This window comes from uncultured Gardnerella sp. (genome assembly GCF_947280595.1).
GTDB lineage: Bacteria > Actinomycetota > Actinomycetes > Actinomycetales > Bifidobacteriaceae > Bifidobacterium > Bifidobacterium vaginale_A.
On record NZ_CAMYOS010000004.1, the window covers coordinates 1 to 57,671 of the forward strand.

The 57,671-nt window shown below is 38.3% G+C and carries 38 protein-coding genes, 1 tRNA gene and 2 pseudogenes; 3 read left to right on the forward strand and 38 right to left on the reverse strand.

Features of this window, described 5'->3' with window-relative positions; translation table 11 throughout:
- Nucleotides 1-414 precede the first annotated feature (414 nt).
- From malQ to Q0X59_RS02030, 7 genes are all read right to left on the reverse strand, one after another.
- On the reverse strand, nucleotides 415-2,580 hold the full coding sequence (gene malQ, locus Q0X59_RS02000) for a 4-alpha-glucanotransferase (protein ID WP_297642823.1): 2,166 nt from the start codon (nucleotides 2,578-2,580) through the stop codon (nucleotides 415-417).
- 227 nt (nucleotides 2,581-2,807) lie between these two features.
- Nucleotides 2,808-3,425 (reverse strand): AbrB family transcriptional regulator, encoded by a 618-nt coding sequence (locus Q0X59_RS02005; protein ID WP_082266285.1) that lies wholly within the window; start codon nucleotides 3,423-3,425, stop codon nucleotides 2,808-2,810.
- A 310-nt stretch (nucleotides 3,426-3,735) separates the two neighbouring features.
- Complete coding sequence (locus tag Q0X59_RS02010) at nucleotides 3,736-4,377, reverse strand: YigZ family protein (protein WP_297642824.1); 642 nt, start codon at nucleotides 4,375-4,377, stop codon at nucleotides 3,736-3,738.
- Nucleotides 4,378-4,452: 75 nt separating this feature from the next.
- A complete protein-coding gene (locus tag Q0X59_RS02015; protein ID WP_075523726.1) occupies nucleotides 4,453-4,746 on the reverse strand; it encodes a metal-sensitive transcriptional regulator in 294 nt (97 codons plus the stop codon).
- 632 nt (nucleotides 4,747-5,378) lie between these two features.
- Nucleotides 5,379-9,389, reverse strand: coding sequence for a hypothetical protein (locus Q0X59_RS02020; RefSeq protein ID WP_297642825.1), 4,011 nt, complete (start codon nucleotides 9,387-9,389; stop codon nucleotides 5,379-5,381).
- A gap of 340 nt (nucleotides 9,390-9,729) precedes the next feature.
- Nucleotides 9,730-9,816, reverse strand: a tRNA-Ser gene (locus Q0X59_RS02025).
- Nucleotides 9,817-9,913: 97 nt separating this feature from the next.
- A complete protein-coding gene (locus Q0X59_RS02030; protein ID WP_297642827.1) occupies nucleotides 9,914-10,846 on the reverse strand; it encodes an EamA family transporter in 933 nt (310 codons plus the stop codon).
- 256 nt (nucleotides 10,847-11,102) lie between these two features.
- On the opposite strand from Q0X59_RS02030, the pseudogene dinB reads away from it, so the two are divergent.
- Nucleotides 11,103-12,425 (forward strand): annotated as a pseudogene (gene dinB / locus Q0X59_RS02035) (DNA polymerase IV); the annotation flags it as partial.
- A gap of 374 nt (nucleotides 12,426-12,799) precedes the next feature.
- On the opposite strand, the gene fdxA reads toward dinB, so the two are convergent.
- The 6 genes from fdxA to Q0X59_RS02065 all read right to left on the reverse strand — a co-directional run bounded on the left by fdxA (nucleotide 12,800) and on the right by Q0X59_RS02065 (nucleotide 20,335).
- A complete protein-coding gene (gene fdxA, locus Q0X59_RS02040; protein WP_103043466.1) occupies nucleotides 12,800-13,117 on the reverse strand; it encodes a ferredoxin in 318 nt (105 codons plus the stop codon).
- A gap of 193 nt (nucleotides 13,118-13,310) precedes the next feature.
- The gene (locus Q0X59_RS02045) at nucleotides 13,311-14,978 is read right to left on the reverse strand and encodes an amino acid permease (RefSeq protein ID WP_103043465.1); all 1,668 of its coding nucleotides are present in this window, start codon (nucleotides 14,976-14,978) and stop codon (nucleotides 13,311-13,313) included.
- Nucleotides 14,979-15,581: 603 nt separating this feature from the next.
- Nucleotides 15,582-16,442: a hypothetical protein gene (locus Q0X59_RS02050; protein WP_297642833.1), complete on the reverse strand. Its 861-nt coding sequence runs from the start codon at nucleotides 16,440-16,442 to the stop codon at nucleotides 15,582-15,584.
- 407 nt (nucleotides 16,443-16,849) lie between these two features.
- The gene (locus tag Q0X59_RS02055) at nucleotides 16,850-18,157 is read right to left on the reverse strand and encodes an FAD-binding protein (RefSeq protein WP_297642835.1); all 1,308 of its coding nucleotides are present in this window, start codon (nucleotides 18,155-18,157) and stop codon (nucleotides 16,850-16,852) included.
- A 259-nt stretch (nucleotides 18,158-18,416) separates the two neighbouring features.
- Entirely contained in the window at nucleotides 18,417-18,710 is a 294-nt protein-coding gene (gene groES, locus Q0X59_RS02060; protein ID WP_075523734.1) for a co-chaperone GroES, read from the reverse strand.
- A 158-nt stretch (nucleotides 18,711-18,868) separates the two neighbouring features.
- Entirely contained in the window at nucleotides 18,869-20,335 is a 1,467-nt protein-coding gene (locus Q0X59_RS02065; protein ID WP_297642838.1) for a hypothetical protein, read from the reverse strand.
- Nucleotides 20,336-20,837: 502 nt separating this feature from the next.
- Between Q0X59_RS02065 and Q0X59_RS02070 the strand changes: the two genes are divergently transcribed.
- A complete protein-coding gene (locus Q0X59_RS02070) occupies nucleotides 20,838-21,014 on the forward strand; it encodes an FmdB family zinc ribbon protein (RefSeq protein WP_082266286.1) in 177 nt (58 codons plus the stop codon).
- A gap of 93 nt (nucleotides 21,015-21,107) precedes the next feature.
- Here the strand turns inward: Q0X59_RS02070 and Q0X59_RS02075 are convergent, their stop codons facing one another.
- The gene (locus tag Q0X59_RS02075) at nucleotides 21,108-21,296 is read right to left on the reverse strand and encodes a hypothetical protein (RefSeq protein WP_297642840.1); all 189 of its coding nucleotides are present in this window, start codon (nucleotides 21,294-21,296) and stop codon (nucleotides 21,108-21,110) included.
- 240 nt (nucleotides 21,297-21,536) lie between these two features.
- Here Q0X59_RS02075 and Q0X59_RS02080 point away from each other — a divergent pair, with 240 nt between their 5' ends.
- Nucleotides 21,537-22,079 (forward strand): SAF domain-containing protein, encoded by a 543-nt coding sequence (locus Q0X59_RS02080; RefSeq protein ID WP_296157441.1) that lies wholly within the window; start codon nucleotides 21,537-21,539, stop codon nucleotides 22,077-22,079.
- 88 nt (nucleotides 22,080-22,167) lie between these two features.
- On the opposite strand, the gene Q0X59_RS02085 is transcribed toward Q0X59_RS02080, so the two are convergent.
- The 24 genes and pseudogenes from Q0X59_RS02085 to rpsO form a co-directional block, all read right to left on the reverse strand.
- Nucleotides 22,168-22,368 carry a hypothetical protein gene (locus tag Q0X59_RS02085; protein ID WP_075523737.1) on the reverse strand — a complete coding sequence of 67 codons (201 nt, stop codon included), beginning with the start codon at nucleotides 22,366-22,368 and terminating at the stop codon, nucleotides 22,168-22,170.
- Nucleotides 22,368-26,303, reverse strand: a complete 3,936-nt coding sequence (locus Q0X59_RS02090) for a helicase (RefSeq protein WP_297642919.1) — start codon at nucleotides 26,301-26,303, stop codon at nucleotides 22,368-22,370. The genes Q0X59_RS02085 and Q0X59_RS02090 overlap by 1 nt, the downstream gene beginning before the upstream one ends.
- Before the next feature lies 1 nt (nucleotide 26,304).
- A complete protein-coding gene (locus Q0X59_RS02095; protein ID WP_297642842.1) occupies nucleotides 26,305-27,774 on the reverse strand; it encodes an FHA domain-containing protein in 1,470 nt (489 codons plus the stop codon).
- Between the two features lie 201 nt (nucleotides 27,775-27,975).
- Nucleotides 27,976-28,170: a 50S ribosomal protein L28 gene (rpmB, locus tag Q0X59_RS02100; RefSeq protein ID WP_075523740.1), complete on the reverse strand. Its 195-nt coding sequence runs from the start codon at nucleotides 28,168-28,170 to the stop codon at nucleotides 27,976-27,978.
- A 101-nt stretch (nucleotides 28,171-28,271) separates the two neighbouring features.
- Nucleotides 28,272-31,019, reverse strand: coding sequence for a type 2 isopentenyl-diphosphate Delta-isomerase (gene fni, locus Q0X59_RS02105; protein WP_297642845.1), 2,748 nt, complete (start codon nucleotides 31,017-31,019; stop codon nucleotides 28,272-28,274).
- Between the two features lie 135 nt (nucleotides 31,020-31,154).
- Entirely contained in the window at nucleotides 31,155-32,234 is a 1,080-nt protein-coding gene (mvaD, locus tag Q0X59_RS02110) for a diphosphomevalonate decarboxylase (RefSeq protein WP_103043459.1), read from the reverse strand.
- Between the two features lie 142 nt (nucleotides 32,235-32,376).
- A complete protein-coding gene (mvk, locus tag Q0X59_RS02115) occupies nucleotides 32,377-33,510 on the reverse strand; it encodes a mevalonate kinase (RefSeq protein ID WP_297642921.1) in 1,134 nt (377 codons plus the stop codon).
- A gap of 492 nt (nucleotides 33,511-34,002) precedes the next feature.
- A complete protein-coding gene (gene rplL, locus Q0X59_RS02120; RefSeq protein ID WP_075523744.1) occupies nucleotides 34,003-34,383 on the reverse strand; it encodes a 50S ribosomal protein L7/L12 in 381 nt (126 codons plus the stop codon).
- A gap of 98 nt (nucleotides 34,384-34,481) precedes the next feature.
- The gene (gene rplJ / locus Q0X59_RS02125; RefSeq protein WP_075523745.1) at nucleotides 34,482-35,003 is read right to left on the reverse strand and encodes a 50S ribosomal protein L10; all 522 of its coding nucleotides are present in this window, start codon (nucleotides 35,001-35,003) and stop codon (nucleotides 34,482-34,484) included.
- A gap of 502 nt (nucleotides 35,004-35,505) precedes the next feature.
- On the reverse strand, nucleotides 35,506-36,909 hold the full coding sequence (locus Q0X59_RS02130) for an NCS2 family permease (protein ID WP_075523746.1): 1,404 nt from the start codon (nucleotides 36,907-36,909) through the stop codon (nucleotides 35,506-35,508).
- A gap of 322 nt (nucleotides 36,910-37,231) precedes the next feature.
- Nucleotides 37,232-40,762, reverse strand: coding sequence for a right-handed parallel beta-helix repeat-containing protein (locus Q0X59_RS02135; RefSeq protein WP_297642848.1), 3,531 nt, complete (start codon nucleotides 40,760-40,762; stop codon nucleotides 37,232-37,234).
- 868 nt (nucleotides 40,763-41,630) lie between these two features.
- The gene (gene pstB, locus Q0X59_RS02140; protein ID WP_075523311.1) at nucleotides 41,631-42,410 is read right to left on the reverse strand and encodes a phosphate ABC transporter ATP-binding protein PstB; all 780 of its coding nucleotides are present in this window, start codon (nucleotides 42,408-42,410) and stop codon (nucleotides 41,631-41,633) included.
- A 122-nt stretch (nucleotides 42,411-42,532) separates the two neighbouring features.
- The gene (gene pstA, locus Q0X59_RS02145; RefSeq protein ID WP_297642923.1) at nucleotides 42,533-43,555 is read right to left on the reverse strand and encodes a phosphate ABC transporter permease PstA; all 1,023 of its coding nucleotides are present in this window, start codon (nucleotides 43,553-43,555) and stop codon (nucleotides 42,533-42,535) included.
- A 63-nt stretch (nucleotides 43,556-43,618) separates the two neighbouring features.
- A pseudogene (gene pstC, locus Q0X59_RS02150) lies at nucleotides 43,619-44,512 on the reverse strand (phosphate ABC transporter permease subunit PstC); the annotation flags it as partial.
- Nucleotides 44,513-44,664: 152 nt separating this feature from the next.
- On the reverse strand, nucleotides 44,665-45,921 hold the full coding sequence (locus Q0X59_RS02155) for a phosphate ABC transporter substrate-binding protein PstS (protein ID WP_297642851.1): 1,257 nt from the start codon (nucleotides 45,919-45,921) through the stop codon (nucleotides 44,665-44,667).
- 262 nt (nucleotides 45,922-46,183) lie between these two features.
- Nucleotides 46,184-46,885: a 5'-methylthioadenosine/S-adenosylhomocysteine nucleosidase gene (mtnN, locus tag Q0X59_RS02160; RefSeq protein ID WP_296157135.1), complete on the reverse strand. Its 702-nt coding sequence runs from the start codon at nucleotides 46,883-46,885 to the stop codon at nucleotides 46,184-46,186.
- Nucleotides 46,886-46,936: 51 nt separating this feature from the next.
- Complete coding sequence (locus Q0X59_RS02165; protein ID WP_296157137.1) at nucleotides 46,937-48,118, reverse strand: 3-deoxy-7-phosphoheptulonate synthase; 1,182 nt, start codon at nucleotides 48,116-48,118, stop codon at nucleotides 46,937-46,939.
- 185 nt (nucleotides 48,119-48,303) lie between these two features.
- Nucleotides 48,304-49,638 carry a C1 family peptidase gene (locus tag Q0X59_RS02170; protein WP_296157139.1) on the reverse strand — a complete coding sequence of 445 codons (1,335 nt, stop codon included), beginning with the start codon at nucleotides 49,636-49,638 and terminating at the stop codon, nucleotides 48,304-48,306.
- A 177-nt stretch (nucleotides 49,639-49,815) separates the two neighbouring features.
- Entirely contained in the window at nucleotides 49,816-51,315 is a 1,500-nt protein-coding gene (locus Q0X59_RS02175) for a cell division protein (RefSeq protein WP_297642854.1), read from the reverse strand.
- Between the two features lie 161 nt (nucleotides 51,316-51,476).
- Nucleotides 51,477-52,148, reverse strand: a complete 672-nt coding sequence (locus Q0X59_RS02180) for a pyroglutamyl-peptidase I (RefSeq protein ID WP_296157143.1) — start codon at nucleotides 52,146-52,148, stop codon at nucleotides 51,477-51,479.
- Between the two features lie 12 nt (nucleotides 52,149-52,160).
- Complete coding sequence (locus tag Q0X59_RS02185; protein ID WP_296157145.1) at nucleotides 52,161-53,126, reverse strand: polyphenol oxidase family protein; 966 nt, start codon at nucleotides 53,124-53,126, stop codon at nucleotides 52,161-52,163.
- Nucleotides 53,127-53,140: 14 nt separating this feature from the next.
- Nucleotides 53,141-54,004 carry an aldo/keto reductase gene (locus tag Q0X59_RS02190; protein ID WP_297642856.1) on the reverse strand — a complete coding sequence of 288 codons (864 nt, stop codon included), beginning with the start codon at nucleotides 54,002-54,004 and terminating at the stop codon, nucleotides 53,141-53,143.
- A 177-nt stretch (nucleotides 54,005-54,181) separates the two neighbouring features.
- Nucleotides 54,182-57,010, reverse strand: coding sequence for a polyribonucleotide nucleotidyltransferase (locus Q0X59_RS02195; RefSeq protein WP_103043449.1), 2,829 nt, complete (start codon nucleotides 57,008-57,010; stop codon nucleotides 54,182-54,184).
- Nucleotides 57,011-57,389: 379 nt separating this feature from the next.
- Entirely contained in the window at nucleotides 57,390-57,659 is a 270-nt protein-coding gene (rpsO, locus tag Q0X59_RS02200; RefSeq protein ID WP_004109774.1) for a 30S ribosomal protein S15, read from the reverse strand.
- Between the last annotated feature and the right edge of the window lie 12 nt (nucleotides 57,660-57,671).

The window sequence follows — 57,671 nt, forward strand, 5'->3', positions numbered from 1 at the left end:
TGGTTTCGGTGTGAAAGTCTTCACAATCGTACCTTTTCTCTATTGTGTTTCGAGCTTCACTTTCATTAGATGAACGTAATTTATAACAATCACCTTGTGAAAGTTTATTGCTCATAATCCGTGGGCTCCCTGAAAGTCCTCGATGGCGAGTGGGAAAAGCGCTTTGAAGGACCCCTTAGGGAAACACAACAATCTGCAAGTATATCGCCAGCTAAAGACTATAACAAATCTTCTTGTTTAGAAGATATTTATAGACTATATCCAGCGCACATTTTGCACAAACTACAAATGTCATACTAAAAATTCATATATTCACATCCAAGTATTTAAGCACCCAAACACTTAAGCTCCAAAGCACCCAAGCGCCCAAGCACTTAAACACTTAATTTAATTTTATGATTCGTATACAAATTTTTAAGCATTCATGATTTTTGCAAGCGATTGCACTCTAGGCAAATCAAAAAGATTGTCTAGTGACACTGGATTTCCGTCACCATCTGCTAACGGAATGCGCCAATTCGGATACTCATCACTTGTTCCAGGCTGATTTTGAGAACGACGCTCACCAGTAGCGTCCACAATTGAAGCAGCCAACAATCTAGATGGAGCAGCTTTCAAAGCACGATACAGCGCTTCAACAATATCTTGCTCATGTTCAGACTCATTCTCAGCAATCTTCTTATCTAAGAATCCACCTTCAATAAGCATCTTCAACATAGCATTATGCTCTGCAACAGCACCTGCACGGAAATCTTCTACAGATCCTGTAAGCAAATGCAAACGCTCACGAATATCAACATGCTCATAGCGCAAATATCCAGCTGCTGGCGGCAAATCATGAGTATTTACAGACGCTAGTGTCATCTCACGCCACTTACTTGGATTGCGGAACACGCCATCTCGAGCTTCAAACCATTCAACTGTGCAACCAAGCACAGCCTTTTTAGCTAAAACTTCAATTGCGTTAGAAGGAAGTACGCCAAGATCTTCACCGACTACTACTCCGCCAGCACGAGTCGCTTCTATAGCTAAAATACCAAGCATAATATCCGCGTCATAGTACACATAAGCACCATTCTTAGGCGTAGAATTTTCAGGAATCCACCACAAACGGAACAATCCTAAAATGTGATCTATTCGCACAGCACCTGCAGAAGCAAACATGCCGTGAACCATATCCCTGTAAACCTTGAATCCAGTACGCTCAAGCTCTAACGGATGCAAAGGTGGCTGAGACCAATTCTGACCATTCTGATTAAAGTAATCTGGTGGTGCACCTACGCAAGCGCCATGCGCAAAACGCTCTGGATTCCACCAAACTTCAGAACCTGCTGGATGCACTCCAACTGCCATATCAGACATAATTCCAATACGCATACCAGCTTTTCTAGCAGCAACTTGAGCATCATGCAATTGTGTGAAGGCAACCCACTCAAGCCAACGATAGAATTCTAAAGTATCTGGGAAACGCTCTGCTAAATCACGAATTTCTTTAGAATCTTTATTTAAGCAAGATTCCCAATCATCTTTACCTTTAGGAGCTCCCCACTTGTCGTAGCACAAGCACCAAGTCGCATAGCTCTCAAGTCGTTCGCCATAAGCACGCTTAAAATCTTCAAAATCTTTCGCGCGCGTTTCACTAAGCCCAGATTTGAAAATAATCCACAGTGCATGCATTTTTACACGCCACATTGAATCTCTGTCAATAATTTGCGAATCGTTATTTAACTGCTCTACTTGAGAATGCAATTGGCTAATAGTATTCTTATCTGACTCATCTAAAGAATCATACTCAGGAATACTTTCTGGATGTATATAAGTCACATTCAGCATCGATCTTGCAATAGGCAAATAAGGCGATGGAGTTAATGGAGCAACCGGCTCGCTCGCATGCAAAGGATTTACCAATACGAAATCAGCACCAGTCTTTTCCTTAGCTTCAACTAGTAATTTAGCTAAATCTGCATAATCGCCAACACCCCAAGACTTAGAGGAGCGAATCGAATAAAGCTGAGCCATCCATCCCCAGATTTGCTTTCCATCAGATTCAATAGAATCTAACGTTTCAATGCGTTCTGGAGCGCTAATTAACGTAGACTCTTCCGTGCGATCAGCTACAGAGATTCTAAGAGTGTGATATCCCATAGGCAAATCAGCTGGAATCTTTAATAACGATGTAGCAACAAACGTACCATTCACAGGGAAAGCAACATCATTGTTATTAGGTTCGATTGATAATTCACTTTTATACTGTTCGCCATTTTCTAAGATAATTTGAGCAGTTGGATACTCTAAAATACCCGTATTTATTTTTACAGTGTCTTCCTTACCAACAATATGCAACACAGTTGGCGCAACAAGACGAGTATGACGTTCAGATAAAATATTCTTAATAGAAGTATCAATAGCTTCATCATCATGTGCGTCAACGCCTAAAGCATCTAGAACTGATTTCAATACGTCATCATCGGTATTATGCTCTACGCCGTCAGCGCCCACGAAATGAATACCAATACCCATCAACTCAGCAAGTTGAGTAAGAGGCAACACTGACACTTCTTCTTCTACTTTATTGTTCATATTTTCCATCGTTATCTGTGAGGAGAGTATTTACATCGCACTATTTTACAAAGCAACTTTTACAAATAGGTTACATTTTAAAATAGTTTGATTTTAAATTTTCAAATAAGTAACTTTTACAAATCGCAAAATAAGTAACTTCTACAAAACTACTTTTGTAATTTGCTTACATTTTTACAATCTGACTATATTTTTAGATTTATTACATTGTTGCATTTTTAGATTTATTAAATTTTAGACTTGCAACGACTTTTTGCAGCTAAAGCAACGTCAATAGCTTTGTCATTACACAAATCTAAAAGCGTTTTTTGCGAAACACCAGGATTAAGAGCAACTGCCCTCCTAACCATTGCAGCTAGAACCACTGGCGCATCCTCAATAGACGAAACTCCAAGAGATGCAAGATAATCTAAAGTCGAAGCACTAACTCCTTCAGTTTGCGCACCTTCAAGCCTCATTTTCCACGATGCTTTAGGATTGCATAGAGCAGCATCACGGACTTTTGCACAAGTATCTTTAGTAAGACGACCAACTAACCAATTCTTCACATTATGATTTTGTGCAACAGCGAAACGCACTTCGTCTGACTTATCTTCAGAAAGTTTTACCAAAATGTTTGGAAATGGCATTGTACTAGCTAATTTTATACGATCTTCTTCAGGCGTATTAGCATTCCCTGCAACAGCTTCAAGAAGTGCTGTTGCACGAGAAAAATCTGCTTGATTGCTTCGATCAGGCAATTGCCTAGTAGCAAACTCATGAAGCTCTTGCGAATTTTTAGAATGTCGAAGATGCTCATAAACTGCCGTCAATGGCTCGTAATCACTGCTATTAGTATTAGACATTGCATCTTTAGCAACAGCATCATCACTCTCATCTTCACCATGAGAATCCTCATTATCTAGCTTAGAATCCATTGTTATTCACCGCCTTTTATAAAACTAGAGCACAGATTATAAATTCATTAACTCAAGAATTCATTGTAACTTCATTAGCAAATCAGCCGATACTTCAACACGCGTAGCAATAGATATGTATAAATGAAACGCAAAAGAATGCTGTAACAAAACTCATGATGTAACAAAGTGCATTTCAAGCGCAAAACATACTGAAACACGAAACATAAACTAGAAAACTAACTCTAGAAAACTAAAACTATGAAATGCTATTAGCATCTCCTAGTTGTTCAAGCAAAATAGCATCAGAAAAAGCATTTCTTACACTTATCGCAAATTCTTCAATATTTTTCGTTGGAATCAGCATATTTATACGTATAAATTCGCCATATTCTTCCCTCTCAACTATCCCATCATACTTGCTTAGAATATTCTTAAACATGCGCAATTGTTGATAAGAAATATTGCACATAACTCTTTTACATTCAACGATATCTCTAATATTCGCACAAGAAATCGCACTTGCAGCAGACCTAGAATAAGCTCTTATAAGTCCTCCAGATCCAAGTAAAATTCCGCCAAAATATCTTGTTACTGTTACAACAGTGTCAGTCAAATTAGAGGAACGAATAACATCAAGAATAGGTTTTCCTGCAGTTCCAGAAGGCTCACCATCGTCACTCATTCTTTCAGATAAGCATCCATTTTTATCTCCACATATAGCAGCATAAGCTACATGACGAGCTTTAGGATGTTGCATCCTCACGGATTGCACAAATAACATTGCTTCATCTAAATCAGATACATGACAAGCATTTGCTATAAATTCAGATTTCTTGTCTATCAAAGAATCATGAGATGGAGATTGTGGCGTATCAATCACTGTGCGCATAATATTCATAAAATTTAAAAATCAGATTAAAAGTCGTGTTAAATTCTTAAAAAATATTTGTTTACACATTATAAAATAAAGTTTTCAAGATTTATCGTATTTCATTAGACGATCCACAACTTTAATAACTTCACTAGTTTTCTTATCTAATAGCTCTGCATTATCGCTATAAGACACATCTTCTAAACATTCGCTTATTTGAGCGCGAGCAACTAATACAGCTACAGATCTCAACGCTGCTGTTGTAGCTGAAAGTTGCATCAAAACATCAGTACAATATGCGTCATTTTCAATCATATTTTCTATAGCTTGAACCTGACCACAAATGCGATGCAAGCGAATCATCATTTTACTTTTGTCAATATTGTACTCGCTCATATAAGACTCCAACATTTAGTAAATGTGAAACAAATAAATGACATCTTCATAAGAAATCAACACAACATTTTCACCGTACCACTTTTTACTAGCTAAACCAAGACTTTTTATATAAGATACTTATAAACGAATTTATAAATATTCTTACACAACACCACAAAATAACAACAAATTTCCAACAAATACAAACAATTTTACATTAAAATACAACAAAATACTTATATAACACAACAAATTTTTCTATTATTTTAATGTAACAAATTATAAAATTATTTATTCATATCAATTCCTCTCTTATTTTCAAAAAGTATTTGAAAAACAATACTCTCTAGTAAATTAGTAAAATTTATGGAGTTTGCTCCTTCATATTGAAAACGCGCTATTTTTATAAATTTCGTACAAATCAAGCGATACACGCAATCAATACTATCCATACACTTCATACGCGCAACATACGCTCAACTTCATAATCCTGTATTATGAATTACTTATAAAATCCGCACACGAATATACATGCGATTCATATTGAAATAGCAAAACAATTACTGCTAACGGATTTAATCCGACACAATATGATTCATATATGAAGAAGCAAACTCACACTCTATATAATTTTTATCTACAGATAAATATCAGCACATTTTATAATGACGCAATCTTAAGATTCTTCTCATATTTCTGCGCTTCTCATCTGCATTAAATTTGCTTAACAATAAAACTAAAGATAACATCAATACAGTTGACATCATAATCACAACAACGCTTAAAGACGAACCTGTATGAGCTAAAGAAGAATTACTTTTATCTAGTTCATTTTCATATGACGAATCGTCAGAATAAGCATTTTTATCATTAGATTTAAACGAAATCTGCTTAGTTTTATCTAAATTCTTCACTAATTTTGATTTTTCACTCACTTCACCAAAAGAACTATTTTGCAATATAGAATTCAAAAGATGAATGTTACGACTAAACACATCTAATGAAGAATCAGTATCACTAATCTTATTTTCTTTCTTGTCTACATTGTTATTATGATCAACAATATTTGCAATATCTTTTACTGTTACAGTCTTACCTTTATCTTTATCTGAACCAATCACATTAACTGTTGTTGTAGAACCACCGTTATTTTCTGACGTAGATCCAGTATCCGTATTTTCAGATGACCCTTCACCCTTATTTCCTTCACCAGACTTTTTATCACCTTTAGAATCATGCACATCAGTTGAACCTATAGCTTTATTAGGATCAGTTGTGTTAGCTTGCGGATTCTTCTTATCTTGACCCTTAGATCCACCATTCTCAGATCCATTATTCTTATTGTCACCTGTGCTCACAGATCCACCAGATGGATTAGTGCTTCCAGAAGAAGGATTATTTGTAGTTACTCCAGAAGAACCAGGCTTAACACCAGCATTTCCACCATTTACAGTGCTACCACTAGATGTATCTCCAGTACTTCCAGTTGCTCCACCAGTTGCACCTCCAGTTGCTCCACCAGTTGCACCTCCAGTTGCTCCACCAGTTGCACCTCCAGTTGTTCCACCAGTTGAATTACCAGTTCCAGTTGTAGAACCAGAAACAACACCAGTTCCACCAGTAGTCACACCACTAGAAGAACCTCCAGTATTCGTAGAACCAGAAACGCTTCCACTTCCACTTGTAGAACCACTTCCACTTCCACTTGTAGAACCAGGCTTCGAAGGATTATTCTCTTTACCAGAAGGATTATTCACAACTGTTACGCTTCCAGAATCAGGATTATTCACAACTGTTACACTTCCTGATTCATGCTCTTTTTCTTTACTAGGATCATTATTTTCAGGCTTTTTAACATGAGGCTCTCCATTATTCCTACCTCGAACTATTGGTTTCCCACTTGAATCAAAAAGCTCTGCTTTCCAATAAACTAATCCTTCACGAGATGCGCGAGCTTGAGGACTTACAACAGTAATACTTCCACCTTTTTTAATATGTTCAACAGCTTCTTTAGGTATATTTACTCTACGATGATCGAGAATCACTGTATCAGAATCACTATGAGCACCATCAACTGCATCCCAAGCTGTAAATTCAACATAAGATCCTTCAGGCAAAGGTTCTGAAATGAACACTGTATCGCGAATTGGTTCTCCAACAGAGTGAGTTTTATTGTCTAACTTACTACCAATTTGATCAGAAACAACATGTACAGTTTCATTTTCTACGCCGAGAGCATGAGAAGCCAAAGGCTTACCTCTTGAATCATATAATTCTGCTTTCCAATAAACAGTAGCACCGTGCGAAACCGATACGCTTACAGAATCAACATCAATTTGAGTTTTTGAACTATTATCAGCTTGCTCATCAGTTATATTCACACGATTTTGCTTAACAATTCGCTCACCTTTATCTATCATCAATTGCTTAACTGTATCTGATTTGCTTTCTGAATTAGAATCAAGTGAAACAGTATTTACAACTTTATTATCTTTACTAGAACCATTAGGATTAGATCCAGATGAATTCGTACTCTCACTACCTTTTTGCACAGTAGGATCTACAACATTGGTATGAGAATACGCATTAAATAGCACATAACTTCCTCTTGGAACATTGCCAACGATGTGAGCAGTATCATGGAATTTCTCTCCTGCAACAATCATACTAGAACTCACATCAGTAGTAATAGAAGCAGGATTGAGTTCTTCTTGACTAACAGGTTCCACAAGCGTTCTATTCCAAACATCATCGTAATCAGATCTAAACGCTCTAGCTCTAGAAGATCCAGGGAAACTATATACAAATACATACCATCCAGAATTACTTATTTTATTTGCTTGAATGTTTATAATATCTTTAATAACTTCACCTGGTTTATTTTTATCCAACTCTTCAGCAGACCTAAATCTGATCTTTCCACCACCAATTGTGTAAACACCATTTTTAGCAGGAACTTCCCAATCAGCAATCAAATGATGATGGCTATCTTCTTTAGGTTCAGCTTTTTTAGATTCTCCTTCAGCTCCAGGGCGATACTTATCATTTGCGCCACGCACAAGATTATCGCCACCGTCACCAGCCCACCACACTCGTATGTGAGCTTTAGCGTCACTATTGAAACCATATTCTTCGTTGCCAGAAAAATCACCATAATCCTTAGGTAAACCGCCAACGCTAACAGTTCCAACAATATCTTCACCTAATCCAACAACATTCTGTTTTACAACAGAATCATGGAATATTTTTGCTTTACCTTGATGTACAGCAGAATATACAGATCCGCCAAGTCCATCAATATAATCACCTGTAAACCAATCTAATTTATTTTTATTTTCTTCATCGCTTTTCGCTGGATCTTTTTGATCGCTTAAAGATATCACCCAAACCCAAGATCCAAACATTCCAGCATCGTTCTCATCTACTTTATAGCGTGGTGCTTCATCCAACTCTTTAGATGTAAGATCACCATTAGCTTTCTTTGCAACAACCGCTATTTTTTGACGAGCATTAGTAAAGTTAGCTTCTGCTGCAGCAACCTGACGTAAAGATCCCGTCCCTCTTAATCTATTGACATAGTTAGATGCAGTTTCATCTTTTTCAGGCTTAAACTGTTTCAGAATGTTCTTGCTATCACCTACAAAGTAGTAGCCTTTTGCAAGCACATTCATACCTTCAATCCAATCATCAAAGCCTAAAGTAGACAAAGAAACATTATTTACAACTAAATCGCCAACATGCAATTCTTTTGTCAACATTTCAGAAGAAAGTTTTACAATAAGATGCTTTTGAACATCGAATTCAACAGATTTTTTTTCGACCCAGTTGTATCCACCATAACGAATTACATCTTGTCCTGAAGATTCCCATCTCTCTAAATAAGGCTCTTCAATATACACTTTGAAATTAGCTTTTCCATCGCCATCTGCTGTCCAAGGAAGCGATATCTCATCATCTTTAGAAGTACCTTCAAATGTTTGTGTATTACCGTAATCAAAATGAACAAGTTTATTCGTAGATTCAATCTTAAAATGAGCACCATCAACATAACGTGTTCCATAACGATTATTAAGAACAGCAACTTTCAAAACACCAGCTCTTTTACCGTTTGTGTAATGATTTTCTATTCTAATGTCTTCTGCTACTTTTTGCTCAGCATATTCCCACAAATTGTTTGCTTGCTTCATTAAATCTGAATTACTGATTTCAACAAAACCTAAACCTTTATATTTGTCCCATAAATCAGGGTTCACATCAAAACGATTATGTATTTCATAAGCTATACTTCCTTGAGTTTCAACACTCATGTCATCTTCATTATATTGAATTAACTTTGCAATAGTAGTTGCATATCTTGTGTAGCTTGGAACAGTTACCCATTTGCCGTCATACACTTTATAAGGACTACCAATTTCAATGCAATAAACAGGTTTATAATCGACTTTATCTATAATGCCAATAATACTTGCATTTTCGGAAACAGTTAAGCCATTATAAGATCCTGATTTAATTGTATAACTCGGATATTTATCATTAGCAAAAGCAGTTCTAAATCCCATAACACTAACTAAAATAAATGCAAATGCTACTAAGAGAGAACATAAATGAACCCACCTAGTATACACATTTATTGCATTCTTTCTTATACTATGCTTCCCCATAAGAAACTCCTTAACCCAACCCTTAAGCGATAGCACTCTACTATCACCTTGAGCAAAATTGCTCATGAAATAACTATGAACGCAAGATTTAAATATGTAAATAAAAAATCATCAATGTGGTCAGAAGTTCAAAACATATGAAAACTATAAAATCATTCACGTAAGTTATACACATTTGCATGAAATTAGAGAATAATTAGAAAATAAGGGTTATTTCCCAAAATAATTAAATAAAATTTGTAAAAAATTGGACTATAGGTCTTTTAACCTATAACCGGACATTGCAAGGGTTTTCGGCATGAAAAAAGGGCTTCTAGCGATTGGCTAGAAACCCTAAACGCGGAGTCAGAGAGATTCGAACTCTCGAGCCGCTTGCGCAACTAACACCTTAGCAGGGTGCCCCTATCGGCCACTCAGGCATGACTCCAGTTGCTTTACCATTCGATAACGCAACGAGTTGCTACTATATCACCCCTTGCGGACTGTGAAAAGTCAACAACGACACACCAACATAATTTTTACAGTTATGCAGGTTGGTGATCTCCAGAAAAAGTTATGAAGACTGCAAACATAACCAATCCCATACCAATTACATCAATCCACGTTGGTATTTCACCAAAACCAATACCAACAATAGCTGCAATTGCAGGATACAATGCTTGCATAACTGAATATTTTGCTGATGTTACACGCTTTAATAAAACTTGATCCAATAAAGTAGGGAAAAACGATGCGCAAGTAGCGATTACAATCATCAATGCTATAAGTTTCAATGCTCCAGACGATCCAACTGCCCAAGTTGCGCCAGGTTTAGGCCATATAACATGACAAACTGCAGGAATAGCTAAAACTGTTGATTGCAATAACCAACCTATTAAAGTAGCAACACTAACTCTATCAATTGCATTCTTGCCTTTAGCCATAGCTCGACCTGAAACAATATATAATCCCCACATTGAGCCACCTATGAGAATTGCAATCAAACCAGTAAGAAAATGAGGGCTAGAACCATCTTTCATAGACGTTACAGCGAGCAAAGTTATACCACAAGCAGCAATAACAATTCCAATTCTTTCGCGCCAAGTTCTTCCTGTTATAACAGCAACAAGCAGCGGACCAACGAATTCAATGGTGACAGCAACTCCAACAGCCATACAGCTTATTGCAACATAAAACATAGTGTTCATTAAAACTAGTGAGACACCTAACGCAACAACAATTCCCCACTGTTTTAAAGTTTTTGGCATAAATTGCCGCTTTTTGCGAGAAAAAGGACGTCTCCAAGCAAGAAGAAACAGCGTCATAAAACCAACGCGATACCACACTGCATACAACGGATCCAATTGACTAAAAGCCACTTTTGCAACCGATGTTGCAATATAAACCATTGTTGCTTCAAAAATTATAATCAATATAACTGGCATGCGGTTAAGAAGGTTCACCAAGAATTGTTTCATACTGATAACAGTACACGAAGTTAATACTTATTTATTACACAAAACTTTGTTAAATGATTTTATTACATTCATATAGCAATGAATATGACAATGAATATAGATTGAAACTTTCGAACAAATTGTAAGAACTTCGTAACAAAAAATTCTTTTTATAATATTAAAAAATTGAAAATCGTTAAATTCCCAACGAAATGACTTCAACACGCTGATAAAATAAAAAGATGCAATAATCGAACACTTGTTCTATCATTGCATTATGAGTACCACACCAAGAGTATCTGCAGCAAAGCGTGATTGGGGGCACGACACCTCTAACTGCAACATACTTCATATTGATATGGATGCTTTTTATGCATCTATTGAGATTGCGCGGCACCCAGAACTGAAAGGAAAACCTGTAATAGTTGGGGATGGTCCACGTTCTGTAGTTTCAGCGGCAAGCTATGAAGCACGAGCGTACGGCGTTAATTCAGCAATTCCAACAGCTAAAGCACGTAGGCTATGTCCAGATGGCATTTTTCTTCCAGTTGACATGGAATATTATCAGTTTATTTCAAGCAGAATTTTTGACGAAATTTTCTGCAAGATTACTGATCAGATAGAGAAAGTTTCAATCGACGAATGTTATATGGACGTACATTCAGCAATGCTTCGCTGGAGTACGCCTATAGAAATAGGAAGGTGGATACGAAATGAAACTGAGAGCAGATTTCATTTAACTTGTTCAATAGGTATTGCGTCAAATAAGCTTATTGCAAAAATGGCTTCAACGAATGCAAAACCTGACGGAATGCTATTGATTCCTGAAAATCAAAATGCAAATTTTGTATCAATTATGCCTTTGAGAGCCATACCAGGAATTGGTTCATCAATATCTCGTTCATTAAAAGCATGGGGTATTAACGACATCTATTCTCTGCGCACGGTTAGCGAAGAAACTCTTCAGCATATAACTGGTTCTTATAGTTCAGCGCACATGCTATATCAATCAGCACACGGAATTGACGAACGGCAGATAGTCAATAATGCTACAGAAAAATCAATTGGTACAGAAAGAACTTTTGATTATGACACTACTGACATTGAAGAAGTAAGTAAACTTCTTAGATACTGTTGCAATGAAGTAGCAAGATCACTTAGAAAACACGAATTAGTGGCATATACAGTAACACTTAAGCTACGATTCGGTAATTTGCATTACGTGACTCGTTCGCGAACTATGCGAAACGCAACAGATGTTGCATATGAGTTATATAAGCAAGTAACAGAGCTACTTAATGCAATAAACCCACAAATAAAAAACACAGCATTTGACGCTACTGATGTTTCTCAACATATACCTTCTTACTTGTCACGCGAAAAGAATAGTAGAGAAACTCAATATAAAGAAATTATGTCAAAAGAAAAAGAAGGAGAGCAACTAAATGACTATAAAAGTGAAGATGAGCTGAAAAGCAAAAGAAATAAATCAAAAACGCGATTATTAAGTCCAATTCGGCTCGCGGGAGTAAGTGTTAGCAATTTGAGGAAGGGCAAACACACCCCCATTCAGCCGTCAATAGACGACATATATGAAAAAGAAAACCGCGAGCCGACTTTTAATAACAACGCTCAAACAAGGGATAACCATGCCCACAGTTCCAATTTGAATAAAAATAAATCCACTAGAAAGGTATCAATAACATTACACAGCTCAACAAACGCCACAAATACAAGCAATACAGCAAGCACAAATAATGCTACAGATACAAGATGCAATTCTGATACGAAAAGCAATTACAATACAAATAATGCCACCAAAACATACGGCAAAACTGGTACAAGTTGCGCACGTAAAATAAACAACTCAAATAAATTAACGCGAATAAGACGTGCAGAACAAGTACTTGACGAAGTTAAAGAAAAGTATGGAGAAAATATAGCAAACTTAGGAATATGAAAATACGAATGCTCTTACTTTCTAGGAGGGAGTTCAGAAACACGTTGTTCATCCCAACCTGAAGCACCAGCATCAGTAGCTCCGCCTAAATCACCAAGCTTATTGAAATAATCAACAGCAGCATCACGATACCATTGCCATTCTTCAGGAACGTCATCTTCGTAAAAAATTGCTTCTACAGGGCAAACAGGCTCGCACGCACCGCAATCAACACACTCATTAGGGTTTATGTAAAGTGTTCGATCTCCCTCATAGATGCAATCAACAGGGCACTCATCAACACAAGCCTTATCTTTAACATCAACACAAGGTTCTGCTATAACATAAGCCATGAGTACTCCTTTAATTGCAAACTGACAACAGCACGCACAACAACTAGCACGCAAAACAACTAATATAAGCGGTTGGCATCTTAATAAAGTTAAAATGCCAACCTTGCTATTATACCCCAGAAAACAAATGAAGGACTACAAAGACTCTCCGTAAAAAGTCAGATCAGTATGCAAATCGCTTTGCTGACACTGCTTAGTCTTCTTCAATCTGCGAAGTTGGCTCAGGCTGCAAAGTCTGCTCACTTTGCGAAGTCTGCGAAGTTTGCGAAGTATGCAAAGTCTGCTCACTTTGCGAAGTCTGCTCACTTTGTAACTCATTTTGTGCAGAAATAGCATTCTTTGCAATAAGGCTTTCAACAGGAACACCCATCTTTTTAGCTAGTCTAATTTGCTTACCTAAGATGGAATGCTTATATGAGTATGCGAAGTAAACAACAAAACCTATAACAAGCCAAACAATAAATCTCACCCAAGTTAGCACAGAAAGGTTCAACATAAGCCACAAAGTAGAAATAGCAGCAATAATTGGAAGCCAAGGATTGCCCGGAACTTTGAAAGTACGATGCAAATCCGGTCTGCGCATACGCATAATTGGCACTCCTATAGAAACTAGCAAGAATGCGGACAGCGTACCAATATTAACCATGTCTGAAAGTATTGAAATATCTAATACAGAAGAAACTAATGCAACTACTACACCAGAAATAATTTGTATGGTTGCAGGAGTTCCATTCTTACCAACTTTAGAAAGTCCTCTAGGGAGTAAACCATCGCGACTTACTGCAAATATAATACGCGTAAGACCAAGCAATAGCACCATAACAACAGTAGTTAAACCTATTACAATTCCAAAAGATATGATTTTTGCAGCCCAAACAGCTCCAACAAATTTAAAACTCGAAGATAACGAAGGAGAATCAATTGAAGCAAGCTCACTATAAGGGACCATACCAGTTGTAACTATAGCAACCAAAATATAAAGAACTGTAACTAAAAGAAGACCAAGGCATATTCCAAGAGGTATGTTCTTATGAGGTTCTTTAGTTTCTTCAGCAGTAGTAGCAACAATGTCAAAACCAATAAACGCAAAGAAGACTAACGCGGCTCCGGAAAGAATACCAACAATACCATAAGTTTGTGGCTTCATTCCAGTAACCCACTGCCACAGAGGTTGCATAAACTCACCCTGCTCATGTATTCCCTTTACTTTAGACAAATCAGTTGCAGGAGGAATGAAAGGAGTAAAATTAGACGCTTTAATATAAAAGAAACCTACAACAACCACAAACAACACAATACCGATTTTCAATATTGTAAGAGCACCATCAAAACGAGCTGAAAGTTTAGTACCAATAACAAGCATGACTGTAAAGAAAATTACTATAACAGTTGGCGCAAAATCAAATTTAATAGAACCAAAGTTCACTGTTGTGCCAAAAGGAATCCCAAAAAGATTCATGAATTCGTTTAGATAAACACCCCAATATTTTGCAATAACAGATGATGCCATAAGCATCTCTAAAATCATATCCCAACCAATAATCCAAGCAATCAGCTCACCAACGGTAGTGTAAGTGAATGTGTAAGCAGAACCAGCTACAGGAATCATTGAAGCAAATTCCGCATAACACATTACAGCAGTTCCACATACAGCTGCAGCAATAATAAAACTGATAATAACTGAAGGACCTGCGTGGAATGCTGCAGCTTGCGCGCCTACAGAGAAAATGCCTGCTCCAACAGCCACAGCAACACCCATAACTGCTAAATCCCATGCGTTTAAAGTACGACGAAGGCGTCTTCCACCCTCCATTGTTTCAGCAAGCGTCTGCTCAACTGACTTCTTTCTCCAAATTTGCATAATTTTACCTTTACAAAAATTAACAAAACACTATTGGAATATGAAAAAACTTATGTAAATTTTACACATAAACCATATACATAACATGATTACATAAAATTTTTACTAAATTACACGAATAATAAAGATATAATTAGCAAAATCAGCATTTCAAAGCAAATTATTTAAAGAACCAAGACCTAAAGATTCTATCCGAAACAACAACGATTCAGACAATAGATTAAGACCGCGATCAATGCTTGTAACCACGGAGAAAACCTAAGGAAGTAAAACACTGAAACAAGCACTGAAGTAAAAACCTAAATCTCAAAGCTAAATAAACAAACCTAAACCTTTAACACTATTATTCGCGATTCTTTTACATGCTCTTATAACAAGAAAGGCCTACCGAAGTAGACCTTTCAAAACAATCAGTATCATCACCCGTCCCTAGCGGAAGACAACACTAATATAAACATTCAACACTAAAATCAACACGTTATAAACGTTCACCAGTAAGAAAAGGTAAACGGCAAACCAGCAAACATTTAAAACATGAATAATTAAAGCCGTTTCGCAACGAAAATATTACAAAACACGTTGAATGTTAAAACTATCTAATATTTAGTGACGGATCTTGCGAACAGCAGCACCCATGCCAGCGAGCATAGCAGCAGCCAAAGCAGCGAAAGCTACACCAACACCAGTCTTGCTGAGCTGCTTCTTGCCCTTATGACCCTTGGTGTTAATTTGAACGCCACCCTTGTTTGGCTTACCTGGCTTACCTGGCTTACCTGGCTTGCCTGGCTTGTTTGGCTGACCTGGCTTGCCTGGCTTGACTGGATCTGGCTCGCCCTTTAAACGACGAAGATAAGCTTCAGCAGCAGCTAAATCAGCTTCAGCACCCTTCAAAGTATCATTAGCGTCATCAACAGCGTCTTGTTTCTTGTCAATAACCTTCTGCTGTGCATCAACGGCATCGTTAGCTTCCTTCAAAGCCTTCTGAGTACCAGCGGTTTCGTCCTTGCCATAAGCAGTTTCAGCGTCAGTTACAGCTTTGTTAAGCTTTGTATATTCAGGCTGCTTCTTGAATTCTGTTTTAGCATCATTCAAAGTTTTATCAGGATTCTTTGTTTGATAGTCAGTGCAGAACTTTGCTTCAGCATCTTCTAAAGCTTTCTTAGCAGCTTCAAAAGCTTTCTTAGCTTTCTCATTAGCTTTCTTAGCTTTCTCAGCAGCACGCTTCAAAGGAGCAAGAGCACGCTGAGCCGCAGCTAAATCATTCTGCGCAGTGTGAACTGCTTCACGCTTTTTAATAACTGTAGCATGAGCATCATCTACTTCTTTTTCAGCAGAATGAATAGAAGCAGCATCAGCATAAGAACCAGTAGTGCTTGGCTCAGCAAAAGCTGGGGCAGACATAGCGAAGCCGGCGAGCAAAGTTGCGCCAGCAGCAAAAGCGGCAATAGCCTTCTTATTTAACATAATATTTCCTTTCTTCTTCTCCTCCGCACTAGGGTATGCGAAGAAAAATTTGCGCCACGATTAACTTCACGTCAATCGCAGTATCGTCAGCCATAAACTAGGGTTAGCTAACGTTTGCTTTTAAGATACCCCCCCCCCCGTTTGAAAAAGTCAAGAGCCAACCAACTGACACTTATCCACAATTTCAATAAAATAAACTAAAAAATAAAACTAAAACAAGCAAAACATCGTAAAAAATACAAAAACACCAATGTTTTTATATTAAAAAATATGTTTTCAAGAATTTTCAAGAATTTTCAAGAATTTTCTCAGGAAACTTTAAGGAAACGCATTAAAGCACGTTAAAACCTTGCAAAATCAAGGATTTTCACACACAAATACTCAACACGCCGAATGTGCAGAACAGCTCACATATCTATTTTTATGCCAATTACAACAGGCTCTGGAACTAATCGCACGTTAAACGAACGATACACGCCATCAATAATTGCGCGAGCGAGAGATGCAACATCTTCACAAGTAGCATTATGCCTATTAGTCAACGCAAGAGTATGAAGTGAAGATAATCCAGCATTACAAGATTTTCTCTCGCCATCGCCAGCACTATCACCAGCCCCCTCACAGGAAGTACCCTCAACATCACTAAGCTTAAATCCTTTATGGAATCCAGCATGATCTATAAGCCAAGCTGCAGATGTTTTCACACCCAAAGAACCATCTGGCAAAGTGGCATCAAATCTTGGAGCATCCTTCGGCAATCGCGAAGCATCATCAACACTTAAAATCGGATTCATAAAGAAACTACCGCAACTATGCCTGTCGCTATACAAATCATCCCCATCATGCCAAACTCCAGTCACATAATCCTCAGACTGTAACCGTAAAGCTTCACGAACTCCATCTACGCTTTTAGAACCACGCATCCAAACATTCTCATACCGCGTTGCATCTTCAAGCATTCCTTTAGAAGCTCGAACTCGCAAAACTTCCCTACGAATCACAGAAGTACTCATTCTCTCACCAAGACTCACATTAAGAGCATGAGCCAATTGACTATGAGATACAACACCTGTTTCACTATGCTTTAAGCAAAAAGTCACAGATAGCACAACGTATCTAGGAGTAGGGAAAAACTCAGATTTTTTAGCGCTATTTACATGATCCTCATACATGCTTTGTTTTAGAAGAGAAGTGCGATACCCAAAATGCATATCTTCACAAGATAATTCACTAGTTATCTTATTTTTACGATCCCAAACTTCTACAGATTTAACACTTTGCGAAACTTCCTGACCATAAGCGCCAATATTTTGCACAACAGAAGCTCCAACTGTTCCAGGTATGCCAGATAATCCTTCAACGCCTTCTAAACCGAGAGAAATCACGTGAGATACAAAGTCATCCCAATTGCAACCAGCTTCTGCATTTACGTGAACAATATGCGAACCGGATTTATCAACACCATCTTCTGCTGGAGATGCCTCATCTTGCACGCTTATTGTTCTACGAGCGTCACGCACAACCACACCATTAAAAGGATTATCGCTGACTAACATATTAGACCCGCCGCCTATAACGCATAACGGCAAACCTTTTTCATCTGCATCTTCAACAGCTTCAATAACTGCTACTCTGCTCGTTGGCTGTATAAAATGCAATATTTCTCCACCAACACCAATGGTTGTTAAATCAGCAAAATTTGGTTGCATAGTCATATATGTTATGTTACTCGGTAGCATACTCGAAAATTTTCGCAACTCTAATTTTTCGCACAAAACAAGGTTATTTCCAAAAACAAACTACTAAATACGAACAAAACAAACTACTAGATACACACAAAACAAACTAGAAAATAAACCTAAAAAATTACTAGATAAAAATCACAAAAGCATACTCGAAAAAACAAAACGCTGAAAGCCTGAACACTCAGTCCAAAACTTCCAGCGTTATTTAACTTGCTATAAACAGCAAATCTCAGCCAAGAATAGCGAGAACGTCACGAGAAGAAACGATTAAGTAATCTTCACCCTCATAATGAACTTCAGTTCCGCCATACTTGGAGTAAAGAACCTTATCTCCCACTTTTACATCAACAGGAATTCGCTCACCTTTATCGTCACGGCGACCTGGGCCAACCGCAAGAACTTCACCCTGCTGAGGCTTTTCTTTAGCATTATCTGGAATATACAAGCCAGAAGCAGTCTGAGTTTCCGCCTGAGCCTGCTTTACAATAATCTTATCTTCCAACGGCGTGAGTTTAATCGACACTGTTGTCACCTCTTTCTTAAGAGAGATACTACATTTAGCGCAAACCGCATAAGACGAGGCTGACGATCACGTCTATAATCCATTTACGCACTATCTGTTATGATAGCGCAAATTTAGCACTCTGCCAACTTGAGTGCTAAAATTTTCAAAATTTAACTTCAATTCTGATTTCTACGAGCCAAAACTTCAAGCAAATCAGCGCTTCCAAGCGAATCCTCAGTTCGTTCAGGAGCTTCTACAACAACTTCATCACGCGAATTGTTTTTAGAAGCAATAGAATCGCGATTAGGCTCAGAAGTATTTAAAAGATTTGCAACTTTTGATTCCACTGGAACAGCTTTAGCGACTTGCTTAGTTGACTTAATTTCCAAACTTTCTGGAGCATATGATTCTGAATTATTCGTGTTATTGGAATCATCTTTTTTAGAGCTTGAGCCAAGAGAGAACGAAATTAAATCATGCGATTTTAATGGCTCACTAGAAGAATCTACGCAAAGCGATGCTGTAGCTAAATCAAACACATCTAATCCGCGTGAAGCTCTTACAGTATTGATTTCATCAGTAAGATCCGAGTGAATTAAATCGCGAGAATTATTTGGATCAGATGAAAACTGCTCATTATTTTGAGAAACAGAAGAATCTACCGAATCTTGAACATCCTCAGCAGAAGAAGAAGAAGAAGCAGAAGTAGAAGAAACAACAGAAGTAGAAGAAACAGCAGGAGCATCAGAAACAGAAATTCCATTTTCAGGATCAACATAATTTTCTGCAACTATTCCGCGACTCTCAAGAGCACGCTTTTTTTCTTGCATAGAACGATGTAAAGCAATACGGATTTCGCGCTTTTCCATAACAGAAGTAGCAACCGAATCATCCACATTGCAAGAATTTTCACTGCTATTTTCACTGATATTATCGTTACTATTTTCAACGTTGTTTTGTATATTTTCGCTAGTATTTTCTCTGCTATTTACGCTATTTTCACGTTCAAGCTCATAATTACTATCTACACAATCAGAATGCGCAAGTTCATTTTCATTATCATGCGCAAATTCCTCATACGAATCAGAGGCAGAAGCAGAGTCAGAAGCAGAAGCAGAAGACGCAGCAGATTCGCCAATACCACAAGCTTTTTTATAGACAGAAATCTCTCCACGCTTAACTCTAGATTCCCATTCTCTAGCAGCTTTTGAAGCTTTAATGCCGAAATATATCACTGTAGAAAACAGCGCGAAAGGAATAAGCGCAAATAAAGGCGAATATAAACCACTAAAACCAGTAAAAAGAACTACTAACGTGAGCACAAACAACAAAGACACGAGAATTCTACGTCGTCGTATTGAATCCCTACGCAATTGCCTTACTTTACGAATATGCTCTTGTGTAATCATCTTTATATTCTGCTTAGCAGGTTGCATACTAGCCCCTTCCGCAAATTTATTGGCATCATCACACATATGTGAATTAGTCCACTCATCTACTAGATGCAAAGATGACGAATACCTATCTTCACGATGCTCAAGCATAGTTTTCATGCTCTTAAGCGTCAGCTTTGGAAGCCATCCAAACAATAGAGCTATGACGATAATAACTAAAAGTAAAGTACTAATCGATTCATAACCCATAAGTACAAATATAAAGAGTCATTGGGATGTGCTGAAAAATCTTCAGATTTGGCGTGTCGCGATTTTATTAACAAATTAAATATTTATGTAATCGCTGACAATGTAATTTCTCATTCATCATCTACTAGTGAGGCGTGGAAAATACTTAACGAACAATAAAAAGCGAAACGGTATTTAAAAAAGTTACACCTAATCAAAACTCTTTATAAAACTAAAGTAAGCTAAAATCTAACTTTTACTACTACAAGCAACAACATTTAAACATGCGTAAAAAAGTTGAAGCTCCTGTGAGGTAAGCAATTCCCACACCTCACAAACACAACAAGAACAAAAAACAACAAAAGATTATATAGTTTATTTACAATCACTGTCTAGGTCTGTACTAGGATATGTTGAGGGAGTACAGCTTTTATAACTGCATATTGATTCTGTATGTAAAGCGAAATGTTATTTAACACGAAGCTTTTTGATTGAATCAAAAAATAAACTTCGGAGGGTTCATTTGCCTACTTATCATTATCGTTGCAAGCAATGCGGATACGATTTTACAGAACAACAATCGTTCTCAGACGATCCTATTACGATTTGCCCAAAATGCGGCGAAGCAGAAGTGCGCAAAGTATTTTCCGCTCCACCAATCAATTTTAAAGGTAGTGGATTTTATAGAACCGATAAGTAATAAAGCGCACAAGTTAAGCGCATATTGCTAATAAGACTTTTACAACTGCGCATGCTTTTATAACATGCAAGTGCTTTTATAACATGCGCGTATTCAAACAGGCGGATATGTGTTGCGTGCTTTTGCGCCACAAGCATACGTTCTATCAGCACACGCGCGCTTTTTAATCACATGCGTTTTTGCACCACATGCGTTTTTTACAGCACATGCGCTCACTTCTACCACATGCGTTTCTAGAAGCATTGCTCGCAATTCTCCTCGCACGCGCACTTCTAACCACATGCGCACACTTCTAACCACATAAGATTATTTTTCTTGAATTAGTGATTGTAATAGTTCATGATACAAATTATGATCCACTTACTTACTGATTTCATATCTAGAATGATTTCGCCAAAAGAAGCGCATGAGCGTTATGAGAGCGCGCTTATAAAAAGGCGTAATAAAAGATTTTTACGTAAAATACTCATTGTAATAAGTTCGTTTATATTAATGATGTTTTGTATATCTGCAATAAGTGCAATGCAAGAAACACAGAATATTATTATTGCAAGAAAATCTATTGCAATAGGAGAAAAAATAACCTCATCTCACGTTCAAAGTATTACTGTTCCAAAACACGAAGTTTTTCAGCAAGTACTTAGATCATACTCATCAGATTTGAATCTAACAGCTTTATGTAACATAAAATCTGGCATGCCAATACTCACTAACGAAATTAGCAAGTCGCCAAATATCCCTAAAGGATACACAACGATTGACGTAACTTTATCTAGCGCAAATCAAGCACTAAAACCTGGAGAAAATATCTCTATTGCATTCGCTAAATCGCCAATTGATATAAATAATACAAATAAAGATAATCACAAAGAAATCGAGAATAATAACAGTCAAACAACAAGTGAAAAGAGAGCAAATTTTACAGTTTTAAGAGATGTACTTGTTATTAAAACACCAGATAGCAAACATATTGCAACGCTTGCAATGAGAGCAAATGACGCGCTAGAACTTCTGAACGCGCAATCCGACACGCCAACAGGTGCAATAATAGCCATAAAACAATAAAAACAACGAGTTTCTTTAAGCTTAAACTAACGTTTAACAACAAAATATTAAAAAGTGTTACCAGCCCAAGAATATTACAATTCAAACACTAATCAATATGCTCGTTAAATATTGCCCAATGAGGAGGTAATTGAGTCAAAATACGTTGATCATCGTCTTCTGATTTCTGAATTGAATTCTGAAAATCAGAAGGATCCAACTTTACGCCATCCATCTCAAACAATTCAGAACCTCGGCGAACCACGCGATTATGTTTACGCGGGGCACGCCGATTAGGATCATACGCCATTAACGCTCATCTCCATGCAACTCGCCAATACGAGATACAATGCGATCTACTTCTTTTTCAGGATTAACAAATGCTGCAACACTCCACACATTCATAACAACCCATCCAAGAGTTTCGAGATCTTGAATAAGCATGCGATGACGCTCTCTAGTAGATTGAATGCTCATGAATTGAGAATCATCAGTCAAAATAGCAATTTCATAAGGCTTATCTGGCAATCCCACAACAAGAGGAATCTTAATACCTGTATTTAATCCATAATTAGCGCAAACACGCAATCCCCTAGAACGAACTCGCTCAGCTAAATCAGCAAAAAGCACATTTTCATTGCGAGCTAACATTTCAACAGAAGATTCATGAGAATTCAAATCACCAGATTTTGAAAGCTCATCTTCCAATACGGATTGCGTAGATTTTGAGCTATTAGATTTTTCAGAGTCTGAAACAGAATCAGAGTCAGAGTCTGAAACAGAAGGTTCAGAATCAGAAGAATCAGACGATGCAGCAGAATCAGAATCAGCAGATGCAGAAGAATCAGCACTAACTTCATTAGCTACTACAGAATCACCAGCACCACTAGAAACACCACCAGCACCATCAGCAGCTGCACCAACACCACTATCACCAGAAGAATCAGAATTCACAGAATTATCACTCAAATTCTCTGCCCAAATAAGCAAATTCTTAAGCAGCTTAGGACCATCTTGATGCAAACGCTCATCATCCATGTCTTTAGACGTAAAAGCACAAACAATATCTAGATTCCTGCGAGATAAAGCCAAAGAATCCAACAGCATGTTTTTACCGCCTTCAGCTTCCAACAAACCGAATTGTTGCAAAAGGCGACCGTGCGAAGTCTTTGCATAGCAGAACGAAAGAATAACATCAGTAGCGTAAGCTCCAACAGCCTCATTGACGCTAACTAATCGAACGTGACGCAAGAATCGCGCCATATTCTCATCCTTAAATGCTAAGGCTTTCAAATCAGCACCAAGACGCATACGGAATGCGTTAGTGAGCATCACAACTGCAAGAACATAACTAGAAGGAACAACAGTAAAAGTTTGCGCTCTTTGCTTAATCAACGACACAACTTCATCAATTTCTTTCTGGGAGCATTCAATCAACCCAGAAGACATAACAGGAACACCAGTTGCTTCAACTTGATGCAAACGCACTCTACCTTGCAATCGTTCTACAGGAATATCTTGATGAACCTCACCATAACCGTTAGACTCCAGGAACTTCGCCAAGAGTAAGGATCTGCGCAAAGCGTGAGATTTTATTCTAACCTGCGGCAATAAATCAACCAATTTCTTAAGGCATTGAGAGCTTATAGTAGATTTATGAGCGATAATAACAACATTTCGCGCTCTAACAAGCACAGACAATAATTCAAGATTCGAAATATGCTCTGCAGAATCAATTATTACAGTATCTGCAATAGGCTTAAACGGCAGTCTCATAGCTAAAGTCGAAGGCATGCCAATCATAATCGGCTTAGCACAAAGAACCAAATCAGCATAATCTCTTACCAAATTGGCGAAAGTCACACCAACACGATTACCTGCAAGCATAGTATGAAGTTGATTAGCTTCTTGAGTGTGAGCAAAAAGCAAATCACACAAATGCTTCATAGCTTCTTGTTGAACCATAGGCCCAATAGAACGCACGTGCTCAGTATCAACTTGCACAAATCTATCTGCCGCATCTTGCATAGCAGATCCATCTTGATGAGAAATAATTTCAGAAGAACGAACAATATCTTCAAAAACAGTAGTCCACCAAGCAAGTTGCAATTCGCCATCAAGAGCTTGACCTGTAATATGACGACGACGCAAATCTTCTACTAAATCACTTAATCCAGCTCTTCTAAAATCACGCTCTAAAACGCATCTACCAGGCAAAGTATCAAGAGATGTGCGATTATCGTGCAAAGAACGCAAACGCTCATCGAGCTTAGCAAAATCAGTATTTTCTAAATCTGCACCTTGACGAGTAGTAGCAAGAACAGAATCCAATGCAACAAGATTACGAGTCAGCATTTCTTGCGTATCAACAATATCGTCTAACTTAGGAGGCAAAACAGGCCATCCGCCATGAGGAACAAACAATCTCCACTGGGAAGCCTGTTGAGCAACAATCTTCAAAGCCTCATGCAAATCATCAACTTTTGCACCAACGCGTAGCAAATTACGCGCCTCTTTAACACGTCTTCTGCGCTCCCAGAATCCCATATCTGTTCCTTCAGATTTGCGCAAAGACTTAGGCTTACTTGCTTCAATCATAGATTCCAAATCGCGCTCAAAAATCTCAGGCTGGAAAACATCTAGAACACGCCGTAAATTCTTCAAAACTGTTATTTGACGCGCCCATTGTCTAGCAGTATTGGGAACAGGGAAACCACAATTTTGAACAGTTGTTTTAACTTGTTCACGAGTTGCAGGAAGTAATTTAGTTAATACATCAACAACTCTTTGATAAACATTAACAGCTTCACTTTCGTCAAAAACAGATGCACCAAACCATGGAGTATCTTCCGGAGTAATAGTAAATTCACCGAGTTTGTCTGCATCGTGAAGCTTATGCGCCCAAGATTCAAGATGCCCAGATAGCAAGCGAGCGCAATTAACATCAAATCTCACATGAGTTGAAGGCCTAGAAGGCAACATAGCTATTGCAGCAAGATTTTGTATAGTTTGATAAGCAGAAATACCCCAATGCTCATTATCTTTATGCAAATCTCCAAGATAACGAGTTAAACGAGCGCGAACACCAACAAGCTCATCTGCAACTTGTTCAAATCGCGATGATGCAACACTATGACGCACTCCTACAGCAGAAATAAGCTGAGAATCCACATGTTTAGCGATATGAGGATCAGACACGTCTACAGCCAAAGACGAGATTTCATGAGCGCTTAAAGCGTGACGGAATCTACGTTGTTGTTCACTAACATTTGCAACATATAGAACTGAATGCCCAGCTAATACAGAACGAGATGCCACAGATGCAGCTAAAGTAGCAGAATCACATCCTGCATCAATATTCATAAAAACAGAAGTTCCAGATGCAGCCAAAGTAGCAGCATAACGGACTGTATTATCTACATCACCTACTTCAAACTCACTATGAGGATCTGCGTCAAAAGGTGTGTATTGCGGAGCGTTAAAAGCCTTAAGTTTGTTTATAGCGTCCTTATCTGAAAAAATCGCATCAATCATAGTGTTACCGACAACACCTGTTTTTAATGCTTCTATAATATGATCGCCTTCTGTTACAAATCTTGTACCAGCGTCTGTGAAACATCCAAGAACAATATCTCGCTCAATATCAAAATCAGGAAAAACGCTACGAGCTTGCTCACTTACAGCAGCAAATACAGCGGATGTTTCTGGAGTTCCACTTTCATAATTAGAACCATCAAAAAGAACCTCTTCACGAAGTTCCACTCCACGCTCACTTAGACGCTGAACCAAAGCATGATTTAATCGAACATTACCAGAAAAGTAGATAGACGCTACTGTTTCATCTTGAGAACTATCTCGAACTACACGAACAGGATAAGTCAACACAGGAACATGATTGCCATTAAAAGAAGCTACTCCAACAACAAGAGATAACTCTGAAACTCCGCTTTCATGCGCTTTATTATCTCGATCTTCACATACACGATTCAAATTGCGACCGGCAGCTCTTAATATTCCAGAATCTCTAAATAGTGCTTTCAACGTGACTTTTCCACTAGCAAAAAGTTGAGCAATTCCAGAAGGATGTGCATGAGTAAGCTCAAGCTTAGCTTGCAATTTAGTAATATCCTCTAGCGGAGAAGGAACTAGCTGCGATTGATAATCGTCACGCCATTTTTTAAGATCATTTATCAAAGCAACATTATGACGAGTTGCACCTGTTTCAAAAGATTCACCACTATTCATATCATTCACTTCCCATTGCTTTGCGGTATGAATCGTATCCGCTATTTCTAGCTAAAGCTTCATCGACATCAGCGTTTGATTGAGCTGCAAGCCAAGCATACAAATCATCATAAAGATTCGTGTTCATAGCTAAATACGGCAACAATTCAGAATATTTTGCCATTTCAAATTGCTCAGAAAAATCTGAAGTTTGCTTCGCTTCATCCGATGTAAATCCGCCAGCTTCTATAACTTCATGATTAGAATCAAATTCACCTTGTGAAACTTTCTCAAAAACAGACCCAGGCTCGAATGCAGGCGTATATTCATCGTAAAAATCATTATTTGAGAATTGAGAAGATTGAGAAGAAGATGAATCATAAGACGATCCAACATTAGAATTAGCAAAAGAATCGTAATTTGATTCAGATTCACTAGTAGAAAGCTCATTATTCTCAAATTTTGCATTATCAGACGTTACAGAATCTGTATGCGAATCTTCTGATTCTACAGACTCAAAAATATCCTGATTTTGAACATTTTGCGCATTGTTTTCTTCTGAAATTTGATTATAAAGCTGCGTATTTTCTTGAGAATTTTCTTGAGAATTGTTTAGCGAATCACCTTGCAAATCGGATGATAAATCATCAGACAGCGAATCAGACAGCGAATCATCTTGCAAGTTCTCTTTACTATTTTCTTCACTATCAGCTGAATCTTTATCGGAAACACTATTTTCAGATTCGCTAACAGAACTATCAGAAGACGCATCAGATTGCTCAACAACAGATTGCTCAACGTCAGATTGCTCAACAACAGAACTTTCTTGAGCGTCATCAAAAAGATTACGAGGCTCAACTTCTTCTTCTTTACGAAGAACTGGAATTTCTACTTCAACAGCATTAGCATCTGGAACATTTATATTTTCAGAGCTTAAAACTGAACCTTCATGATTCCAAGTAAGCTCTGGCTGCGAAACAGACTGAGCATGGAAAACACCAGTAGGCTCACCTGCACGCAAATCTAAAATTTGATCAACCGATAAATCAGAAACATCCGGTTCTTGGCGGTTATCGTCAGTAGCATAAGAGAAAAGATCTCTTACAGAATCATCTTCACTAGCATCTTCTTCAACATGCACAAAATCAATAGGAACATCACCAAATTGCATACGCATTATGCTGTTCGGAAGTTGAAAATCAATATCCGGCTCTAAACGCATTAAATTGCCATTATCCCCAACTAAGTAAGTGCCATTAGTTGAATGAAGATCGCGGATAGTTGCAACACCATTCTTGCTAACAATCAGCAACGCGTGACGCTTAGACATAGAACGCTTATTATCTACAATATCTATACGCTTAAAGCCATCATCTCTTAAAGGTCTAATAGGTTTACGACCAATCTCAACTGATTGACCTGCTCCAATTCGAGCTTGCTCTACGCCACCTACTGTAATCATCCAGCGTTGTACTGTTTGTTGACTGGCCACGCTAATGCTCCCTTCACAAAACACACTACCTTCTATTGTGTCATGCTTTGTGTATATTGCGAGATTCTATATAAAAATTTTGTGCTATAAGGCAAATTCTGTTCTATAAGACAGATTTTGTACTATAAGACAGAAATTTATATTTATATACAAAAAGAGCCCTGAACTTTTGCTCAGGGCATCTTACATTCTTTAAGCGACTCACGCCTCAACGCGCTGAACCTTTCCAGCCTTAATGCATTTCACGCACACGCGAAGACGAACATTCTCGCCATCAATAGTAGTGCGAACTGGCTGAAGATTCGGGCGGAAGGTGCGCTTATTGCGGATATGTGAATGCGACACAGAGAAACCGGTTTGCGGTCCCTTGCCACATACTGCGCAACGAGCTGACATGATGAACTCCCTAATTCTAGACTTGCAAGTCTTGCGTCGTTCAATCACACAAATACGCATAAACAGATAAGCGTGTATGAACGCACAACTACACAAGTATATCACTTGTCAAGACAACTATTCAAACTCTTATTAAATTCTAAAGAATCACCCTTTAAAATAAGCCTAGATTTAGAACGAATATCCGACACTTTTTGTGCTCCAAGCAATGCCATAATATTACGAATTTGCTCTATCCATTCAAAAATTCGCTGCTCTAGTACTTCTTCACCACTATGCATAAGAATGTGCAAAAATTCTCCAGCAACTCCAACTGCTTGAGCACCTAACGCTAAAGCACGAATCACATCAAGAGGAGTACGCACTCCTCCACTTGCAAACACTTTTATACTTCCATTATTGCAATTCTCATATCTCATAACATCTAGCAAAGATTCAACAGTCGTAAGACCCCAAGAACTCAAATATCCATAATCGTTAGAATCCCTACGAGAATTTTCTATAGTTATAAAATTCGTGCCTCCACGTCCACCAATATCCACAAAACGCACACCGAGATCATATAATCTACGAACATCTAAAGAAGTTATTCCGCAACCAGTTTCTTTAACAATCATAGGTATATTCGCTTTATTGCAAGCAATCGAAATATTTTTAATATTTAGCATCCAATCACTAAAATCACGATCGCCTTCAGGCATAACTAACTCTTGAGCAACATTAAGATGAACTTGTAAAGCGTTAGCGTTAATCATTTCAATAGCACGCATAGCGTCAGACGCACTAGTTCCAGCACCAACATTTGCAAACACAAAACCTTTAGGATTTTCATCACGAATAACACTAAAAGTATCTATAAGAGAAGGATCTTTAAGAGCTGCACTCAAAGAGCCAGAAGACATAGGAATATTCGTTTTGCAAGAAACTCTAGCTAATTGAGCATTCACAGCTTTAGCTTCTTTGCTTCCGCCTGTAATTGCGTTAATATACAACGGAATTGGCGAGGAATATCCCCAAAAACTCACACTAGAATCCACGTTTTCTAGCGAAATGTTTGGCAAAGAAGTCGGCATAAAACTTATATCATCAAATCCAGCTTCAGAATTAGCTTTATATTGCTCGTCCGCAATAGCCAAATGCATATTTTTGCGATTTGAAGTTATTTGAGATTCTAAATTAGAAATGACATTTTTTATAGTAATACGAGAGGATTTTTTATTAGGCGAAGAATTAGACAAAGAATTAGACAAAGAATTAGACAAAGAATTAGACAAAGAGGATTTTTTATTACACAAATTAGACGATTCTAAATTACTAGAATTACACGAATCCATTTTACTCGCATTACGTTTTGCAAAAGCTCCAGCAGTAATAGGATCACCTTCATGAGGTAAATGAATATCGTCAAAATCTATTTCTTCATGAATATACGAAATTTTCTTCTTATTACCTGTATTATATTGAGATAATTTTTCGCTAAATTCATAATGCAAAACTATGTTTTCTGAAGATTTTCCAGTACCGTTAATTTTAGCTACTTTAAGATTTAGCGGCTTAATTCCATCTGATTTCCAAGTATCTTTAATATAAGAAATACCGTCTTTATTGTATGAACTAGCTAAAGCGATTCCACAATCACCACCGCCAGCACCACTAGTTTTAGCAGCAGCACCAACAAACTTTGCTGTTTCAATCAAACTAGTTAGCATTGGAGTTTCAATAGTAGTTTGAGTTAAATCGCTCAAATCTCTCAAAAGTTGACGATTACATTCCAAACCACGCGAAAGACTTATTAAATCGCCGCTTTCAAGCACTTTCGCAAGCCTTTGTACACAAGCTTCACTTAACAAACAAAAATCTTCATAAGTAAACAATTTTTGTGACACTCGATTTGATTTAACACTGCTAACTAACGAAGAACTCGAAGAAGGAATACCAGTCCAACCAACAAGTAATTTTAAAGATGGGTTTACATTCAAACGTTTTACTTCTAAACGTGGCCACTTTTTTCGCACAAGCTTATGAAAATCAAGATCCCCAGAATTCACCATCTCTATTTCAGCTTTAAGCCAATCGCGATAATACGCTCTATACATAATCCAACCGCCGTAAACACTAGCAGCCACATCTCCGCCACTTCCAGAACCTTCTACTAGAGCAGATGCAATCAATGCCAGCTTACAAATATCCGGAGTAGAAATATCTAAGTCATACCACTTACACAATGCACGAACTACAGCAACTGTAACTGCTGCTGAAGAACCCAATCCATATTTTCTGCCCAATCGCGGATCATCTAAATCACTAGAAATACGCACGTTATAACACTTATTCAAGGGCTTTTTATATTGTTCAAATGCAAATTTATCTACAACATTCATTGCGCAAAGCACATAAGAGTAAAATTGCGCATATTTTTCTTCTTCAACAAGAATATCTTTACCATTAAAAGAGCGCTTCCAATATAAAGTTTTGTATTTTGAATTTTTGTTGACTTTTTGCTGCAAGCGCTGAGAATCCAAAGATACACAAGAAGAATCAACACTTTCACCAGCAGAACCACAAGCAGAATCACCAGCAGAATCAACACTTTCAGAAACAGATGATATAGAACCGTATACTGTTGGAGAATCTAATTTATTAAAATCTTTTAATTCTGAATTAGATTTACTTAAAAACTTACTGGAATAATTCTTACCGTGTATATCTGTTATGCGCAAATCATCATCGTCGATTGTTGCGCTCACATAGCGATTTACAGCTACTACAATTGCAGCAGCTCCATCTACAACTGCATATTCACCTGCAATATAAAGCTTTCCCGAAGCCATGTCTTGCACTTTGCTCATGATATCCCCATATCGTTTATATATGTCTAAAGCACCTAAAATGAGTATTTCTACTATCTACATGATATTACTAGCATAAAATCCTACACACTCACTACACACTCACTACACACTCACTACACACTCACTACACACTCATTTTCTAACAAAAATACGTACTCCATCTCCAGGCAAAGCGACCATAATACGAATCGGTTTATTAGAAGACAAATTTGAATTATCTAAAACTTTAGAAATATGCGAGCGCAAATCATTTGCAACTTTCTCTGCTTCACTTTTAACAGTAAGAACTTTCACATTAGGACCAGCATCCATAGTTGCCCAAACAGGCAATCCTTTTGAACGCAAATTTTTTATAATTTCCAATACTTTATAACTATCTTCAGTGATGTAATTAACAGGAGGTACAGCATTATGCATTGTTTCATGCATGCCCATGAAATTTTTCTCTACTATGTTTCCTAAAGTTTCAATATCACTATTTTTTATAGCACAAATTGCGTTCTGAAAATCTTTTTCCGATTGCTTAATCCAAGGTATATAGGTTGGCGATGTTTTTACAGTTCTGCTCATTGCTTCTCGACTAGAAATTGGTTTAGGCGCAGAATCTAAAACTATTGCGATCATTGCTAATTGAAGATTTTCAGGCATTTGGATAGGCTCTGCATATGAAGATTCATCATCTTCTCCAGCATTCCAAATTGAAAGTCCTCCAAAAATAGATCTACATGCAGATCCAGAACCTCTTCGAGCAAGTTTAGATAATTCACGAGGACTTAAATTTAATCCCGCGGCATATGCTCCAGCTGCAGCTAATGCCGCAAATCCGGATGCACTAGATGCTAATCCTGCTGCAGTTGGAACGCTGTTATGAGATACAACATTAGCTTTTAGGGATATTCCAGCACGAGCACGTATAAGATCTAACATAGAAATTATGCGATTACGTACTTTATTCGACTTGCCACCAACAAGTGTTACACCGTCTAAAGAAATGTTATCTTCGGATAAATTCTCATCAAAACTAACTTGTGTTTCAGTTCCCCAATCTGCAAGTGTTAAAGATAGCGAAGAAGCATAAGGCAAAATCAACTCTTCATTACGCTTACCCCAATATTTAATGAGAGCAATATTTACATTTGCACAAGCGCGAGCGCAATTAGCATTCATTGAATCATCGTAAAATACTGACGGATTAACAATCACGCTTTGCATATACTCTCACTTTCACGACTTAACACACTCATGTTGTTATGCACTCATGCACAACTTAACGCATTCACACGCTCACACACAACTTAACACGCTAACATATCAATAACTTAGTCAAATAACGTATCAATATCTTATTAAATTATTATTTTCCGCTAATATCAACAATCCAAGTTTTTTTAGCTCCAGCAGATTTGAAAGCATCGCTAACTTTGTATGCGCAATCTTCAGAATCAGCAATCGCTATAACGCAACCTCCTCCTCCACCACCAGTTAATTTTGCGCCTAGCGCTCCGTTAGAATAAGCAGCATCAACTAAATCATTTAGCAAAGGAGTACTAATTCCAAGCTTATCTAAAATTCTATGAGCACGAATCATTTTTATTCCCACATTTTCGCTACTTCCATTTAACAAATCATCTTCGGCACTTAAAGCAATATCGCCTAATTCTTGCAAAAGAGAATTTACGAAAGTAGGATTTTCATCACGCTTTTTTCGTAAATCTTCCACAGTTACTCTAGTCATGCCTTTTAACCCAGAATCAGCGAGTACAATCCAAGCTCGCATATTTATATTCATATAATCAAATGATCCATTGCAATATTTCACAGGCAAAAGAGATGAAGTTGCAACAGCATCCAATCCAGAAGGTCGCCCGTGAGCTACACGCTCAGCTTGCTGAGTTAAAGAAAATAATTGCGACTGATTAGCGTCAATACCATAATAATCCAAAATAGCGCGAATAATTGCGCCAGCAGAAGCAGCAGAAGACCCTAATCCTCTTTCAGGTGGAAAATCTGATTCTGTCAATACATACAAGCGTTCCCCATCCCAGCCTGCAAAATCTAACGCGCAATGAATAGCAGTTCGAATAGAGGAAAATCTAGGAGGGATATTTCGCAATAATCCAGTAAATCCTAAAGCAGAAAAAACAATATTATCGTCAATATTAGTTTCGATACTAGTTTCAACGCTAAGAGAATTAGAGGAATTAAGAGAACTATGTAAGTTAGAGGAATTAAGAGAACTATGTGAATTTAAGGAAGTAGTCTTCGATTTTAACTCAAAAGATTTATCTAACTCAAAATTAAAAGTGCATTCATTAGAAACAGTGGCTCGCATACAAAGATTTCGCAAAGGCAATGCAACAGCAGGATATCCATACACAACTGAATGTTCACCAAAAAGTATTACTTTTGCGCATGTTTTTCCAACGCCAAAACGAGGAGTTACACAAGACTTACTAAAAGCATCATATGCATTTGACGCATGACAAATTGTTTCACACGCGCTACTCAACGCATAGCCTCCTACAAGCAAAGATTACAAACAACTTTTCTAATCTAATCTTCAACGAATTAAAAAACTACGATATTTCAAATAAGCTCACAACACATTCACAAAATACACATTCACAAAATATTTTTTATTTTTCGTTCGATTACTAATTTATGTTATGTTAGAAAATTGAACGAATAAAAATATGAATAAGAACTAATAAAAATGAATAAGAACTAATAACAAATGAATAAGAACAAATAACAATCTGCTTATATGCCGAAAATACAAAATACAAAAAATATTTCAATCAAAAACTAGTGTATATATGCCAAAAACGGTGCTATTTGAGTTATTTTCTAAAACTTGTAAAACAGATTAAATTAAAAAAACTAATATAAACTAAAAGGCGAAAGCAACAATAAAGTCACTTTCGCCTAAAAGCATTAGCTATTATTGCATTACGCAAATTTAGCCAAAATTTGCTATGAACTACTTAAGTTCTACAGTAGCGCCAGCCTCTTCGAGAGCAGCCTTAGCCTTATCAGCATCTTCCTTCTTAGCCTTCTCGAGAACAGCCTTTGGAGCACCGTCAACGAGAGCCTTAGCTTCAGCCAAACCAAGGTTGGTCAAAGCACGAACAGCCTTGATGACTGCAATCTTCTTATCGCCAACGGAAGCGAGAACGACATCAAACTCGTCCTTCTCTTCCTCAGCAGCGCCAGCAGCAGCTGGAGCAGCGGCAACAGCGGCTACAGGTGCAGCAGCTTCAACATCAAACTTCTCTTCAAAAGCCTTGACGAACTCGGAGAGCTCAACGAGGGTCATTTCACCAAAAGCTTCAAGAAGCTCTTCATTAGTGAGCTTAGCCATAATGGCTTCCTTTCTTACTTGGCCGATAGGCACACGTTGTGCCTTAAGCCATCAAATTTTTTATTATTATTTGACTCATGCAGCAAGCTGCAAGGGTATCATGCGGCCTTTTCCTGCTTTTCGCGCAAAGCGTCGATAGTACGCACAGCCTTTGTTGGCAAAGCGTTGAACAGGTAAGCGGCCTTGGACATAGTGCCCTTGAGCGCGCCGGCCATTTCGGAAAGCAACTGTGGGCGAGACTTCAAGTCTGCAAGCTGCTTTGCACCTTCGGCATCGTAAACGGTTCCATCTGCGAAACCGCCCTTGATAACGAGGGTCTTATTCTCTTTGGCAAAATCACGCAAAGTCTTAGCAGCCTCAATGAAATCACCTTTTACGAAAGTGATTGCAGTTGGACCGGCGAGAAGCTCGTCAAGACCTTCAATGCCCGCTTCCTTAGCAGCAATACGAGCAAGCGTGTTCTTAGCCACAGAGTAGGAAGTATCGCGGCCTAGCTTTTCACGCAAATCAGAAATCTGCGGAACTGTAAGCCCGCGGTACTCGGTGAGGTAGACAGCGTCTGCATTACGGAATAATCCAGTAAGCTCTGCAACTACCGCTTCCTTTTCGGGCCTCTTCATGGCGTTCCTTCCTAAATCGGCCGTCGATTTGAAAGAAACACATCAAGCTTAATCTAAACAGAGCAACAAAAAAGCTCTGCGCACTGGCAGAGCAACAAACAAAACACTAAAGTGTTTAAACTTTCGATTTACAATAAACAATTTGCAAATCATTGCTCAACCTGTGCTGGCATGACACATCAATTTCAGGAATCTCGCGATTCCACCAACGGTCTGTGGTTTACGTTGGGACAGTTTAATATGCATCTAAGACAATGTCAAGAAAATAGAAGACAGTATTAAGAAAGTATCAAGAAAATAAAAGACAATATCAAGCAAATTTGCAGTAAATCTAAGAATAAATTTAGAAAAACAAAAGTTATTTCGTGTTATTTCCCAAAAATAAAAACAGAAATAGAAACAAAAAGAGGGCATGTAATCACACGCCCTCTAATTTTTCTTATGCTTGCGAATTAAATTCTTGAAATTAAATCCTTGAAATTAAATTCACATTTACTCACATTTACAGCACAGCGTTAGCAATAAAATCAAGCAAGAACAACAAAGAAACAATCCAAAGCATTGGATGAATTTCCTTAGCGCGCTTCTTGCAAGTCATCACTAAGCAGTACATAATGAATCCGGCTGCGATACCGTAAGAAATGTTGTAAGAAAATGCCATGAATACAGCTGCGAAGAATGCAGGAATTGCCTCGGAAATATCATCCCAAGCAATTTCCTTCAAAGAACTTGCCATCATGCATCCAACAACCACAAGCACACCAGCAGTTGCAGCAGCAGGTACAGCGGAAACAACTGGAGCAAGAACTATTGAAAGTGCAAAACAGATTGACACAACTACTGAAGTCAAACCTGTACGACCACCTGCACCAATACCTGCAGCAGACTCTACATAAGTAGTGGTGTTAGAAGTACCGAAGATTGCACCAACAGAAGTTGCAATGGAATCAGCAAACAAAGCGCGATCCATCTTGGAGCTAAATCCGGAGCCGTTTTCCAAAGCACGCTCGTCCGCTTCAGAGAAGATTCCAGTACGACGACCAGTACCAATGAAAGTACCCAAAGTGTCGAAAGTATCAGACATTGAGAAAGCAAAGATTGTTATTAAAACCAGCGGAATACGATCAGGACGTGAGAACAGAGTTGGGAATCCTTCGTTTGTAAATATTGCGCAGAAAGTCTTAGGCAAATCATGGAAAGCGCCCATGATTGACACAGAGTTGTTCATAGTCGTCAAACCCATTGGAATACCAATGATAGCTGTAACAACAATGGAAATAAGCAAAGATCCGCGAACATTCAAAACAGTAAGAATAATTGCCAAAATCAAGCCAATAAGGAACAACCATAGAACTGGGTTCTTTAGAACAGCAAGACCTGGAATTGCAGGAGTTGCACCAAATTTAGATGCAATTGCTACAGCTTCTTTGTCTTTTGGAGTGAACTTAATCAAATCAACGTTCACCATGCCAACATAAGCCACGAATAAACCGATGCCACCGCCGATTGCGTGTTGTAACGAAGTCGGGATGGCACGAATAATCATTTTACGAATTTTAGTAACGGTAATAAGAATGTTAATTAAACCGCATAAGAACACCATACACATGGCATGCTGCCAACTAAAGCCTAAGCCTTTTACGACAGTGAACGTAAAGAACGCATTAAGACCCATACCAGCAGCTTGAGCGTAAGGCACGTTAGCAAATAAGCCCATAACAAGCGTGCCAATAATAGCTGCAATAATTGTTGCTAAGAACACGCCACCCCATGGCATACCAGTTTCTTTTAATACATTTGGATTTACGATGATTATGTACGACATTGCGAAGAATGTAGTGAGACCTGCAGTGATCTCCGTTGGTACATTCGTGCCGTTTTCTTTGAGATGGAAGAACTTTTCCATAAACTCTCGGTTCCTTGGTTTACAAGCGCAAAAGACCATAAAAAGCGCGGCGAAGGCTCTTGAGCAATCGCGCACGCAATTACATTTGGGCATTCACGCAGAGGTTACTGCGACTCGCCGGCATAGCGAAGGCATCGCAAAATCTCACATAAAATTATGAAAATTGCGAAACCTTTGAACACCGAACGTCTTAGACAATACTCGTAAGTGCTGACCTAAGATTTGCTCGCGATTTTAGATTTTTATGTAAAAAAAAAGGTCTTTGCATACAATAGCATGCAAAGACCAAATAAATTACAATACTTCTAAAATAAGTAACAGCCTACTTTTGAGAATTTCGCAAGAGCGCACCAGCATAAGCTAAAATGCTAGCAACAAAAACAGTTAAGAGCGCACTTACGCCAGTATTAGGTAACTTACTTACAACAGTATTAGGTAACTTATTAGACGAAACCTTACTTTCAACGGTAATATTCGTCCAACCAAGCTGATTACCATTCTCATCAATAAGAGCAACCGTATGCTTACCAGAATAACCAGCAGGGAACAATGCATCAAATTGAGGTTTGCCATTAAGCATATAAACCTTCACACGATCAGAGCCACTAGCGTCCTTAAGCAAACGAGGAGATGAATAAATATATGCATAAGCATACACAAAACCATCAGCCTTCAAATGAGAAATAAACTCCTCATTAGAAATATTCGCAATAACTCTATTGACAGCATTAGCGTACGCTACATTCTTCACACCAATAGTAAGCTTACCTTTCAATTCAGGATTAAGACCATCAACACTAGAAGGAGCAAGAGCATTCACGGATACTGACAGCGAAGAATCAGGTTTAACTGGCGTAGCTGGAGCTGGCTCATGAGGCTCAGGAACAACAGGTTCAGCAGGCGTAGCTGGAACAGGCGGAACCACAGGCTCAACAGGAGCTACAGGCTTAACAGGCTCAACCGGATCAGACGGAACCACAGGCTTAACCGGATCAGACGGAGTCACAGGCTTAACCGGAGTCACAGGCTTAACCGGTTTAACCGGCTCAACCGGATCAGAAGGAGTCACTGGATCAGATTCATGTTTAGCTACACACTCAGAATCATGAACATCACTAGCTTCATCCACATACTCAAAAACAGGACTTACATGCAAAGACGGACGAGACATATCAGATTCAGCTGTTGCAACAACACGAATCCAATCACCGCGCTTTACATCCAATAAACCATGACTTTTAACAGCGTTAGCAAACTCTTGCGAAACTTTCAAAGACTCTGAGAGTTTAGCACTATACAAAACTTCATTATTTATCATTAAAGACAATGTTATTGCTTTGCCATTATTGCCTTTCTGACGCAAATACGGCTCATTCTCTTTAATAGTAAAGCGAATCTTTCCGCTCTTTGGAGCAAGCCATGCAATTGCAACACCACCAGCACTACCAGGTGAATCACTTAGCAAGCCATGTATATCTTTTCTATTTTCAGGATAGTTACGATTTGGATAATCTATTCCAGGTCCATAATAACTGTCAAAAAGCCAGTTAGGATACTGCGGATCCTTAGATTTCAAATCCTCCCAAGTTCCACTGTCACCATCCTGTTTCTGACCATGCCAAATAGGTCCTTGATGATCATCTTGATATTCACGAACCCAATCCCAAGTCATCTTAGGCTTAATTACATAATCAATGAAAGCAGAATCAGAAGAATTATCTCCCTCAAGAGAAAATCGTACAATATCGCCTTCTAACACATTTGCAGAAGGTTTTAGTACAGAACCACTACGCAAAACTTGCATTTTAGTTTCGCTTCCAACTTTTATCATAGATAAAAGATCGCATACATTTGTAGTAAGCTTTTTACCTATAGGCACATAAATGGTCTTATTACCATTTTCATTACCTGTTTCAAAGTCAATATTTTTAATAGAAATAGCCTTAACGTCACTTTCAGCACAACCAATATCTGGATTAGATACGATCTTAGATCCAAAGAAATCATGCTCAAAATTAAAACCATTAAGATCATGAATTACTGTACCGGAATTTATTGCTGGAGATCCCTTAGCAAGTAGATAATTAGCAAAAGCATTATTATCGCCTTGACGAGAATAAATTTTGCCATTCTTATTAAAATCTTTTATGCCAATTACGTTAGATTTGAATACTTTGAGAATATCATCTGCCTTCAAAGCTTTTGCATCACTTCTAGGAGTTGATTCATAATTTATATACAGATTATTCTTATATACTTGTCGATTATTCCTATTCCATTGAGCATTTTTTGTTGTAGCATTGCTAAGAGAACCGTTATTTTCATCAACGCTAGCAAAAATATTATTTTCCATAAGACCTGGGCCATTAGTTCGGTCCGTCAAAACTTTCACACCTTTACGCAATATAAACGTATTGTTGTAAATATGCGCAGTGCTATAGGTTGTTGGTAAATCAATCGCGCCATTATCTCCTACAGCAATGTTGTATCTGAATGTAGTGTTAATAGCAAAATAATTACAAACCATTAAAGTAGCAAAAGTATTATTTTGCGAATAGTTATATTGGTAAAGAGTGCCATCACCAAAATCAGCATCCCAAGGCTGACCATCACCATTACCGTGATCAGCGTTCAATGTTTCATAAGCTTCGTTATACTCAAACAATGCGTTCTTGCATCTCCAAGGCCAAATAGCAGCAGCAGTTCTTCCGGAAGAAGTTAAATAATCTTGAGTGTTAATATGCTTAGCAACCTTAGAAGATACATTTCCTTTAACGAGTGGACGATCACAATACATCACTGTAATAGCATCACCACCAGCGCCATATACAAAATTATTTTCAATTACAACATTAGTTTGACCATATTTAGCAATTACAGAATCCTTAATAGCTCCACCAGCGCCATTAGAGTAATCAAAATCGTTATTCCAATTGCGTGAGTTATCAATATAATTCAAATACGAAGTGTAACCTACTGCGATACCCCATCTATCTACGTCTTCAACTCTATTATTTTTTATTGAAATATGATCAAAACGCGATACATGATTTTGTAAATATGCATCATCGGCTGCACTCTGACGATATTTTGGCAAATGAGCCATAAAATATATACCGCCATTTGCCATATGCTTGTTGTAAATATTGCCATCAACGTCATGAATATAGCAATTCTCAATACTGACATTACTCATAGTAGTACCATTTTCAGCAATACCAGCAATGCCAGTCCTATCCATACGATTTTGACTTCTATCTAATTTTGTACCGTCAGAATCAGCCTTCTCAGTCCATTTCCATGTTTTAACTGGATCATAAACATTCTCATCGTCATTCGTGATTTCTAAATTCTTAACAGTGATATAAGAAGAATCCTTAATGAGAATAGTTGACGAAACATCACCCTTATGCTTATGAGGACTTCCACCAATTAGTGCTTTATAATCTTGATGCCACTGACTATCTTTTACACCGTTTGCAGCAATAAGCGGAGCAGGCTTGGATGGATCTCCATAATCCATAAAAGTTATAGGCTTATTTTCAGCACCAGATATATCCTTAATATGTAAAGATTGATTATTAAATTTAGAACCTCTTTTTAGAAGAATCTTATCTCCAGGCTTAAAATCCTTCATAATTTCATTTATTTTATTTAATGTTTTAAGAGGTTTATCAGCAGTAGTTCCTGTATTATTATCATTTCCTTCTTCACTAGAAACATAAAAGCTACGACCTACAACACCCCCCCCCAACTCAGTTTCTTGACCAACTGCAATATTGGTGAAAAAAGTGCCTACAATACATGTACAACATACAGCAGCTAACGCTCGCTTTAGATTTATAACACTCATATTCTATAGTCCTTCTTCAATAGAAAAACAATTATTTACGTGACTCTATTGATCGATATGAACGCCTTTACTCACATCTATCAATAGAATATTTTTTGAAGTTATATTTATGTAATTATTATTTTTTAATTGATATTGTTATACCGCATCTGCAAGCAACCTTGCCAACATAAACGGAATACTATTATATTAGTAAATATAATTAACAATTTCAGTTTAACTATAACATCACGATTTCTCTAATACAATATGAATTTATGCTTATTTTGTAAACAATCCTATAGATTTATTTACTAAGCAAATAAAGTATAGATCACGTACTAGTGAGGCGTGGAAATTACTTAACGAACAATAAAAAGCGAAACGGTGCTTGAAGAAGTTACACCTAATCCAAACTCTTTATAAAACTAAAGTAAGCTAAAATCTACCTTTTACTACTACAAGCAACAACATCTGAGAATGCGTAAAAAGTTGAAGCTCCTGTGAGGTAAGTAATTCCCCCACCTCACAACAACAATCATATTTTGTAAACAATCCTATAGGTTCATTTACTAAGCAAATAAAGTATAAATCACGTACTAGTGAGGTGCGGAAAATACTTAACGAACAATAAAAAGCGAAACGGTGCTTGAAGAAGTTACACCTAATCCAAACTCTTTATAAAACTAAAGTAAGCTAAAATCTACCTTTTACTACTACAAGCAACAACATCTGAGAATGCGTAAAAAGTTGAAGCTCCTGTGAGGTAAGTAATTCCCACACCTCACAACAACAATCCTATTTTGTAAACAATCCTATAGGTTCATTTACGGGATTTGCCTATCAAATGGGCTGAGCTCTCGGAGTTTATCTTAGAGAAACGTAAAAATCACCCAAAACGACCGGAAATATAACGCTCAGCTTCAGCATTACGCGGATTATTAAACATAGTAGTCGTGTCTGCAAAATACTCTAAATGACCCGGCTTGCCAACAGCTTTCAAGTTAAAGAATGCTGTGTAATCAGCAACACGAGCAGCCTGCTGCATATTGTGAGTTACAATCACAATCGTGTAATCATTTTTAAGCTCGTTAATCAAATCTTCCACAGCTAGAGTAGAAATAGGATCCAGTGCGGAGCATGGCTCATCCATAAGCAATACTTGCGGATGCACAGCAACAGCTCTAGCAATGCAAAGTCGCTGCTGTTGACCACCAGAAAGACCAATACCAGGCTTATCTAAGCGATTCTTAACTTCATTCCATAAGTTCGCTCCACGCAAAGCCCATTCAACAAGATCATCAGCATCTTGCTTAGAAATTTTACGATTATTCAAGCGAACGCCAGCAAGAACATTTTCACGAATAGACATAGTTGGAAAAGGATTCGGGCGCTGAAAAACCATTCCAACATCTCTACGCACAGCTACAGGATCAACATCTTTAGCATATAAGTCACGTCCTTCAAGTAAGACCTGACCTTCTACGCGCGCTCCAGGAGTAATCTCATGCATTCTGTCAAGAGTTCGTAAAACAGTAGACTTTCCGCAGCCAGAAGGACCTATAAAAGCCGTAACTTTATTAGGCTCAATGCTTATGTTTACATCCTCTACAGCAAGAAAATCACCATAATAGATGTTCAAATTTTTCACATCAATCCGCTGACCCATTACGATCCTCGCTTTCTAAAAATTTGTTACGTCTTATTTAGTCTTGTTACGTCTTATTTCGTCTTCTGTATTTCTATTTTGCTCTATTTCAATCTAATCAATCTATTTTTCTCTATTTCAATCTATTTTGCTTTAACTGAAAACACTCGAGCAACTACCCTACCAATAATATTTAGCAATAACACGATCACAATCAAAGCTAGAGCAGCAGACCAAGCGCGTTCCATTGGAATAGTAGTTACGCACGAATCAGGAGCATTAGCTGGGCAATTCGCAGAAAGCTTTGAATACTCTTGATAAACATATACAGGCAAAGTAGTCATCTGACCTTCAAACAAATTGAAATTAGTTGATGCAATAAATCCAGAAGCCATCAAAAGTGGCGCTGTTTCACCAATTACACGCGCAACAGCTAAAATGCATCCTGATACAATTCCCGGCAACGCTGTACGCAAAACCACTTTAGTAATAGTACGTTGTTTTGTTACTCCTAAAGCTAACGAAGCTTCACGCAGATCATTAGGAACAATTTTTAGCATTTCCTGAGCAGACTTCACAACAGTTGGAATCATAAGAATAGAAAGTGCAACTGAACCTTCAAAACCATTTATAGTTCCAGGACCTAAAAGAATAGCAAACATAGAAAATGCAAATAAGCCTGCAACGATAGAAGGTATGCCGCTCATCACATCAACCATCAAGTTAATTACACGCGCAATTCTTTTTCCATGAGCATATTCAATTAAATAAACAGCACACATTAAGCCAATTGGAATTGAAATAACCATAGCACCAAGCGTTATTTCAAGCGTGCCAATAATAGCATGCAAAATTCCGCCATAACCGCCTGTGCCAGTTGCATTTCCACCAACTACATAAGTCATATTATGAGTCAAAAAATCTATGTTAAATCGTTTAATACCATGGATGATTGTTGTTAAAAGCAATGATGCCAAAGGAATGATTGCAACAATAAAAGATAGAAAAATCAACACATGCATCAAAAAATCTTTGCGCTTACGCAATGCAATAGATGACCTTGTTGGGCTAAATTTATCAAAATCTATAACTGGACTTGTTGAAGACGAAGAAACTAAATCAGACGAAACAGACGAAGAAACTTGATTAGGTTTCTTTGATTTTATAGATTTAACAAACTTTTTAAATTTAGCAAATATATTTAGTCGATTCGCGCTAGTATTACCAGCAATTTTTCTAGCAACAAAATTTACAACAAACGAAATAACAAATAATACAAGACCTGTGCCAATTAACGCACTCACACCTAAACCATTTGCTTCAGGATATTGAGCTGCAATATTAGCAGCAATAGTCTGATTTTGAGATGCCTTGAAAATATTGATTCCGAAAGTAAATCCCGGAGAAAGAATCATCAAAACTGCCATTGTTTCACCAAGAGCACGTCCAAGACCTAGCATTGAAGCAGAAACAATACCAGATTTAGCAAACGGCAAAACTGCAAGCTTTATCATCTCCCACTTTGTAGCACCTAGCGCGAGCGCACCCTCTTGTTGCAAACGAGGAGCTTGTTGGAAAATATCGCGAGCCATAGAAGTTATAATTGGCAGAATCATTACTGCAAGCACAAGACTAACCGTTGCAGCACACCTAGAAGGATTTGCAACAGGACCAGCAAATAAAGGAATCCAAGACAAAAATCGCGAAATCCAATCCCAAAATGGGTACATAGCTGGAACAAGAACTAGCCCGCCCCATAAACCATAAATAACTGATGGTATTGCAGCCAATAAATCCACTACTGAGCTTAGAAAAGGAACGATTTTTTTAGGCGCGTAATGAGATATGAAAAGCGCAATACCAATAGCTACAAAGAATGCAAAGCATAAAGCAAGTGCAGACATTAAAACAGTTCCGAAGATGAGAGGAATCACATAACTTAAGAAGTTATGTGATTTCCCCCCAGTAAAATCCGCATAAACGCTAGAAAGTTGATTTCGATCTGCAAAAATCAAAGGAGTTGCACGAAATAGCAAGAATATAGCTACAGCTGCAAGTATCAACAAAATCAAAATACCGCAAATACAAGCAACATACTTAAATATGTGATCTAAAGTATGCATACTACGATTACGCGAAAAACCTTGCTTGTTTGAATCCGCATCCGCAACTACATTCATCGTAGAACTCACTCATGCTCCTTTTACAGATAATGTCTTAATAATATCAGACATGTTCTAGCTTTTTCAGCTATGTTATAGCTTTATAACAATTATCATTTAATAGATTGAATTGATGCGTTTATTTTACTTACAACATCTTGTGGAAGTGGTGCGCTACCAGATGCACTTCTGGCAGCATTCTGACCTTCATTGCTAACTACATAACTTAACCATGATTTCACAAACTTCGCTGTAGATTTGTCTTTGTACGCATTGCAAGCAATGTCATAAGACACAAGAAGTATAGGATAAGCTCCTTGCTTTTTAGTTAAATGATTTATTTTAACAACTACGCGATTTTTACCAAATGCTTCTGTATCTACATCAGAATCAGAGAGAGTAGCAGATGCGCCTTCAGCTGAAATTGCACTGTAAGTATCTGCAACTTTCACAGCAACTGTTCCTAATTTGCCTACTTGAGAGAAATCAGCGTATCCAATTGCTCCATCTGCCATACGTATTGTTGAAACTACTCCAGAAGTGCCTTTTGCTCCTTGACCTACGCTATTAGGCCAATTTTCAGAAAGGTCATATTTCCAATCATTTGGTGCTGCATCTTTTATGTAGCTTAAGAAATTCTGAGTTGTGCCAGACTTATCTGAACGATGTACAACAGTAATAGCTTTATTCGGAAGAGAAATATCTGGATTTTGAGATTTAATAGCATCATCATCCCAACTTGTGATTTTCCCATCGAAAATTTTAGCTATCGTAGAAGCATCCATGTTAATATGCTTGCCTGCATCTGAAACACCTTTTAGATTAAATGCTATTGCAATAGGAGATACATATACAGGCACATCGAAAGCAGTAGTTCCATTTGCACACACTGATTTAGATTGCTTTACTTCATCATTACTTAAGAATTTATCTGATCCAGCCCAAGCTGTAGCGCCAGTCATAAAAGTTGTAACTCCTGCGCCAGAACCAGTTGGATTATATGCGATTTTAGCTTCAGGATTTTTCACTTGGAATCCTGCAATCCAAGCTTCCACAGCAACTTGTTGAGAGGATGCTCCAGATCCTTGGAAATTTCCAGAAATTTTAGTGTTAGTAGACCCGGATGCGGATGTGTTATCTGCAGGAACGTTATCTCCGCAAGCAGCGCACGTTGCGCACAAGCCAAATGTAAGCGCTGCTACAGCAGCAGCGCGAAACTTAAATATGCTTTTATTTGTACTTAATTTTGTAGTACTTAGCTTTGTAGTACTTAATTTTGTTGGAATTAACTTGATTATATTCATTTTGTTCATATTTTTACGCATATTCTTCTTTCCTTTCGCGAAGAATTGCCTTGCGCTCCACCACACTTTCGCGTTCCTATAGCCGTATTGCGAATTGAGCGCATTTTCTTAAATTACCCTATCTTTTTTTATTAACGCAATCATCATAAATAGGTGGGTTAAACCTAACCGGCAAAAATACGTATATTGCAAAAAGTGACGGCATTTAGCACTACGAATTTCAATACTTGCACAAGAAAGGAGTCGGCAACCAATACGGCGTGTCGAAAAGTTACTGGCGAACGTTTATATAACAATTAAAGCTATATATTTTCAATACGAACATAAATCACAAATTACGAATAATATTAACTGTAATTTTTGCAGCAGTATCTGCATATTCTGAAATATCAAAAGTATGGAAAGTTTCGTATTCTGTATCCGCGTTATCACTCATTGCTCGCACAATCAATGCTGGAACATCATTACGCGCTGCTACATGAAGTACAGCAGCTCCTTCCATTTCAACAGCATCTGCATGAGTTTTTTCAATTACTTCCGCAACTTTTGAAGGAGTATCAACAAAATATCCACCAGAAGCAATAGTTCCCGAAATATGCGTAATTCCCATTTTATTAAGCACTTGATTAGCTACTTGCAACAAATAATCATCAGAATGGAACTCGCTCGTAAAAGGTTTCCATTGACCTATCAAACGCATATCTGTATCTAAATATTTTAATGTTTGCCCAAGCACAACATCATTTGTATGTAAATTTTTATTAAGATTTCCAGCAATACCAGAAAAAATTACAGCTTGAGGATTATAAGTGTCAATAAGATATTGCACAGTTGCAGCAGCATTTACTAAACCCATTCCGCCAACAGTAGCAACCACATCAATTTTTCTTTGATTTACACTAAGAAGCTGCCCTTGAGATACATCAAGACTAGCAAAATTCTTATGAGTTACATCATTAAGTTCACTAGCGATATGTGCAATTTCCTCTTCTAAAGCGCAAACAACAGCAACTCTTTCGATATTACGCATAAAATTATTCCCTTTACATTGAGCTTGATGATTTTTCAACAAAATATTTAATTACAATTTACGGCGAGAAGATACAGACGAAGCAAGAGTATTAAGCAAAGCAGCAGTATCTTCCCAAGAAATACAACGATCAGTAATAGACTTGCCGTATTCAAGCTCACTAAGAGGAGCAGGATCTTGATTACCACCTTTTAAGAAACTCTCCATCATAACGCCTTTAATACCCTGCTCACCTTCAGCCAAACGCTTAGCAATCTCACGAACAACCTCAATTTGACGATGCTCATCCTTACCAGAATTTCCATGAGAACAATCAACCACAACACCGTTAGAAGCCATGCAACTTGTACCAAGCCTTAATCGAACAGACGCAACTGCAGCAGCAACGCAAGCAGCATCATAATTTGGACCTTTACTAGATCCACGTAAAACAACGTGACAATCAGGATTACCAAGAGTTTGAACAGCACAAGCCCTACCAAGATGGTCAATACCAAAGAAAGTATGACGCTGACTTGCAGCCAAACAACCATTTACAGCAGCAACAACTGATCCATCAGTAGCATTCTTAAAACCAACAGGCATAGAAAGACCACTAGCAAGCTGACGATGAATCTGCGACTCAGTATTCCTTGCACCTATTGCTCCCCAACTTACAGCATCAGCAATAAACTGTGGACTAGTTGGCTCTAAAAACTCCGTTGCTGCAGCCAAACCAGCATCCAAAACTCCAAGTAAAGTGCGGCGAGCTAAAAGCAAACCTTTATGAATATCGTGAGTGCCATCAATATCTGGATCGTTAATCAAACCCTTCCAACCAAGAGCCGTACGAGGCTTTTCAAAATACACTCGCATAACTATTAAAAGCTCATTTTCAAGCTTCTTACGAAGTTTAGATAAACGCTCAGCATAATCAAGCGCCGCCTTAGGATCATGCACAGAACAAGGTCCAACAATTACAAGCAAACGATCATCATCGCCATTCAAGCAGCTTCGAATCTCATCACGCGATTGAGCAACAATATCTTGTGCACATTTAGATAATGGCAATTCTCCAAGAACTTGTGCAGGAGTTGGCAACGGTTCAAGCTCTAGTACACGGCGGTTAATAATGCGATCAACACCAACTCTATCTTCCCAACGCATGAATTTAGCAGAATTAAATGGATCTTTCTCCTCTTCAACAGCTTTCTTAACAGCAAGTGCGTTACGTTTCTCAAAAGTAGATTCCATTTACAACCATCCTAATAAAAACACACTCGGCATAGTCCGAGCTTGCGTTGTAAGTCCACCGACTTAATGTGGTCGGCACGCGTTTTAAGAACGCGTACCGCCGCGCTCACGCGAAAAGCACACCGTGCTTTTCACAATAGTGAGCGCGGCGCATTAGGTTAGCTTGAAATCCTAATGATTTCAAGCTATGCTAATGCGCCCATTGGATCCCATGCCGGTAAAACAATTGCTGGCTCTTGAAGTGCTTTGCGATATTCTTCCGGCAAAAGCGCCTTAGGCACTGCAACTTCATACACATACTCACTAAACCAATCATCGCTCATAGTGAAGTAACCCTTATCCGCAATATCCGCTCCCCAAGAATTCTCAACACGCCAACGGCGAGTAGTTGTTCCATCATCAGCAACATCAACGCCAGCAAAAGCCATAGCATGATTCATAGCAGAATCAGCAAAACGCACGCGATCTTCCTTATTCAAATCAAAATCAACGCCATAAACACGATCATATTCAAATAAGTCAGTAGCCCAAGCACCATTAACGCGATCCATCATAGGATGGCAATCCGCACCAAACCAAACAGGAATACCCTGCTCAACAAGAATCTTCCTCACACAATCTTTCATAAATTGATTTGGAACATTCAAATACTCTGTAGCATCCCCACCAGCAACATTACCCAAGTGCTCAATAGCAATCTTCTTACCCTTAGGATGTTCTGCACGAGGATCGTCTACTAAGCACACATAATCCTCTAAACCAGCAGTAACATATTTCTTCCAAAACTCAACAGGAGTAATCTCGCCATCTCTATGGAAGTTTCCGTCCTCATCAGTCCACTCCCAGTCAAAACTCTTTGGTGGCTGCCCTAAATGAATAGTCAAAATCCTATGACCTGCTGCAACAGTATTTGAAATAATGTCATCAATATCAGCAGAATTTGCATACATATGCGCAACTGCAGTATGTAACAACTTACGCAACTGAGTATTCATAGCATCAGTATCTTTAGAAGACTCAGTTTCTGGATACAAATCTTTAGGAACAGCGCCATACTTCTTATAGACGTTCATAGCCATAGTCCACTGACCGCCATCGCCCATAACATCGTGAAGCAAATGTTGCAACAAACGAGAATCATTTGGCTCGCCAGCACGCACAAGAGCAGCAACATCATTAAGGAAATAATTTACTCTTTCAAGCTTGTCATAATACATAGCGTAATTCTGAGAAAACTCAAAATCTTTAACTTTCAACGATTTCTTAGCAACAAAACGCGCAACATTCAAAGAACTAAACAACCAGCAACGACCAGAATGATCCTGATGCCTTGCATCTGCATTATCTACAATTGTTGAAAAACGGCGCTGCAAAAGACGAGATCTATCATAATTTAACGCAACTTTATCAATACCAGCAGCAGTAACACTGTTCATTGCCAAGCGATTCAAAGGATTATTATCAAAATCCTCACGCAAATCCTGTAACATCTCACTAGTTAAAGAAGTAAGAGCAACCAATTTCTAACCTTTCTAATTATCTAATTATCTAATTTTCTAACTATTTAATTATCTAAATTGTTTAATTGTTTAATTGTTTTCTTAAAAACACAAGTAAGCGCTAGCATAAAACAACATCAACCATATAAAGCTAATATCAACTAGCACTATAATAATCAGCCAGAGCAAAGAGCAAACTTACTCTCGCGAATCTTCTGATTCAGATGATTCAGCTGATTCAGCAAGAGCAGCCTGAACCTCACGCTGAGCATCACGCCGAACTTCACGCTGAGCATCAGAGTCCACTTCAGCTTTCACACCAGAATTATGCACATCAGCTGAACCTTCTACAGAATCAGCCAAAGAATTACCTGCAGACTCATCTAAACTTTCAAAACTATCATTCAAATTCGTAGACTCATCATCAGAATTTTGCTGCTTTGAATCTCCAAAATCAAAACCTGCAAAAGCGTTAGTAAATAGCGAGCGCAATTCTGTAACACGCTGCGTAATAGTAGCTTCACGATGCTGCAATTGATTCAATCTAGCAGTCATGCCATCTAGCTCCTGCTGAGCAGCACCCCTACGCTCTTCAACTTGTTCAGTTGCTTCTTTCATAGCTTTTCTAACTATTTGTGCAGCTTGCTCATCTGCAGACTTATGAGTTTGAGCAGCATAATCATCTGCATCTTGATGAATAGATTTTGCACGAGCAATTAACGCATCAGCTTCTTCTTGTGCAGCTCTCTGCCGATCTTTCAAACCTAAAAGTAAAGCATCCACCTTTTTAGTTGCCTCATCTTGCTGTTGAGCAATATCAGCGCGAATCTGCTCAACTTCTGCACTAACTTGACTCATAGTCTTAGTTCGCTCTACTTGAGCAGCATCAGCAATTTCTTGTGCTTTAGCGCTAGCAGCATCAGTAATTTCACCAGCTTTACGCTGAGCTTCAGCCATCATTTTTGAAGCACGCTCTCGCATATCAGCTAACTTTTTATTTGCTTCAGAAAGAGCAGTTTCAATTTGATCATTAGTTTCAGCTTTAGCGTGCGCAATCTCTTCATTTGCAGCTGAACGCTGTTGAGCTATTGCCTTAGCAGCCTCTGCTTTCATTTCAGCAATATTTCGCTCCTGCTGAGATAATTCAGAAGCCATCTTCTTATTATGTTCTTCTCGAGCATTATTTAATTCCAAAGTTGTTGAATCGCGTTGAGCGTCAACATCCCTTTGAGCAGAAGAACGAAGTCTTTCAGAATCCTCTTTAGCAGCGTTCAACATCTGTTCAGATTTTTTAGTCGCATTTGAAAGTAAAGTATCTGCTTTAGTTTGCGATTCCTGCAACAAATGCTCAGCATCTAATTTTGCATTATTTAATAAAGTTCCAGCTTGAGCACGAGCATTCTTTTTAATAGATGCAGCATCCTGTTTAGCACGCTCTAATAATTGAGCACTTGTTTGTTCTGCAGAAGCCAATAATTGCTGAGCATTAGCACCTAGAGAAGCAAAAGTACTACCATTTTTTGCACGCTTAACATTATTCTTTTCTTCTTGCAATTGTGCTTGAAGTTGCAAAATAGATTCATCACTAGAACGTACTTGTTCTCGCAAACGTGCTACCGTGCGCTCATAGTTTGCGATAGCTTTATTTACTTCTTCTTTGTCGTATCCGCGTAAAGCAACGGAAAATCGATCCACCATGGCATTCCTTTCACAAACCAACATAGCGCAACATGCTAAGCTGCGCACGCATATATCAGCACTAACGCTATCACTTACTAGCACAAAAGACTCGGGCGTGTCGCGCACTACGTATTTTAGAAAAATATCTTTTATTCTTCTCTGTACACATCTTCAATAAACTACTCAAGCAGCATGTTTAAAGACGAAGGTTTCAAATAATATTTCACAGCTTCACTTACAATATCTTGGCCAGCTTTAATTTGCAATTGCAAAGGTAAACCATGACGAGCATCATGAGATGCAACAACAGGAGGAAAACTAACGAATCCAGCTAACAATTTCCTATCGTAATTATTAGTAGACCAGTTTAATAATCTGTAGAAAAGTGAATTACATACGTAAGTCCCAGCATCAGAACTTAAAGTAGATGCAATACCCTCACGAGCAAAATCATTCAAAATCATGCGCAATGGCAAACGAGTCCAATAAGCAGCTGGACCGTTATCAACAATAGACATACGCTGAGGACGGCGATTATCAACATCAGGCATTTTTGTATCCATCATATTCGTTGCGCAACGCTCTAATTGCACTCCACGAGCAGAATGTTTTACACCTGTCGAAATCACAATATTCGCATTCTCTTTCTCGATTGTTTCTAATAATTCAGGCCAAGAATTAGCAAAACTTATTGGAAGCATCACAGACGTTACTTTTATATTCACATCACTTGAAATAGAAAATTGATCACTTTCCATTTTTGATAGCGCACTCGGGACTTCAAAAGAAGGATTTATTTCAAGATCCGCATAAGGCCCAAATCCAGAAATCACTATGTTTATTTGTTGCATAATTTTAGCCTTCTACTTGTCTTTGATTATAAGCGCAAGCAATCTTCCTTCGTGAGATTTGCCAGAAACAACTGCACGGCGATGAGAATACCAAAGCGGATTTTCAAAAGTGCAAAGAGGATTATCAAGAGTCTTCAATCTTTCTTCCAAAGAAGATCCTTCACAATCAGAATCACAAATTTCTTTTAATTCAACATCTTCAGATAAATATTTTGTTGCAGCGTCAACTCTAGGCAAAGAATCAACAATATTAGAAACACCAGCAAGAGCTAAATCTATACGTGCAGCTTCAGCAATATCAATACCAACTCCACCAAATCTAGTGCGTGAAACTGTTTGCGGATATCTACGCTCAAAATCGCGAGCAATATCATTGCCAACTTCATAACAATTTGCACAAATGCAAGGGCCTAAAACTGCTGTTATGCGCGCGCGATCAGCACCCTTTTTGCACATAGCATCAATAGTAGCCTCAAGCACACCAGCCATAAGACCTTTTCTTCCACAATGAGCTGCAGCAATCACACCAGCATAATCATCTGCAAGCAAAACAGGCAAACAATCTGCTGCAAACATACCTAAAGCTAGAGAACTTAAAGTAGAAACTTGTGCATCTGCATCAATTTTTAATTTTAAATCCGCAAAACCTGTAGCATCAAACCCATAATTCGTGTTAAACGAATTTATTATATTATCAGAATCAAAAACTTCTTTCCCATGAACTTGACTAACCAAACACAAGTCAGCTTGCAAAGTCCTGCGTAACGCAAAACGATTACTAAAAATAGCTTCAGGATTATCTCCGCCACGACCACCAAGATTTAATGACGCAAAATCACCTTCAGAAACACCACCCAATCGCGTTGTAAAAACAGCACGAGTGCGCTCACCTAAAACAATCGGAATAGTTACAGGAATTGGTATACCTTCATCGTCAACTTGAGCAATAGGCATACCAGTTACACTAGTTTCTTGCATTTTTCTGCTTTCTTTTAAGATAAATAAGCTAATTCTTCATCGCTTAATTGCAATTGCGAGGCTTTCAAACTATCCAAAATCGTTGCAGGACGATGCGCTCCAGGTATCACGAACACATGATTTCCTTTTGCAAGCTCCCATGCCAAAACAACCTGCTGATAACTTACTTTGTGAGCTTCACCAACTTTACGGAAAGGATCAAAAAGATGATCGTCATATGGGTGACGAAATCCTCCTAAAGGACTCCAACAAACGAAAGCAATACCGAGTTTTTCGCAATATTTCAAAGTATCTTCATTTTCTAGATGAACTGGAGAATATTGATTTTGAACTGCAACAAGCTTTTTGCCAAGAATGCTGCGAGCAATATCAATTTGCTCAACAGACGCATTTGATATACCTATTTCTTTAGCAACTCCTTCATCTAAAAGCTGCTTCATAGCTTCAATTGACTCATTGTATGGAACACACGGATCTGGCCTATGAAAATAAAGTAAATCAATTGTATCTACGCCAAGAGCCATAGCAGATTCTTTAGCTCGAAGTATTAAATGTTCAGGATTACCATCTTTACCCCACGTTGGACGTCCTTCAGTGAAATTACGAAAATGTCCAACTTTCGTTGCAACTAAAATAGAAGATTTATCACCATTCCACGTGCTTAAAGCTTCGCGCACAAGTTTTTCACCAGTTTGCTCTTCTCCTCCTGAACAATAGTATGCCCATGCAGTATCAATATGCGTACAACCTGCATCAAGAGCAGCATGAATAGTTTCAATGCCCATATTGTGACCAAGATTATTTTCAATCGTAAGAGGCATCTCACCAAAACCAATAGCTGTTGTATTAAAAGAGCCTATTGCGCGATTCATAAGCATATCTGCACCCCATGTTTATAAATGATAAGTATTAGTTGTAATAATAATTGTAAGTAATAACTATTCGCGAAATAACAAATGCCTCCAAGCGTAAAAAGCTTGAAGGCATTTCATAACTTTAGATTTTAAAATCTAAAATTTTATAAGTTTTATGAGATTAGTCTTCGTTAAATGAGATTAGTCTTCATCAAACGGATCAAAATCGCGGCGCACTCTACGGCGCGGACGCTCAGTGCGATTCTCGCGAGATGAACGATATTCATCATAATGATTATCGTCAGCAGCATAGCGAGGATTGCGTTCTGGTGATCTACGATCCATTGAAACACGGCGATTCGTGCGATCAGAGCGATTTGCATAACGCGAATCACGATCTTCTTCGCGGTTATCACGACGATTGTCGCGATTATCACGATTATCTCTAGAATCACGGCTATCGCGCGCATCTCTAGAATCTAAATCATCATGATCCTCGCGAGGCGCGCGGCGGCGCGGACGATCCTCAAAATCGCTCTCATCATATCTACTATCGCGGCGACTATCTCGCGCATCTCTAGAATCACGATCATCATATCTACTATCACGATCGCTATAACGATTCTCACGATTTTCGCGATTCTCACGATCATCTAAATCCTCGCGAGATACTCGACGGCGCGGACGATCCTCGCGATCCTCACGATCCTCACGCGAAGCACGAGAACGAGTAGCGCGATAATCTCCACGAGAATCACCACGATTTTCGCGATCATCTCTAGATGAACGCCCACGATTCTCACGAGGAGAAGGCGCAGAAGTTTCTTGATCCTCATAGCCTGGGATAGCCAAGGAAATCTTGCCGCGCTCATCTACGCTCTGCACTATAACCTCAACGTTATCGCCTTCTTTAAGCACATCTTCAACAGTGTCGATTCGAGAACCATTTGCCAAATTGCGAACTTGAGAAATATGCAATAATCCATCAGTTCCAGGAGTTAAATTAACAAACGCACCAAAACTTGTAGTTTTAACAACTTTACCTGTAAAGGTTTCACCAGCTTTTGGAATACGAGGGTTTGCAATAGAATCAATGATTTCTTTAGCTTTAGCAGCAGCTTCACCGCCTTCAGAAGAAATATAGACAGTACCATCATCTTCAATTGCAATCTCAGCGCCAGTTTCTTCCTGAATCTGGTTAATCATCTTACCCTTAGGGCCAATTACTTCGCCAATCTTATCAACAGGAATTGTTGTTGTAATAATACGAGGAGCAAATGGACTCATTTCTGCTGGGCAATCAATGCACTCGTTAATAACTTCAAGAATAGTTGCACGAGCTTCATGAGCTTGCTGTAAAGCAGAAGCCAAAATATCAGCTGGAATACCATCAAGCTTGGTATCAAGTTGCAAAGCAGTAATAAATTCAGAAGTACCAGCTACCTTGAAATCCATATCGCCAAAAGCATCTTCTGCACCCAAAATATCTGTTAATGTTTTGAAAATATGCTTTCCATCAACATCTCCAGAAACTAAGCCCATAGCAATACCTGCAACTGGAGCTTTCAAAGGAACTCCTGCAGCTAGTAAGGAAAGCGTGGAAGCGCAAACAGAACCCATAGACGTTGAACCATTAGATCCAATAGCCTCAGAAACCTGACGAATAGCGTATGGGAACTCATCACGAGTTGGAAGAACTGGAACTAAAGCCTTTTCTGCTAACGCACCATGACCAATTTCACGGCGCTTTGGAGAACCAACGCGACCAGTTTCACCAGTGGAATATGGAGGCATTTCATAATTATGCATGTATCGCTTGGTTTGTGGGCCAGAAAGCGCATCAACCTGCTGCTCCATCTTCAACATGTTCAAAGTAGTTACACCCAAAATCTGAGTTTCACCACGTTGGAATAATGCAGAACCATGAACGCGAGGTACGATATCAACTTCAGCACTAAGAGTACGAATATCACGTAAGCCGCGACCGTCAATACGATAATCTTGAGTTAAGATACGGCGGCGAACAATTTGACGTTGCAATTCCTTGAACGCATTGCCAAGTTCTTTTTCTTTCTCAGCATCATCCATATCAGTGAACTCTTCAGCAAGAGTTGTGCGAACGCCTTCCTTGATTTGCTCAATGCGCTCTTGACGAGGCAATTTTTCAGCAATAGAAAGAGCTTCGTCCAAATCTTTATGAGCAATCTCATCAATGCGAGAATAAAGCTCATCAGTATACTCTGGGAAAAGCTGGAATTCCTTAGTTTCCTTAGATGCAATACGCTTCAACTCATTTTGAGCATCGCAAATTACTTTAATAAAAGGCTTAGCAGCTTCCAAACCACCAGCAACAACTTCCTCATCAGGCTTAGTTTGACCTTCATCGTAAATCAAAGTCCAAGCGTTCTTACCGGCACCTGCTTCAATCATTGCAATAGCTACATCGCCATTTTCAATCACTCGACCTGCAACAACAATCTCGAAAACAGCACGCTCACGCTCACTCCAACGTGGGAACGCAACCCACTGACCGTCAATCAGCGCCAAACGAACACCAGAAACTGGACCTTCAAATGGCAAACCAGAAATCATAGTAGATGCAGATGCAGCATTCAATGCAATTACATCGTATGCATCGTCAGGATTTATTGCCAAAATTGTTTCAACAACCTGAACTTCATTACGTAGAGTATGTGGGAATAATGGACGCAATGGGCGATCTATAATCCTGCATGCCAAAGTTGCTTCATTTGAAGGACGTCCTTCACGGCGGAAGAAAGATCCTGGAATTTTGCCAGCAGCATACATCTTTTCTTCCACATCAACAGTTAGAGGGAAGAAATCATAGTTTTCTTTTGGACTAGATCCTGCAGTCGTCGTAGACAAAATCATGGAATCATCATCCAAATATGCCGCCACAGCTCCATCAGCTTGCTGTGCAAGGCGACCAGTTTCAAAGCGTAACGTACGCTTACCAAATGAACCATTATCAATAACGGCTTCTACAGCCTTAATTTCGGGACCCTCCACGGGTTCCTCCTTTTCTTTAACTTACCTAACCAACCAACATGCGTAGTAACATTGGCGACTTCGTATTGTTGCTATCTGTACAAATTTCACAATGCTTGAATATTATGCGCCAATATTTCGTAGTGTTTTTTGTTTCGGTTACTTCAATCATCCGTATTCAATTATGTTTTAAATCTTCAGTTATAAATCTTAAATATCCCCAAAATCACGAGTAATCACAAGTCATCGCGAATTATCACAAGTTATTTCATCTTATTCATCTTAACGAATTCACAAATTTTATCTTAACAAATCAAAAATCTTAACAAACGGAACAATACTAAACAAATCACAGAAATCAAATAAAAGACCCAGGCATAATAACACCTGGGTCACAAGACTATCGACGTAATCCGAGTCGCTCAATCAAAGAACGATAGCGATTGATGTCAACGCGCTTCAAGTAATCAAGAAGACGACGACGATCACCAACCATAAGCAACAAACCACGACGAGAATGATGATCGTGCTTGTGCTCTTTCAAGTGCTCAGTGAGGTCAGCAATACGCTTGCTAAGCAAAGCAACCTGCACCTCTGGGGAACCCGTGTCACCCTCGTGCGTCGCGTATTCATTGATGATATTCTTCTTATCTTCAGCCGTTAATGCCACGGCGTCCTCCTT

Coding starts and splice junctions, on each gene's coding strand:
- Q0X59_RS02050 (WP_297642833.1), bottom strand. CDS start 16,442: ATGTTAAATAAGAAGGCTATTGCCGCTTTTGCTGCTGGCGCAACTTTG.
- fni (WP_297642845.1), bottom strand. CDS start 31,019: ATGAGCAAAGTGCAAGACATGGCTTCGGGAAAGCTTTATATTGCAGGT.
- rplJ (WP_075523745.1), bottom strand. CDS start 35,003: ATGAAGAGGCCCGAAAAGGAAGCGGTAGTTGCAGAGCTTACTGGATTA.
- Q0X59_RS02190 (WP_297642856.1), bottom strand. CDS start 54,004: ATGCTTATGAATCGCGCAATAGGCTCTTTTAATACAACAGCTATTGGT.
- Q0X59_RS02065 (WP_297642838.1), bottom strand. CDS start 20,335: ATGGGTTATGAATCGATTAGTACTTTACTTTTAGTTATTATCGTCATA.
- pstB (WP_075523311.1), bottom strand. CDS start 42,410: ATGGGTCAGCGGATTGATGTGAAAAATTTGAACATCTATTATGGTGAT.
- Q0X59_RS02165 (WP_296157137.1), bottom strand. CDS start 48,118: ATGGAATCTACTTTTGAGAAACGTAACGCACTTGCTGTTAAGAAAGCT.
- Q0X59_RS02175 (WP_297642854.1), bottom strand. CDS start 51,315: ATGGTGGATCGATTTTCCGTTGCTTTACGCGGATACGACAAAGAAGAA.
- mtnN (WP_296157135.1), bottom strand. CDS start 46,885: ATGCGTAATATCGAAAGAGTTGCTGTTGTTTGCGCTTTAGAAGAGGAA.
- fdxA (WP_103043466.1), bottom strand. CDS start 13,117: ATGGCTTATGTTATAGCAGAACCTTGTGTTGATGTTAAAGATAAGGCT.
- rplL (WP_075523744.1), bottom strand. CDS start 34,383: ATGGCTAAGCTCACTAATGAAGAGCTTCTTGAAGCTTTTGGTGAAATG.
- mvaD (WP_103043459.1), bottom strand. CDS start 32,234: ATGCAAAGCGTGATTGTTAATCCGTCAGTATTTTACGATGATTCAATG.
- Q0X59_RS02075 (WP_297642840.1), bottom strand. CDS start 21,296: ATGTGGTTAGAAGTGCGCGTGCGAGGAGAATTGCGAGCAATGCTTCTA.
- Q0X59_RS02005 (WP_082266285.1), bottom strand. CDS start 3,425: ATGTCTAATACTAATAGCAGTGATTACGAGCCATTGACGGCAGTTTAT.
- Q0X59_RS02130 (WP_075523746.1), bottom strand. CDS start 36,909: ATGGAAAAGTTCTTCCATCTCAAAGAAAACGGCACGAATGTACCAACG.
- Q0X59_RS02135 (WP_297642848.1), bottom strand. CDS start 40,762: ATGAGTGTTATAAATCTAAAGCGAGCGTTAGCTGCTGTATGTTGTACA.
- Q0X59_RS02185 (WP_296157145.1), bottom strand. CDS start 53,126: ATGCAAGAAACTAGTGTAACTGGTATGCCTATTGCTCAAGTTGACGAT.
- rpmB (WP_075523740.1), bottom strand. CDS start 28,170: ATGTCAGCTCGTTGCGCAGTATGTGGCAAGGGACCGCAAACCGGTTTC.
- Q0X59_RS02055 (WP_297642835.1), bottom strand. CDS start 18,157: ATGACTATGCAACCAAATTTTGCTGATTTAACAACCATTGGTGTTGGT.
- Q0X59_RS02020 (WP_297642825.1), bottom strand. CDS start 9,389: ATGGGGAAGCATAGTATAAGAAAGAATGCAATAAATGTGTATACTAGG.
- Q0X59_RS02090 (WP_297642919.1), bottom strand. CDS start 26,303: ATGAATAGTGGTGAATCTTTTGAAACAGGTGCAACTCGTCATAATGTT.
- Q0X59_RS02030 (WP_297642827.1), bottom strand. CDS start 10,846: ATGAAACAATTCTTGGTGAACCTTCTTAACCGCATGCCAGTTATATTG.
- Q0X59_RS02180 (WP_296157143.1), bottom strand. CDS start 52,148: ATGCAACAAATAAACATAGTGATTTCTGGATTTGGGCCTTATGCGGAT.
- Q0X59_RS02015 (WP_075523726.1), bottom strand. CDS start 4,746: ATGAGCGAGTACAATATTGACAAAAGTAAAATGATGATTCGCTTGCAT.
- malQ (WP_297642823.1), bottom strand. CDS start 2,580: ATGAACAATAAAGTAGAAGAAGAAGTGTCAGTGTTGCCTCTTACTCAA.
- Q0X59_RS02010 (WP_297642824.1), bottom strand. CDS start 4,377: ATGAATATTATGCGCACAGTGATTGATACGCCACAATCTCCATCTCAT.
- Q0X59_RS02080 (WP_296157441.1), top strand. CDS start 21,537: ATGCAAGAAACACAGAATATTATTATTGCAAGAAAATCTATTGCAATA.
- Q0X59_RS02085 (WP_075523737.1), bottom strand. CDS start 22,368: ATGGCGTATGATCCTAATCGGCGTGCCCCGCGTAAACATAATCGCGTG.
- Q0X59_RS02045 (WP_103043465.1), bottom strand. CDS start 14,978: ATGCAAATTTGGAGAAAGAAGTCAGTTGAGCAGACGCTTGCTGAAACA.